This window comes from Varibaculum timonense, assembly GCF_027694345.1.
Classification (GTDB): domain Bacteria; phylum Actinomycetota; class Actinomycetes; order Actinomycetales; family Actinomycetaceae; genus Varibaculum; species Varibaculum timonense_A.
This window is the reverse complement of record NZ_JAQEVU010000002.1, coordinates 115,037-172,707: the sequence shown is the minus strand read 5'-3', so window position 1 is coordinate 172,707 and position 57,671 is coordinate 115,037. Positions and strand designations below refer to the sequence as shown.

Sequence of the window (57,671 nt, the reverse complement as noted above, 5' to 3'; positions counted from 1 at the left end):
GGACAGCCCAAACTGCCAAGAACTTCCTCGCCGAATACACATTACATCCCGTACATCCCCCGCAATACCGGCAGCATCCGATTGTAACGACAACACAAGTGGACTATCTCCATCTGGGTACTGCAAGCGTGGTTCCAAGGGTTCGATTACCCTAATAGCCGCTTGTGCGGCATCCATCAGATTACTTTGTTTAACAGCTGAAACTTCGAAACAGTGCTGAGCTGTATGCAATTGTGGTGTTATCTCTAAAACAACGTCCTGCAAATCATCGTATTTGTCGTAAAGCGCTTTAATACAGGCATATTCAAAGGCTTTACCTAACCGAGTCTGACTGCCTTCTTTTACCATTTTTCCCCTTTTAGATAACCATTTCCAGGGAGTTACGAACTTGGATTGCAACCTGTTCAGCAAGATTGCAGGGAACCGCGTTGCCAATCTGTTTATATATGCTTGTCAGGTTGCCGCTGAAGACCATGTCCCGTGGAAAAGTTTGAATCGCTGCCGCTTCTTGCCAGCTCAGTCTCCGCGTTAGTCCTTCACCGAACCGCCAGCTGTCCTTGCCTACCTTAACCATGTCAGGAGACCCCGGCCACAGCGTCACTTGCTTCGCCATTGCCGGAATCGTGTAACTGACCTCATCCCATCCTCGTTTGCGATTACGGGACATATAGCGACTGGAATACGGAGCTTGGCATACGTCCTCGTCTTCGGGCAAGGGGATTGGGGCTAAAGCTTCCCGCAGCGTTACGATATTTGATTGCGGGGCTGGGAAACTAAAATCATCAATTCCCAGGTCTTTGCGAAAACCGACGATAATAACTCGTTCTCTGTCCTCTGGAACCGAGTAGTGCTTTGCGTTCAACAATTGATAGCGAACGTCATAACCACAGCTAGAGAACTCTTGAACGATAGCATCCATTATTTCTCCCCCAGCCATCGTGAGTAGACCTTTTACATTCTCTCCAACAAACACCAGGGGACGTTTTGCTTTAACAATGCGAACATAATGCTTATATAAAGAGTTTCGAGAATCATCTAACTTACGCGGTCCGGAAAGAGAGAATCCTTGGCAGGGAAAGCCCCCTAGGATAATGTCTGTATCGGGAATGGTGTGTTCAGAAATCGTACCTATATCCCCGCAAACTACCTCACTTGTGCTCCAACGCCGAAAAGTCTCGCACGCATCCGAATTAAAATCATTTGCCCAAATAGTTTTGAAACCGACACGCTCGAATCCGATATCCAATCCGCCTGCACCGCAGAACAGACTCGCCTGTGTCATTTGTTTCGCCATTTTACCTCCTCACCAACCTCAGCAGTAGATACACCTATCAACATTACATCTTTCAGGTATGCAACCAGCCAATCACGCCCACCAGGGCAACATTTCCACTTTCCCGATTTCAGGCATGCGCGCCGTTTTCACCCTCCGCAGACAAAACACCCTCCCAATACCGGCAAAACACCCCAATTACGACCACAATTCCCATCTCGGGAGGGCGCAACCGCACCGGGAGGGCGAAAACGTCACCAAAAAGGGACGCGCTCGATGAGAGAAGTGGAAGCACTAACAAGAAAAGCGGGAACGGTTTCATGTCGAGGGGTAGGATTTCAGAACATCAAGGGGCACGGCGGGTAAATATGAGGAAGTAATGACAGGAAAAGCAGGAGGAAAGTTTCATCCAGGCAGATGCGGTGTGCGGCCGGCGAGAGAAACGGAAGCACTGACAAGAAGAGCGGGGGAAAGTTTAATCCGAGTAGGTGCGGTGGGCATAAGAATTTGGAAAACGCCGCAACGTTTTCCAAATTACTTGGGCAGGAGGACAAATTTTCCCCCGCACCCACAGTTTTCAGACACGTAACCAGGCAACCACGCCCGCCTGAGGAGCGCTTTGACCCTCCCAAGACAAAACCACCCTCCCAATCCGGGCAAAATGACCAATAAATAGGCTCTACCGCCCAATCGGGAGGGTCATAACGTCTCTGGAGGGTGATTTTGCCAAACTCCACCAGCAGTTTTAATCAATCTCCCAACCATTCCACCCTCCACAGGCAAAATCACCCTCCCGATTGCAGCAGTACGCGCCGTTTCCGCCCTCCCGAGACAAAACCACCCTCCCAATCCCGGCAAAACACCCCAATTACGACCACAATTCCCATCTTCGGAGGGCGCAACCGCACCGGGAGGGTCAAAACGTCAGCAAAAAGGGCGCGGCGGGTAAATATGCGGAAGTAATGACAGGAAAAGCAGGGGGAAAGTTTCGTCCAGGCAGATGCGAGGGACGGTTTTATGCCGAGGGACAGGATTTCGGAACATCAAGGGGCGCGGCCGGTAAAAGATACGAACGGGGCTTGACCTGCGCAGCAGGTCACGGGGTCCCCGGAGTGCTTTTACCGAGCCAGCCCCGCAGCGGTAACGTAGCGCTTAGGGGCAGATTTATGGCGAGGGGGTCGCAGCCGGTAAAAGATATGAGAGGGACACGCTATTTAGGGAGAGCGGAGAGGAGGATTTATGCCGATTAGGCTAGGCGGGCGTAAGACTTAGAAAAGAGTCTAGTCTTTTCTAAGTCTTTGGGCGCGAGACGAAAACCACCTCACCGCATCGCCCCTACAAAGCCGGTCACGGATCCCCGGACTGCTTTTACCAAGCAACCCCGGATTTTACAATCAGTATAAAACGGTCACCCGAGGCGGGTGCTGGTCTGCTTAGCACCAATGTCGTAGATAGCGATCCGTGCCGGATGGGCTTTTGCTCCTTGGCGCTCGCCCTCAGCCGGTTCTAGCATCACTATCCGGGAACCAACTGGTACCCCCAGAAACTGCGGGGTAGTCTGCACGGTAGAGGGGGTGGACACCATTTTTCCACTGGACCAAGAACTAGATACCGACGACCATTTACCGTTTTCATAGGTAGCTGCGGTCAAATGTACCCCAGGGAAATCATCAGGCTCTAGGTTTTCCCCTTTACCTTGATACAGCATTATCACCTGTTTTGCCTTGGGAACTGGCATATTCGCATCTATACTGACTTGCGGCTTAGTACCGGGTTCTCCGGTAACTTTTAGCCCTTTAGGTAGCTTTTGGAAAGACTTTTCTATTTTCTTAGCTTGTTTCAGGGCGGAAACATCACTCAAGTCCATCGCGCTGACCAGGTCAATCACGAAAACCATAGTGGAGTTCGCGGGAATCCTTTTTGCGGCTTCTCCTTGAAAACCAAGATTGGGTGGAACGGTAAGCTGCACTCTTGAACCTAGTTTTTTCCCGATAAGTCCCTGTTTCCAACCGGCAATCACTTCACTCATCGCATACCCTTGGGCAGAGTCCCCGATTCGGAAGGTACTCATCACGGTTTTCCCGTCCCACAGGTTCCCCAAGGTATCCATTAGCACCTGGTCTTTTTCGGTTACTTTTCGTCCCTCGCCCTCGTGTAGCACCCGCACCTGCAAATCGGAGGGAGGTTGTCCGACTCCGGCTTCCATTTGGGGAGCTGACCCTAGTCCCCCAGATACTGCCGGGAATTTTCCTTCAACTGCCGCAGCTGAAGTATCGGCAGAACCGGAGGAGCACCCGGATAGCATAAGCAGACTGATAATAGTGCTAAATGCGAGGACAACTGTCTTTACCCTAAGGGATAGTGTTCCCTCGCGGCGATTAGCTAAGCAAATATTCATAGGAGTTAAGGCAATTAGTTGTCTAAAGGGTTCCTACAATATCCATTACGAACGCTACCGCTTGCCCATTTTGCTGGGTACTTAAAGCTAAACGCGAACCGATAGTTTTACCAGCTAACTCTTTATCTAACCCCAGTTGGGCTAGAGTTTTTTCGCCTTGTAGGGGCATCGGGGTTTGGCTGTCCCAGGTGGAGACAGTTTTTCCTGATTGATCAAGCCAGCTTTGATGCACTACCACCACGTCATCAGCTTTGAGAGCTGCCCCGGTCCCCTGTGCTAGGGCGGTCACCGTACGGTCTTTAGGTAATTTGTCGGTGCTTACCTTTAAGGTGGGTTTTGCCCCCAGGTTGCCGCTTACTTCCAGTCCTGGCAAAGTCTGGGAGGTAGCTTTCGCTTTTGCTAGGTCTTGTTCACCTTGCTTCATTTGGGCGGCAGATAAACATTTCAGGGTATCAACCACAAATACTAGGGTGGATCCAGCGGGAATATCTCCAGTTGCCTGGTTACCGTACCCAAGGTCGGGGGGAATAACTAACAGGGTACGCGACCCTGGTTTGGCATCTTTAAGCCCTTGTCCCCAACCAGCAACCACCTGTTTCAAGGAAAATACTGCCGGGGTTCCCCGGTCGAAACTAGAATCGAACTTTTTACCATTCCATAGTTGCCCATGATAATTAACCTGCAGCACCGCGCCGGAGCCACAGGAAGCGCCTTTACCTTCTTTTAAGGTGGCAACTTTGAGTTCTTTAGGGGCGTCCCCTTTGCCGGCGCTCACCGTGGGGGTTTTGCCGTATTCGCCTTCTACTGTCACCCCGAATTGTGACTTGTCACTGCTACAGGCAGTAAGGGAAGCGCTCAGCAGTCCTCCCATCAGGCAGAGGGAGGCAAGTGAGGAAGATAGTCTATGTTTCACGGTTAAGTCCTGACTGTTTGAGGGGAATGATTCTAGTGGAATGATTGACCGCAGGCGCAAGAACCTACCGCATTTGGATTATCAATAGTGAAGCCTTGCCGCTCGATTGTGTCCGCATAATCGATTGATGCGCCCTCTAGATAGGGGTTCGACATTTTATCGACGACTACCTCTACCCCGGGAGCAAATTCTTCAACTGCGTCACCGTCAAGGAGACGCTCATCAAAATAAAGCTGATAGATTAGCCCTGAGCAGCCGCCAGGTTGTACCGCAATCCTCAGGCGCAGGTCGTCACGACCTTCTTGTTCTAACAAGGATTGCACTTTTTTAGTGGCCGCTTCGGTGAGGGTAACTTTGTGGGAAGCTGTTTTTTCAGCTTGTTCTTCGCTCATGACTCTCCCTAATAGCTCGTTTAGTATGTTTAAGTCTTTCCTTAGCCTAGTCCAACCTTACCCCTGCTGGCTATCGCGACCAGGTACGCGCTAAGCGAAGTCCTGCCTGTTTCATTCCCGCAATATCGGCGGGAAATTGATATATCCCGTCAATTCCCATCTCGGCTGACTCTCCCCTACTAAGATTATTTTCGCTGGTAACTACCACTATGGGAATTCCGCTAGGGGCAGATAAGTGGCATAGGTGTTCCAGCGGGGAGCCGGAAAGATTCCAGGGGGAAAGCTCTGCGGTATTCGCCACTAGCAAATCTGCGCTCGCTAAAAACTGGGGTAGGCGGGTGTGAGCATCCAGGAAATCGGCTACAAAATCGATTCTGGCTCCCAGGCTAGCTAGTAGCTCTCCTACGCCCCATCCAGCTCCGCCTCCGCTCAGGTGACCGCGCCGCTTTTGCCGGGTATTCTTTGCACCCTGGGTGGGGTTAGTGAGCTTTAAATAACGGCTTGCCCCAAATACCTCTGTTTTTCCTAAAACCTTTTCCCAGTTTTCCTTGGTTTTCTGGGCTGTTTCGGGGTCGGTTTTTGCGATTTCCGATAGCACTCCGGAACTGGAAAACAAGGGTTTTCGGCTTGCGCAGACTACTGAAGCATTCCTGAGGACGTGCGCCAAGTTTTCCCAGGTTTGCGCGCTTGGTTGCTCCTCACCGTAGGATTTGGCGATACCGGAAATTAATAGGTCGGGAAAATCTGATAATTTCCGATGTGCGGGTGGGGTGAGGGCGCTATTGGGCAGATATTCGCTTTGCAGACCGGCTGTTGTTTGGCACGCGGGCAAATAAATTGGGCATTTTTTCTCTAGTAGTGCCGGCAACTGGCTTCCCACCTGGAAAGGGTCAGTGGTATTTGCAAATAAATCCCCAACTTCGCAGCTTGCACTGACTTCGGAAAAATCGTAGGAGTACGGGACTACCTGCAAGTTGTCGCCAGAGCGATACCCATGCCACCCAGCCTTAAATGCTTCCCCTAAATGTTTTCCGCTCGCATTTTTGGTTGCGGAGGTGGCAACAATTACCTGCACTTAAAGATGCCCACCTAGACGGGACAGGAATAATGCCTCGGCACAAATCGCGTTTTGCAAATCCCCCAAGTCTTGGGATTCATTTTCCGAATGGGCGTTAGTGGCAGGATCTTCCACCCCGGTGATTAAAATATCGGCCTGCGGGAAGACTTGCGCCAGGTCAGCGGTCATGGGGATTGCTCCCCCACACCCAATATCGACTGCCTCTTTATCCCAGGCAGCAGATAGAGCCCATTTCATATCCTTTTCTGCCGGTGACACTTGGGCTTGATAGGACGGACCGCACTCTAGGATTTCGGTTTCGATTTGCGCCCCAAAAGGTACGTTTTCTTGTAAGAAACTGGCTAATGCCTGGGCGCACTGCTCACTATCGGTACCGGGAGCGGTTCTTAATGATAGTCGCAAGCAGGTTTCCGGCATGAGGGCGTTTGCGCTTTCGGCCCGCGAACGCTGATCCCAACCGATAACGCATAGAGCGGGCTGATTCCACAGACGAGCCGCAACGTCGCCTTTTCCGGCTAACTGGTAGCTAGCAACTAACCCGGCATCACTCTTAAATAACTGTTCTGGATAGTGAACATCAGCTCTGGTAGAGCCACCCAGACCGGGGACAGCCAGGGATCCGTCCTCGTTATAGCATTTTGCTAGTAGCAAACTGGCGACTGTAACCGCATCCAGAATCGGACCGCCGAACGCCCCCGAATGCAGGGCAGAATCCATTACTTTTATTTTCACATCTAGGCTGGCAACCCCCCGCAGGCTGGCAGTAAGCGCTGGTTCGCCTACTCTCCAGTTATCGGAGTCGCACACAATAATTACGTCTGCCGCTAACTCTTCTCGATATTTTTCAATAAAGTTCCTAAACGAGGGCGAACCTATCTCTTCCTCTCCTTCAATGAAACAAGTTACATTGACGGGACAATCTTGTCCTAGAGCAGCCAGAGCCCCATAGTGAACCATCACCCCAGCTCCGTCATCAGAAGTGCCCCGCCCATAGAGGCGACCGTCCTTTTCGGTGGCAACAAACGGATCCGTGTTCCAGCGTTCTAGCGGACCGGCCGGTTGTACATCGTGGTGGGCGTAAAGCAGCACGGTTTTAGCTTCCGGGCTAACTATTTTGCGGGCAATAACTGCTGGCATTCCTTCTTCCCCACTGCCGGTGGGGGCGGTCTTTATTTGGGTTTCCATTCCCAAAGAGCCAAATAATTCCGCTACCTGGCGGGCTGATTTTTCGACTTGCTCACGCGAGGTTGAGGAAACTGACGGGATAGCCACCAAGTTTGCTAACTGGGTTTTTACATCATCAAAAACGCTTTGGGAAGCTGCTTTCATTTTCAAAATATCGCTCATAGTTGCCAGGTTACCCTGTTATTCCCGGCTTTAGTAAAGAACGCTCGCACATAGGGCGAACAGATACCGGATGCAGATTTCCTATGCCCGCTCTGGCTAGATAACCTGGATGGGTGAAACTTTTTGGAAAAGAAAAAGTCGAAGATAGCCCAGCACTAGCTGAAAAGGGTGACGGCAAGGGACACCCCACCCCTAAGCGCAAAGTTGCGGAAGCTAAAAATCGGCGCCCCTTAGTGGTTGATAAGAAAGAAGCCCGTAAGCGTCGTCGCGAGCAGCGCGACCGAATCTATAAGAAACAGCAAGCCGCCCTGGATGGTACCGGTGATGAGCGTTATCTGCCCTATAACGATCAGGGACCAATTCGCCGCTATATCCGTGATTTTGTGGATGCCCGTTTTGCTATCGGAGAGCTGTTTATGCCGGTAGTCTTGGCTTTCTTGATTTTGTCGATTGCTTTTTCACGTAACCAACAGCTAAATGCGATTTTACTGTTCAGCATGTGGGGTTTGCTGCTACTGGCGATTATTGAAGCCGTGGTGACCACTGTGATTATCAATCGGGCGCTCCTTGGAGTTACCGAGGGCGATAAACGGGTAAAGAAAGGAAACGGGCGTTATATTCTGATGCGCCTGGCAAGTCCGCGCAGAATGCGCCGTCCTCGCCCTTCTGGCCCGCGCGGGCCGCGTCCCGATATTAGTGAATACGCTGGCGATATTCGTGCCTATATGCTCTCGCGAGCCTAAGTGGTTTCACGCTTTGCCAGCCCTGCGTAACGGCAGGGCTGGCAAATCTGCACTGAGCTGCTTATTAATCCGACCGGCGAAACTTGGACCTTGATAAATCATGGCGGTAAAGGCTTCTAACAGGTCGGCTCCAGCGTCCAGGAACTCACGAGCGCTAGCAGCATCTTCGATTCCGCCACATCCGATAATCAAATAGTCTTCACCTATTTGGGCACGTAACAGGCGAACCACTTGCAAAGCCCGTTCCTTTAAGGGTGCTCCCGATAGCCCGCCCTCACCAAAATCATGGTTAATGGTGGTGTTGGTGGCGATTACTCCGGCAAGTCCCACTTCTTTAACCAGGTCAGCTAGCTCTATCAGTTGCGCATCTTCCAGGTCGGGAGCCAGTTTGACCAGCACTGGAACTTGCCGGTTAGCGCTTTTACGTGCGCTAGTGATTACTGCCTGTGCGATTTGCCGTAACTGTTGCGTAGATTGCAAGCTGCGCAACCCAGGCGTATTGGGGGAAGAAACATTAATTACCAGGTAGTCAGCATATTTAGCTAATAAACGAGCCGAGATACGGTAATCTTCTACCGCGTCGTTCAGGTCAGTAGTCTTATTTTTTCCCAGATTCACCCCTAAAACTAGGCTACGACCTGCCCGGCTGCTACGTAGCTTACGTAAACGCCGTGCTATTTCTTCGGCTCCTCGATTATTGAACCCCATCCGGTTTCGGACTGCCCGCAAAGGCAATATCCGCCATAGTCGGGGTTTATCGTTTCCGGGTTGAGGACGAGGAGTTACTGTCCCTACCTCCACAAAAGCAAAACCAAAAGCAGTGAACTGGGCAGGAGCTAACGCATCCTTATCCATTCCCGCAGCTAGCCCTAAGTATCCGGGAACTGGTCTAGCTAAGCCTTTCAGTCCCTCAGCATTACCTACCCAACCGCTGCTATAAGAGCCAACTGAACCGGAGAAAAATACTCTCAGCACAGAGGTTAGTCCCGGAACTTGCGAGATTAAATGCAGGGTTTTCATAGTGGCGTTGTGACATTTTTCGGCATCAAGCCGTGAAATCCAGTGATTAAATACGAAACGGTATAGCACGTCCTCAATTTTACTTAATAGCAGCCCCAGGTGCTTAAATCCTGGCAGCAATATCGCTCACCCCAGTTCTAAATATGGTTTTAGTCCCTAATCCCACCACAGGCACCAGCCAGGATGAGCCCAACGCGGATCTGCGCTGTAGAGTTCATCTGGCGCTAAGGCTTGCCCGAGCGAGAGTTTACTCTGGTAGCTACGCCAGATTTGTCGAGCCTCATCCGGGGTGGGCTCTAGACCCCCCTCGGCTGATGGTTCCACAATAAACATGGTGTCTACGCTGACCCGTTCGTCCCAGCGAGAAGAACCGATGAGATACCCCGATAAATAGACCCTGCCAGGATTAGCAATACAGGCGTTAAGGAAGGATAACAAGGTTGGGGCATCATTTTGCCGGTCTGCCAGGGCTATTCTGGGAAGAGCATCCAATAGTTTTCGCGCCCCTGCAGCTTCTAATCCATGAAATCGTTGATAGTCACCGATACCCTGCCCAGCTGCCAAATAGTCCTTTAGGATTAACGGAATTTTTGTTTGCGCAACCCAGCCGAGTGGCCCGTAAAGACCAGAGGGCAGTTCCGGATCGTCTTGCAGCATTTTTAGAAGAGTTTTATCACCTTGTGCTCCTAAAAACTCCGGAGTGGACAGAGAAAACAGTTCACTTCCGTTAAGACGCTGTCCCACATCACAACTTGCGGATTTACGGGTCGGCGAAGAGGTAGTTGTCATAGCTGCTCCTTTAATTGTTAATCGTTTCCTGTCACTTTCGCGCATCTTTTTTTAAGAGGAAACCGTTAGATAAACCGGTAAGGATAAAGAGAAAAAGTAAAAAGTGTGGAAAACTCTTTGCCAACGTAAAGCCTTAGGATAGATAGGTGTTGATTTCTATAACCGATTTATCTGATCCGCGAATCCGGGATTTTACCCAGCTAAAAGACGTGAATTTGCGTAAAAGTTTCGAGGCTGAACACGGACTTTATTTAGCGGAAAGTTTTTCGGTAATTGAAAGGGCACTAGCGGCCGGTCACCGACCTCGCTCAGTTTTGACTAACCGGCATTGGATAGGACGTTTACACGATATTTTAGGTGTTGATGCCGCAAACCTTCCGATTTTTGTAGCTGATGAGCAACTGCTGACTGAGCTAACCGGGTTTCGAATGCATCGGGGGGCTATCGCAGCTATGGAACGACCTGACCTGCCTTCTTTGCAGAAGGTGTTAAAAGGTTCGCGCGCGGTGTTGATATTAGAGGATTTGGTTGATCATACCAATGTGGGAGCGGCTATCCGCTCAGCGGCCGCTATGGGTTTTGATGCCGTTCTTACCAGCCCCAATTGTGCAGACCCGCTTTACCGCCGGGCAGTTAGGGTGTCAATGGGTACGGTATTTTCTTTGCCCTGGACCAGGATTGATGCTTGGCCAGATACCTCCTGCCTGAAAGAGAAAGGCTTTATGGTTGCGGGATTGGCTCTTAGTCCGACAGCAGTTTTGCTGCCGGATTTTTGCGCGTCTTTAAGTACCAAAGTTCAAGCGGGTGAAAATCCTAAAGTTGCCCTAGTGTTAGGCACTGAGGGCCCGGGGATGACTAAAAGAGCTTTGAACAGTTGCGACCTGCTAGTTAAGATACCGCTCAGTCACGGGGTGGATTCCTTAAATGTGGCAGCTGCGGGAGCAGTCGCCTGTTACGGAGTTATCCAAGCACTAAAAGGCACTCCTGCCCGGCAATAACCTGGCGACGCAACGCCTAGTGATAAAAGATTATGGCGCGCAAGAAACTCTTGCGCGCCATATCGAGTGAGCTACCTAGCTCTAAGCTAGCCTTTGCTGGCTTTAACTGCTTCCTCGCCCTCTTGAGCTTGTTTTTCCACAAAGTCAGCTTCTGTTAATCCGGGGTGAGGGTTAAAGTCGGTTGCGGAATAGTCTTCACCTTTTTGATAGGGCGGATCCACCCGCCGCAGCGCCACTACCGACCCCACCAGGCCGCCCCAAATCACTAGGATGGCGACCAGCATCATCAATATAGCTTCACCAGTCATAGCTAGTCTTCCTCCTTGTTCCAGTCCACGTTTTCTAGGTTGAACGAGGGCGATATTTCCGCGCTCTTATGCCACTTTAAGCGGGGCATAACCAGCGAGAATACCAAGAGAATCCCTAACATTGCCCAACCGAAGGTATTTGTCCACCAGCGCGGATAGTCTCCGTAACCGTTAGAAATTAAGTCCACCAGGTTCGGTACCAGCATGAACACTAGGAGCACCGGGATTACAAACCCGATGAGTCCCTCCCACCATTTACCGGCTTTCACGGAGGAAGTTACGTTCAAATGAACCCGCAGGGAACGTAGGGAGGGAGTAACCACCGTTACGATTACGCACAGTGAAAGCGCCGCTCCTACTACCCCGATAGTGTTGATGTAGTTATCGACTGTGTCTAGGGCAGCGAGCCCCGTGGTAGTTCCAAAGAAGAACACCGAGACCACCGCTAACACTATCCCGAGAATCACCGAGGCTTGTTTGGAAGTCCAACCAATCTTGTCTTGGAAAGCCCCAGCTACCACCTGTACTAGGGACACCATTGAGGTAATCCCGGCCAGCACTAGCGAGGCAAAGAAAAGCGCGCCAAAAATCCCGCCTCCAGGCATTTCGTTGATGATTTGCGGGAAAGTAATAAAAGAGAGTGACACGCCGGAAATATTTTCCAGTTTGTCTACTGAAGTTCCCTGTAGGTGTGCCATATATCCCAAGGTGGCGAAGACTCCGATTCCGGCTAGCACCTCGAAAGAGGAGTTAGCAAAACCGGCAACTAGACCGGTACCGGTCAGATTAGACCGTTTCTTAAGGTAGGAAGCGTAAGTCATCATGATTCCGAACCCTACCGACAGAGAATAGAAGATTTGGGCAACTGCTGCTATCCAAACTTTCCCATTCCACAGGGCGCTCCAATCGGGGGTAAAGAACTTATTTAACCCATCGGTTGCGCCCGGCAAGGTTAATGCCTTGATTACCATAGCTATAAACAGCACCACCAGCAGCGGAATACAGATTTTAGTAATCCACTCGATACCGCGGGAAACTCCGAGGGCGATTAACACAATGGTAACTACCCAAACCAAAATCAAAGGGAGAGCTATCCCCCAAACGGGAGTAATCGAAATAGAGGTCGTGTCGCGAGCCTGCAAGAACTTGTCGGAAAAGAATCCGGCAGGGTCATTTCCCCAAGCGCGAGTGAAAGAAAAAACTGTATAGCGCAGCGCCCAGGCGATAATCGCCGCATAGTAAACGACAATAAAGAAGCACACGCCGACCTGCCACCAGCCCACGGCTTCAGTTCGCCTATTTACCCTGGCTAGTGCCAGTGGAGGAGAACCGCGAAACTTGTGACCAATCGCGTAGTCCAGCATTAGCATCGGCAGCCCAATAGCTAGTAGCGCAATCAGGTAGGGAACAATGAACGCACCGCCACCGTTTTGATAGGCGACACCGGGGAAACGCCAAATATTTCCCAAACCGATTGCAGAGCCAATCGCCGCAATCAGAAATCCATATTGTGTCCCCCACGACTGTCGGCTGGTCTTATCGGACGCATTAGACTGCGAAACCTTTTCAGACATTTCAACTCCTTATTGATGGGACAAGCAATCACCTGAGCGCAATTACTTAGAGCCAAAGTAATCCCATCCGCCACCTGTCGGACGAAAACATTCACATTATGAGATTTTGAAGTTATCTGCTGCCTGAAAATATTTCTCCCGCCGCCCTAAAAGGCGGCGGGAGAAACGTATATCCTTATCCAAACCCTAGCCGGTTACAGCGGCATGACGCCGAGGCTCCTGCCCCCCTGAGTCTGTATCCGTTTCGTTTTTCTTTTCCCAGGTAGGAGCACCTGCCCCCAATTGCTCTAAGCTAATAGCTTTAGCGGCGCCCGCACTTTGAATAGTCATCACCGCTGCCTGGGAAGAAGGGGTAACTGTCCCAGAGGTAGCTGCTGCCCGCGCCTGCCCTCTTAAGCCGCGCTCGACCTTTTTAGATTCCGGTTTCGCTACTGCCGGCTGTTCAGATACTTCCGTTTGCTGCTCAACCGATGCAACCTGCACGGCAACACCCTTATCATCCTCTTTAGATGCCTTGTTCAAATTAAAGCCAGCTTTAGCAGCGTTATCATCCTGAGGTTGGGCGGGGTTATCCCCCTCTGCCGTCTCTGCCGGAGATTCCTGCTCACCGGTTTCTAACTCTAACTGCTCGTCATGAGCCTTGCTGGCCGCCGCGGCTACCTTTGCCATAGAGGCGCGATTCTTTGAATCGGTTTGCGAACGCTTTTCCTCTTTAGCTTCCCGTTTTTGATTTACCGAACCCAAATTCTCGTCACAATTAGAACCGTTTTCCACCGGCTGACTATGGACAATAAACCCGCGCCCTTCACAATGTTCACAGGGACTTGAAAACGCCTCTACCAGCCCTTCACCTACCCGTTTACGGGTCATCTGCACCAAGCCCAAAGAGGTAACCTCCGTAACCTGATGCCGGGTGCGGTCACGTCCTAAACATTCCACCAAACGCCGTAAAACCAAGTCACGGTTAGATTCGAGCACCATATCGACAAAGTCGATAACAATAATTCCGCCAATATCGCGCAGTCGCAGCTGACGAACGATTTCCTCAGCAGACTCTAGATTATTGCGGGTAACAGTTTCCTCTAAAGTACCGCCCGCACCCGTATATTTACCGGTATTCACATCAATCACGGTCATAGCTTCGGTGCGGTCGATAATCAGATAACCCCCCGAGGGCAACCAGACCTTACGATCCATTCCCTTGGCCAGCTGTTCATCAACTCGATGAGCGGCGAAAATATCGTCCGTCCCCACCCATTGTTCTACTCGCTCTTGCAGGTCAGGAGCATATTCCTTGACGTAGGAATCGACTTGGCTAAAAGTATCCCTGCCTTGCACCACCAGCTTTTGGAAATCCTCGTTAAACACGTCTCGAACTACCCGCAAAGCTAGTTCTGGCTCTCCGTGCAGCAAATAGGGCGCAGATTTAGAGGACGCAGCGTTCTTTTCTATTTTCTCCCACTGTTTTTGTAAGCGCTGCACATCTTGACGAAGCTGTTCCTCGCTGGCTCCCTCAGCTGCCGTCCTAATAATCACCCCGAAATCCTTAGGGACAATTACTTTAAGGAGCTTCTTCAAACGTCGCCGCTCACCCTCGGGAAGTTTGCGAGAAATCCCGGTCATAGATCCGCCTGGAACCAGCACCAGAAAACGTCCCGGCAAAGTAATTTGAGAAGTCAGACGTGCACCCTTGTGACCAATCGGATCTTTTGTTACCTGAACGGTAACCGAATCCCCCGGTTTCAATGCCTCTTCAATGCGGCGAGGACGACCTTTCATTCCCGCGACGTCCCAATTGACTTCCCCCGCATAAAGAACCGCGTTACGTCCGCGCCCTAAATCGACGAAAGCCGCCTCCATAGAGGGAAGGACGTTTTGTACCTTTCCGCGATAAACCGAGCCCACCATCGTAGTTTGAGTATGACGGGAAACATAATGTTCAACCAGGACATTATCTTCTAGAACAGCTATCTGATTGAGCCCGCCCTTAGAACGGATTAGCATAGTGCGCTCAACCGCTTCTCGCCGCGCCAAATACTCGGATTCGGTAATAACTTTCGGGCGCCGCCCCTCTTTACGCCCCTCCCGGCGACGCTGTTTCTTTGCCTCTAGACGGGTAGAGCCTTTAACTTGCTCAATTTCGTCACTAGCGTCAGCACTAGCGCGCGTGCGCCTTCTACGCCGACGGTGACTGCCAGCCGCTTCCAAGTCACCAGCTTGTTCACCAGCACTAACCGCCTTACCCTCTTGAGGGTCCGCTTTGGAGTCCCCGCGCGCTGAACGAGCGTCCTTACTGGCGCTATCTGCCTCGCTGACTGTCTCTGCCTCGTCTGATTTGCGAGATTTCTTGGAGGTACGGCTTTTCTTTTCTGCCTTACCTTTTGAAATTTTAGAGGTCGCCTCAGAGCCGTCCTCGCCCTTTTTCTTCCCCTTGCGTTTGCCCCCTGAAGCTTTCTCATTTTTAGAGGGCGTCTCCTCGCCATTATCCGCAGCCGGAGCAGGAGCAGCCGCAAACATCGGAGCCCCAAAAGTTGGAGCCGCAGTTAGCAGCGGGGGAACTTTGGGAGCCGAATCCGGTTTCTCTGAAGCAGAAAAAGTCGGTCCAGAAAATAGAATCCCACTATTTTGATTAAAAACTGTTTCGTTATTATTAGGGTTTTTCACCACTTGTCTCACCTGGACACGCCCGCACCGGCGAGTCCCCTATATTACGCCGCCCTCTAGGACGGAAGCCTTAGTCTACGCGGAAACATTTACCCGCGCCAGAGAGTTTTCCTAGGAAAATAGTCCCTCTGGAGTGGTTTTCCCCGTGATGCGACGACAAAAACCAACCATCATCATTATTCCATAATTCTTAATTCTGTCGTAAAACCGAGGTTTTTCTTAGAGAATCCTGAGAAATCCTTAGCGACCGGCTTAAAAACGCGCTAACCTAAGTGACAACGCTGTCACTATGGACTGCGCGTAAGCAAGCTCATAAACTACAGCGACTTCTAAACCGACTAGAAACGGAAAGGCGAGCAGAATGACTATTGCTTCAACAGCATTAGATGCCACCATGTTGGCGCGATGGCAGTTCGGTATTACTACCGTCTACCATTTCATCCTGGTTCCGTTCACCATCGGCATGTCCCTCCTAGTTGCCATTATGCAAACCAAATGGCACAAAACCGGTGAGGAATATTGGCTGAAGGCGACACGGTTCTTTGGGAAACTGTTCCTAATTAACTTTGCACTCGGTGTAGCTACCGGTATCGTGCAAGAATTCCAGTTTGGTATGAACTGGTCTGAGTACTCCCGCTTCGTGGGCGACATCTTTGGCGCGCCGCTAGCTTGTGAGGCTCTTATTTCTTTCTTCATGGAGTCCACCTTCCTGGGACTTTGGATTTTCGGCTGGGGTCGTTTATCCAAGAAAGCTCACCTCACCTGCGCTTGGCTAGTGTTCGTTGGGGTAAACACTTCTGCTCTATGGATTATTGGGGCAAACTCCTGGATGCAGCATCCGGTAGGCGCAACTTTCGATCCGGAAACCGGTCGTGCGCAACTGGATGGCCTATCCGGATTCTTCCAGGTACTGCTTAACCCGGTACTCTGGGCGGCCTACACTCACGTATTGTCTACCTCCTGGTTGTTGGTCGGCACCTTCGTTGCCGGCATTGCTATCTGGTGGATGGTTCGCTCGGCCAATGCCGGCGCTGAAACCGAGGCTCGCGATATCTGGCGTCCGATTGCCCGCTTTGGCATGTTGGTTATGATTGTTGGCGGTCTGCTAACCGCCGTTACCGGACACGTTCAAGGTCAGCTAGTAGCCAAGGATCAGCCTGCAAAGATGGCTGCCGCCGAAGCGCTATGTCAGACGCCAAACGCCGGTGAAGGCGCACCCTTTACCATTGCAGCTTTTGGTCCTTTGAACGCAAAATGCGATGAAATCACCAAGATTGGCGAAGTTCCCGGAGTCTACTCCTTCATGGCTACCAACTCTTTCACCGGCAAGGTAGAAGGTCTGGACACTTTGAACCAAAAGTACGGTTCACTGTTCTCTGAAATTCTCAGCCAACGCGGATACAATATGCAGTCACAAACGGTCGATTTCAGCCCGAACATCATGTTCAGCTTCTGGAGCTTCCGCTTGATGATGATTTTCGGTATCTTCTCGGCGATTCTAGCTATTTGGGGTCTAATCGCCACCAAGGGTGGAAAGATTTCCAAGTCGAGCGGGCTGGCCAAGTTCGCTATCTGGTGTTTGCCGATGCCCTATTTAGCCACCACTTTCGGCTGGCTATTTACCGAATGGGGACGTCAGCCTTTCATCGTCCATCCGGTACAGATGGATGTCGATGCGTCCTCGGTCTTTATGCTCACTGAGCATGGACTTTCATTTGCGGTTCCCGCCTGGCAAGTACTGGTTACCCTGCTAGGCTTCACGCTAATCTATCTGGCACTCGGCGTTGTCTGGTTCCTGTTGATTAAGCGTTATGTAAAGGAAGGTATTCACGTCAGTGCCAATGAAAAGGCAGTACATGGCGAGGATGCCGGCAAGAACCTAAGCTTTGCTTACTAAGTCAGATAGGAGATCAAAGAGATGACTATTCTTCAAGTTATTTGGTTCATCCTGATCGCCGTCCTGTGGACTGGCTATCTGGTACTAGAAGGATTCGGTGTCGGTGCTGGAATGGTAATGCCGATGGTTGCCAAGACTGACCGCGAACGCACTCAGGTACAAAAAACCTACGGCCCAGTTTGGGACGGAAACGAGGTATGGTTACTGACCGCCGGAGGCGCAACTTTCGCTGCTTTCCCAGAATGGTACGCCACCATGTTCTCGGGAATGTATCTGGCACTGTTCTTGATTCTGTTCTGCTTAATTATTCGTATCTGCGCTATTGAGTGGCGCACCAAGGTGTCTTCTGCCGCTTGGCGCGGTCGCTGGGACACTTGGCAGACCATTGTCGCCTGGTTGGTTCCGGTTCTATTCGGAGTGGCTTTCGCCAACCTGGTACAGGGTATGAACATCGCGATTACCCAGTACAACACCCCCGGCGAAGCCTTGGCAGGGGCTACTGACCTCAGCAAGCACGTACACAACTTCACTTCCCAAGGCGCTCCCCTAGGCAGCGTATTCCTCTCGCTACTAACCCCCTACACCATTGCGGGTGGGGTAATGCTGGCGTTGGTATTCGCTACGCAAGGCTTGGCTTTCTTAGCGCTGCGCACCACTGGTGAGGTTCAGAACCGTGCAAAGAACCTGCTCGGCAAGTTCGCGATTGCAGACACCGTGCTAGTTGCAGTCGCCGCTTTGTGGGGACAGTTCCTATACGCCACCCAGGTAATGGCTTGGATTCCGCTAATCATTGCGGCCTTGGCATTTGTCGCCACCGTCTTGATGGCTCTTCGTGGCTCCGCATGGGGTGCATTGCTCGCTCACTCTGTCGGGATTGCAGGTGCAGTAGCGTGGATCTTTACCGCCATGGCTCCCAACGCTATGAAGTCCTCCCTAGATCCGAAGTTCTCGCTGACGATTTGGGATGCTTCTTCATCGCAGTCTACTTTAGCGATTATGCTAGTGATTGCGCTGATAGTAGTACCTATCGTATTGGGTTACACCTACTGGAGCTACACTCGTATGCCCCTGAAAGTCACCCTTGAAGAACTAGATGAAAACCCCGGATTACCGTGGGAAAAGATTCGTCAGGGTGCTTCTTTCCTCGCGGAAAGCTAGGCAAATAATCGGCACTTGCCAGATAACTTTCTGCGAGCTGTCGATTAATCAAAACTGAATAAATAGTGCTGGTCTTGGCTAAATAGCCAAGACCAGCACTATTTATATCACCCAACTTAAACCGCTGCCCCAAGCGCTGGGGCGGATTTATGTCGAGGGGTAGGCTTCGGGCGTTAAATCCGTAAAAATGCCAAAGCATTTTTACGGATTTCGGGGCGCGAGGCATAATCCGCCCCGGCGCTGGTTACCGACATCTCAGTCCTGGAATGAGCGCGAAGGCATCTGCCTGCTTCGGATAACCGATCTGGGGTAGGAAAACACTCGGAACAAGGATGTGGGGGGCTAGGTTTTTCCTCCCGCCCAAGAAATTCGGAAAACGTAGCGACATTTTCCGAATTCTTATGCCCACCGCACCCACTCGGATAAAACCTAGCCCCCCCCACTCGAAGTAACCAACCTGGAATGAGCGTGGGAGGAGAAATCCCTCTCCCGCGCGTACGCGGCGACTACTGATGAACAAGGTTTAGAGTTTTCTACTTCCTGTGGGAAAATAGTCCTATTATTTGCATGGAGGACACTCGTTTTGAAACCACTTGATCCGAAACTGCTGAAATATGCTCGCTCAGCACGCCTATCGATTGCGATAACTGCAATAACCGGCATTATGCAAGCAGGGTTAGTTATCGCCCAATGTTTCCTGATAGCTGCGTTGATTTCTCCGGTTATATCTTTACGGCAAACCTGGGGGCAAGTAGCTCACTTTGCATTCTGGTTAGCAATCGTTTCCCTGGCTAGGGTGGGTCTAACCTATTTTCGTGCAAACCATCAACATAAATCAGCCAAGAAAGCGATTCGAGAATTGCGCGCCCAAGTGCTGGCACATTGTTTGAAACTGGGACCGCGCTGGTTAGCACGTAAAGGTACCGACACAGTTACCTTAGCTACTAGGGGGCTAGAAAAACTCGGTCCTTACTTCGTTGATTATATTCCGCAACTGATTTTAGCGGTTACCGTCACTCCCCTGGTCTTAGTGGTCATGGCGGTAATGGACTTTTGGTCGGCGCTAGTAGCCATTATTACTATTCCCTTGATTCCTATCTTTATGGTGATTATTGGGAAGATGACTCAAAGCGCCTCTGATCGCCGTCTGGCTACGATGCAACACTTGGGACGGCAACTACTAGATTTAATTGCCGGTCTTGCCACTTTGAAGAGCCTGGGCAGACACCGCGGCCCGGAAAAACAAATCTCCTCGATTGGTAAAACCTATACCCAAACCACGATGGCTACTTTACGTATCGCCTTTCTATCGGGAGCGGTATTGGAGTTTATTTCTATTCTTTCGGTAGCAATCGTGGCAGTCACGGTAGGACTGCGAATGGTAAGTGGTGGTCTTGACCTTTACACTGGTCTAATCGCGATTATGCTTGCACCAGAGGTGTACACGCCGGTACGTCAAGTAGGCAAGTTCTTCCATGCTTCCGCTGATGGGGTCGCTGCTTCCCAATCTGCTTTTGAAATCCTAGAAACTTCCCCAGCTACTGGCGGTGACCAGCCGGCTCCCAATTTGACCGACACCACCATTACTCTTAGCGGCCTCACTATGGCTTCACGCGGAGCTTGGGCTCCAAATAACGTGAATCTAACTATTAAGCCCGCCACTATCACCGCTTTAGTAGGTAAATCTGGGGAAGGTAAAACCACCACAGTCATGGCACTGTTAAAACAGTTAGCTTGCGACCGGGGCGAAATCACTCTTTGTGATAGCACCGGGAATACCATTTCCCTAGATGACATCTCCCCTGAATCCTGGTGGCAGCAAACTTCTTGGCTACCCCAAATACCAATACTTCTACCTGGAACTTTGGCTCAAAACATTGCAGAGTCACACCCGCATCTACAAGAGCTTTTCCCACAGGGACTTCCCGGAAGAGAGGTTCGACAAGCCTCTCGCTTAGCAGGATTTGAAGAGGTAGTGGCAAAACTTCCCGAAGGCTGGAACACTTTCCTACGGGCAGGAGGAGAAGGACTATCTGTAGGACAGCGTCAGCGTCTCGCCCTGGTGCGGGCTTTGCTCTCCACGAAACAACTAATCGTCCTAGATGAGCCTTCCGCACATCTAGATGCCCATTTGGTGGCACAGGTGGCGCAAGTAGTTCAACATCTAAAAAATTCCGGTAAAACTGTAGTCTTGATTGCCCATCGCCAAGAGCTAGCGCAACTAGCTGATCAGGTAGTGCGGATATCTTCAGTTCCCTTCACCGCTGAAGAAGCGGAACGTTATCACGATACTCAGCCCCAGGCAGCCCGAGCCAGCGAGGCAGAGATTCCCGAATTTCTAGGCTCGACACGGGGGTTGCAATAGTATGAAAACTTGGTTTATTACCACCGAAGAACGCCAGGCACTTAAACGGGCTATAAAGCTCTTAGAACTAAAACCTGCCACCTTGTTTTTGGCTTGTTTCTTGGGGGCAGCCGGATTGGGCGCCACCATTGCCCTAGGCGCTACCGCAGCCTGGCTGATTGCCCGTGCCTCCCAAATGCCGCCCGTCCTCTACCTGGAGGTAGCGGTTGTTTCCGTGCGTTTTTTCGGGATTTCCAAAGCGGTGTTCCGTTACCTGGAACGGTTAGCCTCCCACAAGTTGGGGGTGTCCGGGATGACTACCCTGCGCACCAATCTTTACAGAAGTCTTTCCTATTCCGACACCGCCCGGATTGCCAGCTTGCGACGAGGAGACATTCTAGATCGGATGGGAACCGATGTAGACAATATCGGTGATTTCGTGGTAAAAAGCCTGTTACCAGCCATGGTTGCCACTATTGTGGGGATAATAACCGTGGTCGGTATCAGCCTAGTGGATTGGAGAGCCGGTCTTTTCTTGGCACTAGGTCTACTGCTATCTGGCCTGGTCGGCCCCCTTTTCACTATCCGTGCTACCCGAATTTCCCAGCAGCGCGAAACTCAAAGTCGCGCCCAGATTTCCGAAGTGGCAATGACTATGGTTGATGGCGCTGCCCAAATCACGGTAGATGGTCAAACTCAACAGGTACTTTCTGGCCTGTCGAAGCTGGAAGATCAGCTCTATGAGGCAAAGGATTCCTCCGCAAAACCAGCTGCCTTGGCAGAGGCTATCGACGTGTTCGGAATGTTAATGGCGGTAATCATGGCTGCCTATTTCGGGATTTCGGCGGTAAATCACCAATCTATCCCCGAGGTAATGCTGGCAGTGCTGGCACTTACTCCCCTTTCTGCTTTCGAGGGAACCGCACAGCTCGGACCGGCCGCTCAACAGCTAGTAATATCGGCTACTTCAGCGGTTCGGATAATGAATATGCTTCCGGCGCAGGAACAGGTAAAAATGACTGACGAGGACGAACAGCCAATTATTCCCCGCAACCGGAGCGCTTCCAGTATTCTGGAAGCTAAGGATTTAGCTATTGCCTGGCCGGGGGGTCCGGTAGTAGCCGAGGGGATTAATTTACGTCTAGAACCAGGCAATCACCTGGCGATTGTCGGGCAATCCGGTATCGGGAAAACCACCCTGCTCTACACCCTGGCTGGACTGCTAAAACCAGTTTCTGGGAGCGTAAAAATTGATGGGGTAGATATTTTCTCCTTACCGCGTATTCGGGCTGCGGCCAGCTTCGTAATTACTCCCGAGGATGCCCATATTTTTGAAACCACTATTTTAGAAAACCTGCGAGTAGCTAATGGTCAGCTTTCAGCTAAAGAGGGGGAAGAACTACTTAAAGAGGCTGGTTTGGGGCAATGGATATCTTCACTGCCAGATGGTTTAGAAACCGAGCTAGGTTCGGGCGCAACCACTATTTCTGGTGGTGAACGTCGCCGGATTCTTTTGGCACGCGCTATGGCAGCGAAAGCACCGCTATTAGCGCTTGATGAGCCCGGAGAACACTTGGACGCCGAAACCGCTGACGCTCTGCTGCGAGATTTATTAAATTCCGGCAGTAAAGAACAAAAACGGGGAGTCATCCTGGTAACCCATCGTTTAACCCCCCTCGACCAGGCAGATAAAGTATTTATTATGGATAAGCCCCACGGCAATCCCAACGAGCCAGCAACCTTTGTCGCTTCAGGCACTCATAAAGAACTCTTAGAAACCCACCAAGGCTATGCCTGGAGTATCCGCCAGGAGCAGGTTGATGTCTTTTGATAACGTTCCATTACCAAGTTTCCCCGGCTTATCAAGTTCCGACAACCCGGATTTACCCGACCCAATTGCCGCTTCTCGCCCTTTAGATAGCAGTTTAGATAACCATTCGTCGCTATCAGAAGATAGTTCGCGCCTGTTATCCTCTGTGCTACGCCTGATGGGAAACCTAGAGCAAGACAAAGTTTTGCAGGCATTCGTAGATCAGGCGTGCGCCATGACATCCTCGCCCTATGGAGCCTTAGCTATCTTGGACTCTCGTGGGGAGACCAGCGCTTTTTATACTCACGGGGTGAGCGAAAAACAGCGTGCATCAATGGGACATCCCCCGGTAGGACGCGGAATTATCGGAGATGTTCCGGTAAATAACGGCGTTATCTCTAATGATTTGGCTTCCGATCCGCGTTTTACCGGCTATCCGCCCTCACACCCGGAAATGCACTCGTTTTTAGGGGTACCGCTGCGTATCCATGAACAAGTCTATGGTCGCCTCTACCTGTGTAATCGTCCCGGAGGATACAGTGAACACGACTTGGCATACGTATCAGGACTTGCAGTTCTAGCCGCAGTAGCGATAGAAAACTCGCGTCTTTACGAGGTTTCGCGCTCACGCGAACGCTGGACCCAGGTGTCCCAGCAGCTCACCACGATTCTATTAGAGGGTACGGATGAAGAGGACGCCCTGCAGTTTATTGCGAAATCGGTACGGGAAGTAGCGCAAGCCGATACTGCTTTACTGGTTTTACCCTCGGTCGGTGATTCTTGGGTTTGCGAGATTGCTTCCGGATATGGTGCGAGCGAACTGATTGGGGTGGCTTTTCCTCCACAAGGACGGGCCCGCACGGTACTTGCAGAAGGTCAAGGTTTAATCGTTGATTCCTTGGCGCGAGCGACCACTTTACGGGTACAAGAACTGTCCAAGTTCGGTGCCGCTCTCTACGTCCCCCTATTAGCCAGATCGCACGCTATCGGGGTATTACTGCTTTTACGTCTACCAGGTAAACCAGAGTTCAACCCTGAGGTTTTAGCTATGGCGGAACAGGTTGCTACCCAAGCGGCTCTCGCCCTCGAAATCGCTGATGCTAAACATGCAGCCGATATTGCAACTTTGCTAGATGAGCGCGCCAAAATTGGGGAAGATTTGCATGACCTCGCAATCCAACAGCTTTTCGCTACCGGTATGCAGTTAGAACGGATTCGAGCAACTTTTGCCAGTGAAACTAATCTGGATTTCTCTCAGGCGGAGTCCCTGATGGAAAAGGCTTTGGCCAGTGTAGATGACTCGGTTAAACAGATTAGAGCGATTGTCCACAATTTGCGAGAACCAGATGCGGCGGTAGATTTAGTTGAACGGCTGCGCCGAGAAGCTTCCCTGGCTCGGCGGTTACTGGGATTCGCGCCCTCTTTCGTTTTAGAAATAGATGGAGAAACCCTCTCGGCTTCAAACCCGGCTAGGGAAGAAATCTTGATTGAAGAAGCCGATCAACGGGTCGGACACGATATTTGTGATGACGTAGTGGCGGTAGTACGTGAAGCCCTGTCTAATACGGCACGCCATGCGGGGGCATCCTCTGCACAGGTGGTGGTAAAAATTAGCGGTATGGGCTGTAACGGCTCTATCCAGGTGGAAGTAACCGATGATGGGCATGGCCTAGATCCTAGCGTTACCCGCCGGTCTGGTCTTGATAATCTGAAGAGCCGCGCCCGCCGCCACGGCGGTATTTGCCTCGTTAAGGCAGCTAAACCTAACGGGTTAGCCTTAAGCTGGGAAGTTCCCCTATCTTAAGACCACCCATCAGCTAAATAGCTAGTTATGTCCGCTAACGAAGTTAGGTTATAGCCCTACCGATTTAGCGACCTCGGACAGTTTTTCTGCGCTGCGGGTCAGAGCATCTCGCTCATTTAGGGTAATCGGCGGATCTAGTACGCGCCCTACCCCGGAGCGACCCACCAGAGTTGGGGCTGCCATACATACCCCGGAGATACCATTCCAGTTGTCAAGTAGGGATGAAACGGTTAGAACCCGATCCTCATCGCGCATTACTGCGGAGATAATGTTGGTTACTGCCAGCCCGATCGCGAAATTAGTTACCCCTTTTCCGTCAATAATCCGGTAGGCTGATTCCACTACGTCTTTCGCTATCCGTTTTTGCAGCTTATCATCAAAAATTCCTCCCCCGACGGTGGCTCCCCACCGCGAGAGCGGCACGTTACCAATCTCGGCACTGGACCAGAGCGGAACCTCGGAGTCACCGTGTTCACCGGCAATATAGGCGTGAATATTTTGGACTGCAACCCCGGTTTCTTGCGAAATTAGGTAACGCATCCGGGAAGTATCAAGTACCGTTCCGGAACCAAAAACCTGGTGCGAGGGCAAACCGCTCATCTTTAGAGCCATATAGGTAGCGATATCTACCGGGTTAGAGACCAAGATATAAATGGCATCGGGGGCAACGTTTAGCACTTTCGGCAAAATAGAGTTCATGATGTTTACCATCGCCTGCACCATATCTAGGCGTGACTGTCCCGGTTTTTGCTGCGGACCGGCGGTAATCACGATAACGTCCGAGTCACGTAAGACCTCAACATCGTCTGAACCGGATATTGAAGCGGCAGGGGTGAACTGAATCCCGTGTGCAAGGTCGAGAGCCTCCGCTTCGACCTTAGCTTTATTTATATCGAATAGAGCTATTTCGCGAGCTGCACCTTTAATCTGGCACGCATAGGCGAGAGCAGTACCAACGAAACCGGCACCGACAATCCCCACTTTCGAGCGACGAGTCAGCGCCGAGGGGTAGAGAGAATTTGCACGCTCTTTCGACATAGTTTCTCCTTTAGGGATAGAAGTTTTCTTCTAAAACCAAATTACCCTGCCAGAATTGATAATGCCGATGAAAAACGACCTAGTTTCAGGGTGATTTTATAGTCTTTCTCGTCTTTTAGCTGTCCTGGGCAGATTCTTGTTGTTTCGATAGACGCTTTAAAGCGCCCAGCACAGTATCCCGATTGGTGGTTTTCCAAAAAGGGGGTAAGGATTTAAGCAGGTAGTTAGCATACCGGGCAGTAGTTAGTCTCTGATCTAAGATTGCAACTACTCCCCGGTCATCGGCAGTTCTAATCAGTCGCCCTACCCCCTGAGCCAATAATAACGCCGCATGAGTGAGGGAAACCTCGGCAAAGCCACTTCCCCCTGCGACCTCAACAGCGCGGGTACGGGCAGAAATATAAGGGTCATTAGGACGAGGGAAAGGTATTCGGTCAATCAACACTAGGCGACAGGTATCCCCCGGCAAATCCACTCCTTGCCAAAGTGAAAGCGTACCAAATAAACAAAAATCACGATTAGCTGAAAACTCATCTATCAGCTGATTTATAGGTCGTTCTCCCTGTAACAGTACCTTGAAGTCACAGTTATCGGCAAAATATTGGGCTGCCTGTTCAGCCGCCTTAAAGGAAGAAAATAGCCCTAACACTCCCCCGCCAGCTGCCTCAGATAGCTCTAAGGCTCTTTCCAGAACCGATTGATCTAGCCCTGATTGCCCCGGACGTGGCAAATCAGAAGCCACATACAGGATTCCTTGCTTAGCGTAATCAAAAGGACTACCTAAATCACTACCTTGCCAAGTGTGCGAACCGCGCAGCCCCAGGCAGGAAGCAATTGGATTAAAAGATCCTCCCAGCTGCATAGTGGCAGAAGTCAGCACGCAAGAACGTCCCTTAAACAGGTTCGCATACAGTTTATTTCCCACGTCGAGAGGCCCCGAATAAAGGCAACGTTCCCCAGATTTTTCTTCCTCAATCCAGGCAGCCGATTTGGTCGGGTCAAAGCAGCTAATTAGTTCAGCGGCCTCTAAAGACTCTTCAATCTGAGCCAGGGTCACTTTTTGTTTACCTTTATTTTCGTCCTCTTTATTAGCGCTACTAACCTGCCCAGAGATATCAGATAGTTCGATTTGCAGCGCAGTTAAAGTCTCTTGCAAAGCTCCCTGGATAGAGTTCAATTCCCCCTCGGGCAAGTCATTTAAGGTTTTTGATAAACGTTCGGATACCTCAAAAAGGTTGCTGACTGGCAAATCAAAATGCTTTCTAGCGCTGCGAGCAATCCTTTCTATTGCCGCACCTGAAAGGTTCACGCAGGCTTGCGAGCGCGCCCGGGAAGGAAGCTCGTGCGCCTCATCAACGATTAATACTTCAAAATCTGGCAGCAGCTCGGCGCTGGTGAGTGCCGAAATCGCTAATAGCGCGTGATTAGTGACAATAATATCGGCATCTTGGGCTTTGAGCCGGGCATCTCTAGGAAAACAGTCAGTAAAATAGCGACAGGTTTTCCCCTGACATTGATTAGCAGCGATTGAGGCTTGCCGCCAGGCGGATAACGTGACTGCCCGCTCTAGGTCGTCACGATCCCCGCTATCGCTCTCTTGCGCCCATTCCCGCAGCCGCGCCAATTGTTTGCCCACCAAAGTGGGGGAAGCCGCAGTCACCTCATAGGCGGGAAAGAGAGCTTCACTTTCTTCGGGAGCGGCCAGTTTCCAGCGACAAATATAGTTTGACCACCCTTTTAGCACCGCCACGTTTGGAAGAGGATACCCGAGCTGCCGGCACGCCCCCACTACCGTGGGAATATCACAGCTGAGGAGCTGACGCTGCAACGCCAAAGTAGCAGTCGAGATTACAACCCGTTTCCCATGGTCTATGACCTGCTGGAAAGCAGCCGCCAGATAGGCAAGAGATTTGCCCGTACCGGTTCCTGCCCCCACCAATTGCGCGCCCTCTAAAGAAAATGAGCGGCTCGCCAGATTACACATTTGAACCTGTTCCTCGCGTTTACTTCCCCCAATACGCTCAATACAGGTTTGCAGAATTTCGCACGCTGCTCTCGCATCTTTACCGCCACTGCCTTTACCCTTATCGGCAGTGGCAACTAGCGGAGAAACCGAAGAATCCATCTAGTTCGCCACTTCCAATATGGCTTGCGCCAAGGCCGGTCCAGCTCGCCCTATAACATGAGTGCCCTGTTCTAGATACTCCACGGTATCGACGATACCCTCCTGGTGGAGTCGGGCTACCAGAGCAGAATGACTATAGGGAATTACGTAATCTATGGGTTTAGCGGGCGCAGGTAGCGCTTTGCCGATTGCTTCGCGGAGCTGGCTAAGACCTTGCCCGCTGCGGGTCGAGAGCGCTATCGCCCCAGGTATTAACGATTGCAGTGCGCGGATATGGAATGCATCTACCAAATCTGCTTTGTTGAGGACGATAATTTGGGGGATCGCAGAAATGTTGGTTAGCTCCCCCAACACTTCCTTAACGGTTTCTACCTGATGGGAGGGGTTCTGGTGGCTGGCATCTACTACGTGCACGATTACATCGGAGTATTCAACTTCCTCTAGGGTGGAGCGGAAAGCTTCTACCAGCTCGTGCGGAAGTTCATCAATAAAACCTACCGTGTCGGTTAGGGTGTAGCTGCGCCCATCGGGGGTTTGCGCCTGGCGCACGGTGGGATCTAGAGTAGCAAACAGGGCATCTTGCACCATCACATCCGCGTCTACCAGGACATTTAGTAGAGAGGATTTTCCGGCGTTGGTGTAGCCCACGATTACCACTGAGGGCAGGGCGCTTTGCAGACGGCTTTCCCGTTTAGTGTCCCGTCCTTTTTTCATTTGCTGAATCTCGCGGCGTAATTTCGCGATTCGCTTGGTAATCCGGCGGCGGTCAGTTTCCAGTTTGGTTTCACCTGGACCGCGCGCACCGATTCCCGCTCCCCCCGACACGCGCCCTCCTGCCTGGCGAGACATTGATTGTCCCCAGCCCCGAAGGCGGGGCAGCAGATATTGTAGCTGCGCCAGTTCCACTTGGGCTTTCCCCTCGCGCGAGGAGGCGTGTTGGGCGAAAATGTCCAGGATTACGGCGGTACGGTCGATGACTTTCACTTGAACTATGTCTTCCAGTCCTCGCCGCTGGGAGGGCTGGAGCTGGGCATTTACGACTACGGTGTCGGCGTTCAGCGCCGCTATCTGCTCGGCTAACTCTTTAGCTTTACCTCGCCCTACGAAAGTTGCGGCATCCGGGGTGCTGCGTCGCTGCAAAGCCGCGCCTACCAGCTGGGCTCCTGCGGTTTGTGCCAGGGCAGCCAGTTCGGACAGGGACTGCTGCGCATGAGAGCGGTCATGGTCATATATGCCCACAAGAAATACTTTTTCTAACTGAACCCGGCGATACTCGACCTCTGAAATATCCAGGTCAGATGCGTTCGTGCGCTGAAATTCTTCCCGCAATTGCCGCGAGAAATCTCCGCCGTGCGAACTTTGTCTAGATAGCGCGGTACTCGTCCAATCCAGTAGTTCTAGCCCTTTTTGTTCCGCGGGCGGATAGTTATCGGATTGGTTTTGATTTGCGATAGCTGGGGCGGCGTCTGTTACGTGTGGGTTTGGGTGGCGTGCGCGTACACGGCGAACCAGGTCATAGGCTCGTTCTAGGTCTTGTTTGCTGACCCGTGATTCTTCTAGGATTTGCGCCGCCCCCTTTCCACTAATCGCTTCTCCTGATTTTCCCATGCTCTCCCCCAGGGCTGCAATAGGGCGCGCAGGCAGGAGGGCGCGTCATTTTATTCTCTACCGCCAGATTTGTTGGTATTGGCACGGGTTTTATGAGTTCGATTCATATCACACTCTGTCAAGTTTGTTTCTCTGTCGAGATTGGGTATTCTTTAACAGGTCTAGGGCCTATAGCTCAGTTGGCTAGAGCGCCACGTTTACACCGTGGATGTCGGGGGTTCGAGTCCCTCTGGGCCCACCGTGACGAACTCGAACAGCAAGCTTGCTTGCTAGTGAGAGTGAGGAAACCGTGCGTAATCCCGTTAGGGATTACTGGCACAGGAGGAGCCCGAACGGTACGAAAATCGTTCGGGTTTTCGCAATAGTGAGGGCGACGAAATTGTGTGTAATCCCGCCCGGGATTACTATCACTTTATGTATTACAGGTGGATACCGTTATTTTCTTCGCTGACGCTCACCGGCTTGACCGGAGGGTTGTGGGGGTATGCCTGGGAGTCCACCGCCCCAGCCCCCACTTGGGTGTCAGCTAGCGTGCTAGTTCTCGCATTTCTGTTTGCAGCTATAGGGGCTATAGGGATTGTTTTTGCGAGTAAAACAACCGCTTCCAAGGCCGCAAAAATTACTTACCTGACCGGGACGATGCTGTTCCTTGCGGGATTCGTTTCCTTCTATGTATTCTCCCAACCTACCACTATAAACATTTTTGGGTTTATAGCAGTTACAGCAGGTTTAATAGTCGCGAATCTAGCCGCGGGTTACCTTTACCGGGATGGTTCCCGGCAAAAGTAAATATTTCGCTGCTTAGCGGGCGCGGGAAACGATTTGCGTACCTGCCCACTGGGGAGAAACCACTTCCGAGGTGGTAGGATTCATTCCCGCGGTTTTAGCTGCTTCCTCGATTAGACGCGGATCAACAGCCTGCGGATCAGAGGCGATTGGGCTGAGCACCCAAATTCGTCCTCCTTCATCCATATTACCCATTGCGTCCATCAGCAAATCTGAAAGATCATCGGCGTTCCCGTCATCATCACGCCACCAAATCAGGGCACCATCACTCATGCCGGTGAAATCTTCATCTGCTAAATCGTCATCAATCTGATCCATAATGGCTTGACGAAGATTTTCATCAACATCTTCATCCCAACCAAATTCTTGAATGACTTGCTCTTCTTTAAACCCCATTTCCGAAACGGATAGGGAAGTTTCATGCCTTTCGCCTGTGGTTTCCACGTTCTCTAAAATACATGATTGAGACGATTGGGAAAAACACTAGCGCCGAGTTTCAGCTAATCTCTGCCCATATTTCACTGTTTCCTGAAATAACCCCACGCCATTACCACCTATAATCCCTGGTAAACGCGATTATTCTCAGCATTATTGCCACCTTAAATCACTTTTGAGTGTAACCGGTTTACCAAGACTTCCCTCATTTTCATTAGTCGGCTAAAGAGCAGTAGCGAAAGCACGAAAAATAGATAAGAATTAGATTTGTATGGTCTTTGGTTGAAGGAGCAGCAATACCTATGAGTGATATGTCTGAGAATAAAGCATCCCTGGATTCTATACACCAATTAGCCAAGGCAATACCAGACCCTGACCCGGAAGAGACCCGTGATTGGCTCGATTCTTTAGACCAACTGATTAAAGAACGCGGTCCGGAGCGTACTCGCGATTTACTGTTGCGAATGTTAGCGGCGGCAGGTGAACAAAACGTGGCGGTGCCTGCCAATTTAAATACGCCTTTCACGAACACGATTAAGCCGCATGATGAACCGACTTTCCCCGGGGATGAACGCATCGAGCGGGATTATCGTCGCTGGATGCGCTGGAATGCCGCCGTGCAGGTTACCCGCGCGCAACGCCAAGGGGTGCATGTGGGGGGTCATATTTCCTCCTATGCTTCTATCTCTACTCTTTACGAGGTGGGCTTTAACCATTTCTTCCGCGGCAAGTCTCATCCGAGCGGCGGGGATCACGTGTTTTTCCAAGGGCACGCCTCCCCCGGTATTTACGCGCGGGCTTTCCTAGAGGGGAGGCTATCTGAGGAGGATATGGATGGTTTCCGTCAGGAACTATCTCAAGCCCCTCACGGTTTGCCTTCTTACCCGCATCCGCGACACCTGCCCGAGTTTTGGGAATACCCCACCGTGTCTATGGGGCTGGGGCCGGCCGAGGCGATTACCCAGGCCTGGTTTGATACCTATTTGACTAACCGGGGAATCAAGGACTGTTCTGACCAGCACACTTGGGCTTTCCTGGGTGATGGGGAAATGGATGAACCGGAATCGCGGGGAATGTTGCAGCTAGCGGGACAGCAAAAACTCGACAACCTAACGTTTGTCGTGAACTGCAACTTGCAGCGTCTGGATGGTCCAGTGCGCGGTAACGGACAGATTATTCAGGAACTTGAGGCATTTTTCCGAGGCGCCGGCTGGAACGTTATCAAGGTGATTTGGGGTCGCGGCTGGGATCGCTTGTTAGCCAAGGATCATGACCATGCGCTGCTGAAGGTGATGACCGAATGTCTGGATGGCGACTACCAGACGTTCAAGGCTAATGATGGCGCTTACGTGCGTGAACACTTCTTTGGGCGGGATCCGCGCACCGCAAAAATGGTGGAGGACTGGACCGACGAGGAGATTTGGGATTTGCGGCGGGGCGGTCATGATTACCGCAAGGTTTACGCGGCCTATCATGCGGCAATGGCGCATAAGGGACAGCCGACTGTTATCTTGGCGCACACTATTAAGGGATATGTGCTGGGTGAGACTTTCGCGGGACGCAACTCCACTCACCAGATGAAGAAGCTGAACTTGAAAGATTTGAAGGCGCTGCGCGACCGGCTACATATTCCGATTACCGATGAGGAGCTGGAGAAGGATCCGCAGCTGCCTCCCTATTACCGTCCCTCCGAGGATCACCCATCCTTGCAATATATGTTTGAGCGTCGCGAAAAGCTGGGCGGTTTTTTGCCTTCGCGTCCTAAAGAACGCAACCAGATGCAGATCTCTTTACCCGACGATTCCGTGTATGACGTCCTCAAAGGAGGTTCGGGTAAACAGAAAGTTGCCACCACCATGGCGCTGGTGCGTCTAATGAAAGAGTTTTTAAAGGATGAAGAGTTCGGCAAGCGGATTGTGCCGATCGTGCCGGATGAGGCGCGGACTTTCGGGATGGACTCCATGTTCCCCTCCGCGAAAATCTATAACACTCTGGGCATGAATTACACGGCAGTCGATGAAGATTTGATGCTGCATTATTCCGAGGGTAAAGATGGCCAGATTCTGCACCCCGGGATTAATGAGGCGGGAGCAGCTGCCGCTTTCCAGGTGGCCGGCACTTCCTATATGTCTAATGGGGAACCCACGATCCCGTTCTACCTGTTCTATTCGATGTTTGGTTTTCAGAGGACGGGTGACCAGTTCTGGGCTGCCGGAGACCAGTTGGCACGAGGTTTCGTAATTGGCGGAACCGCGGGACGTACCACTTTAACTGGTGAGGGTCTGCAACATGCCGACGGTCACTCCCCGATTATTGCTGCTACTAACCCGGCGTTTGTGCAGTACGATTCGGCCTATGCTTACGAGTTGCGCCATATTATTCGTGACGGTTTGCAACGAATGTATGGAGATGGCTCCGATGGGCGCGATCAGAACGTCATGTACTATTTGACGGTTTACAATGAGGCGATTCACCAGCCGGCAGAACCTGAAGGAGTCGATGTTGAGGGGATTTTGCGTGGCATGTATGCCTTGACCGGCCACTATGAAAATGGCGGACCGAAGGTAGAACTGCTAGCTTCGGGGATTTCGGTTCCTTGGGCGCTGCAGGCGCAAAAGCTTTTGATGCAGGATTGGGGGGTGGACGCGGCTGTCTGGTCGGTGACCAGTTGGCATGAACTGCGCCGGGACGGTATGGAGAGCGATCGCCATAATCTGCTTCATGCGGATGAAGAATATCGCTTGCCCTATGTTACTCAGCGGCTCCGTAATGCCACTGGACCGGTGATTGCAACTTCGGATTATGACCATCTGGTTCCCGATATGATTCGCCCCTGGGTGCCGGGACGCTACAAGGTGCTGGGTGCTTCCGATTTCGGGTATTCCGATACCCGTGCCGCCGCTCGCCGCCACTTCTTGATTGATGCAGAGTCCCTGGTGGTTCAGGCCTTGGAGGCTTTAAATGAGGACGGGATTCTTCCAGATCGCTCGGTGGTTACTCAGGCATTGAATCGCTATGACCTGTTAAATCCGAATGCTGGTTCTTCTGGCGAACAGTAAAGTCTGACACTAATAGCATCAGGGGGGCGCCCATTTCCCAATGGGCGCCCCCCTTTACTTTCTGGAGCTACCTCCACCCCAAAAAATGCGCCCCCAATTGAGTCTGGAGTTACTATTTGCCCTATTAAAGGGCACTAGGTCGCATTAACCCGCTTATTGCGAACCCGGACACCCCTGGTCTTATTTCTCGGGGTTTACCAAGAGTTGCGCCGCTACCGCTAGCGATAGATTTCTTTGCTATGCCCGATTACTAAGGCTTGAATATAGAAGTGGTCATCTTCAATCTCGCAGATGAGGCGATAGTTTCCGATGCGGTAACGCCACTGCCTCGCATAGTTCCCGCGCAACGGTTTACCGTGACTGCGGGGATCGGGAGTGCCCACCAGATTTTTATCAATCCAGTTGCTTATCATGCGCTGGGTATAACGATCGAGTTTCCGAAATTGTCTTTTGAACCTGTTAGTCACCCGGAACTGATATTTCACAGGTCGAGCTCTTTCTTGAACTCGTCCCACGAGTAGGATTTCTTTCCGTCCTCTTCCCATTCGCGGTGAGCCTCATCGGCTACTGTCAGGTCGAACTCGTCCTCTATCTTTTCGAATAGTGCCTGCCTAAAGGCTTCTGCCAAGGTAATGGAGTGTAAGTTCGCATAGCTGGTGGCTAGCTCCTTTTCTTCTGTACTCATCCGGATGGAAAATGCCATCTCTTGCCCTCCCCTTTGTAGTACAAGATACTACACGCCTGGACGCCGGTCAATAGATTGCGACAAGTTATAGCATTAACCGACACTGGGCTAGGTTCTGAATGCAGGATAACCGCAGGTGCGCCCTCTAGAAATATCCTGGGATAAGCGGCTGCGGGCGAGGTGTGGGAGGATAGCGCTATGGAAAAAACTGGAGTTTCCGCGGAGCAAATCGAGCGGGTATCGCAAATGGAGGCAGCGCTAGTGAGCCTCAATGACGCGATTGCAACTGTCGAGGACGCCCTCGATACCTATGAGCAGATGTGGGACGATTACCGCGCCTTGGATAGTTATTATTCCGGGAAGGCCTGGTGGGAAGATTTAGATGCCGATAACCAGGGGCTTTTACCGGAAGATTTGCCGCGCGGAGTTCTTTCCGAGGACGCAGCCTACGACGCCCTCGGCAATGCCGAAGCCCTGCGTGAGCGACTAAAAGAAATCGCGCAATCCGCCCAGTAAAACTCTTGCGTGAGCACTAAGACACTCCTCCATACAGGGCAGGATAACCCTTGAAAAAAGTAGATTCTCCAGAGATAGCAGTAGTAGTTGTCGTAGGATTATTAGCAACCTCCGGTATCTGCGTGTCGTTCTTATTTGATTCTTTTTCCATGAGGAAGAGCAAAAGTCCCATGGATAGCAAAAACGCTACCACTGCCACGAACACAGTAAACGTAAACGATTGTGTTAGAGATTTAACCATCTTCCACGAAGTGCGAAGTGAAGCCCTTTTTGAACAGCCCTCCATTGGAGGCTCAGATTTCTCCGGGCAGCCATCGATATCCGTATTAGGTTTCGGGTTCTCTACGCCGGGGGCATTGTCCCGCAGAGGCATATTCTGGCTGCCAGAGGTCGGATAACCCTTGTCAAGTTGGAGCGTTAGCCCAGATTCTGCATGCGGCTTCCCAGCGAATCTGCCATTAATATGTCGCGGATGTTTGTTCTCAAAATCTTGATTTTTACTCATACTCACTATTGTTGGCGGGGAGAGTATTTCTCTCGAAAAAATGGGGCAAGCATCAATAGTTTGTAACCATATCTCCAAGACAAGTCAGTATCTTTGAGTTTTTAAACAAGATTTACGCCAGCGATAAATGCCAATTATTCGTTTTTGACCTCATAATGGCAGGAAAGACCTCAACATTGCCATTATTTGAAATAAAGATAAGAATGTATATCTTTATTTATTTGCCCTGTTTTTACTGGATCCATATAGGAGCGCCAGCTCCCCTAGGGTTTCGCATTCTACGATTTGAGCATCGGAGCGTTTTTCCTTTAGTTCCGCCTCTAGCTGCGCCACTACCGCATATAACGACAGGTCATCGAAATCAAGATCGTCTATCAGATTTGTCTGCGGTAACAGCGATTCTTGTTTCTCACCAGTTTCAGCAGATACCGCCGCTAACAGCGCGGCTACAACTTCTAAATCACTTGGAAAGCTTTCCCAAGCAGGAGGGAGATTTCCTGAGGGCGCATCCGAGGCAGTAGCACTGGTTTCCTCGGTAACTATCCCAGTTTCTGAGACTTGAAGAAAAAACTCGCCCTCTTTTCCATCTTCAACCTCCGCGCCACCAGGCAGACCCTTACCGAAATCGGCGAGCGCCGCTAAGGCATCAGCATCTAGCGCCATCTCAACCCACTCGGTGCAGCCAGCGCACTGGAGCTCCCGCCCCCGCGTAGCGGAAAGGTTCCAGCTCTTCATCCCACGCGGTTCCCAACGCCAAGTCCAATAGATGCCGCAGTTCCTCTTGACTGCCTTGAGCAAGGGCAATTCGCACCCGATCCTCTGGGATTACCACATTGCCTACCACATCAGTTTGGGCATGAAATATCCCCAGTTCAGGGGTGTATGACCAGCGCCCTCCGTTGTTATTTACGGAAGCATCTTCGGTTACCTCGAAACGTAAATGCTCCCATCCGCGCAGCGCAGAGGCAAGTTTAGCGCCAGTACCTATTTGCCCTACCCAGGACAGTTCCGAGCGGAACATTCCCGGTTGAGCAGGTTGTTCTGTCCATTCTAAGTTGATGCGCTGATCTAGAACTGCACCAACCGCCCATTCCACATGACTCGAAAGTGCACGCGGGCATGAATGCACAAAAAGTACACCGCGGGTGTAATCCTTGTTCATCGCTTCTCCTTTAGTGATTGTCAGGTTCGTCTTCCCCTACGACCTGTATGCACTACAGAGTGATGACACGCGGCGTCTCAACTTCTATTTTGCCCTCGATAGCCGTTTAGGACAACCCCAAAAGCCTCCGACCGGCAATTATGTTACCAATGAGGCTAATGTGACACCTGTTGCTACTTAGTGGTCGCGATTCTCACCCTCTACCCAGCTATTGAAAATAACTTCGGCTATTTCCGAGCAACCACGCCCACCTGAGCAACATTTTCACCCTCCCGTTTTCTGGTATGCGCGCCGTTTCACCCTCCCGAGACAAAAACACCCTCCCAATACCAGCAAACCGCCCCAATAATGACCACAATTCCCATCTCGGGAGGGCGTAACCGCACCGGGAGGGTCAAAACGTCACCCAAAAAGGGCGTGGTCGGTAAAAGATGTGGGAGTAAAGACAGGAAAAGCAGGGGGAAAGTTTCATCCAGGCAGATGCGGGGGGCGGTTTTATGCCGAAGAGTAGGACTTCGGAACATCAAGGACGCGGCGGGTAAATATGCGGAAGTAAAGACAGAAATGCGGGGGAAAGTTTGATCCGAGTAGGTGCGGTGGGCTTAAGAATTTGGAAAACGCCGCCACGTTTTCCAAATTCTTGGGCAGGAGGACAAACTTTCCCCCGCACCCACAATTTCCAAGCATATAACCAAGCAACCACGCCCACCGGAGCAACTTTTCCGCCCTCCTGATTTCAGACATACGCGCCGTTTTCACCCTCCCGAGACAAAACCACCCTCCCAATACCGGCAAAGCGCCTCAATTACGACCACAATTCCCCTCTCGGGAGGGCGAAAGCGCACCGAGAGGGTCAAAACGTCACCAAAAAGGGCGCGGGCAGTAATAAATGTGGGAGTAAAGACAGGAAAAGCAGGAGGAAAGTTTCATCCCGGTAGATGCGAGGGGGGTTTTATGCCGAGGGATAGGATTTCGGAACATCAAGAGGCGTGGTCGGTAAAAGATGCGGGAGTATTGGCAGATGGGCGGGGGGAAAGTTTGATCCGAGTAGGTGCGGTGGGCATAAGAATTTGGAAAACGCCGCCACATTTTCCAAATTCTTGGGCAGGAGGACAAACTTTCCCCCGCACCCACGGTTTTCATACACGCAACCAAGCAACCACACTCACCCGGGCAACATTTCTACCCTCCTGATTTCAGGCATACGCGCCGTTTTCACCCTCCGCAGACAAAAACACCCTCCCAATACCGGCAAAACACCCCAATAACTACCACAATTGCCATCTCGGGAGGGCGCAACTGCACCGGGAGGGTCAAAACGTCACCTAAAAAGGGCGCGGCGGGTAAATATGCGTAAGTAATGACAGAAAGGCGGGGGAAAGTTTCGTCCAAGCAGACGCAGGTGCGGTTTTATGCCGAGGGGCAGGATTTCGGAACATCAAGGGGCGCGGTCGCTAAATATGTGGGAGTAAAGATCAGGAAAAGCGGGGGAAAGTTTGATCCGAGTAGGTGCGGTGGGCATAAGAATTCGGAAAACGCCGCCAGGTTTTCCAAATTCTTGGGCAGGAGGACAAACCCAGATTCCCCGCTAACTCACAACCATCAGGCTCATAGCACGGGTCGAGTTCGGGGAAAGATGCGAGAGGGGGCTTGAGCCGAGCGCAGCAAGGCTCACCGGGGTCCCCCGAGTGCTTTCCCCGAACTCGACCCAAAAGGTAACTGAACTTTAAGAAGTTACAGACCCTTTTCGCGGATTGCTTTAAAGGCTTTCCGACGGGTGAGTCGATCCAGGCGATCAAGATAGAGATGACCATCCAAGTGGTCACATTCATGCTGGATACAACGTCCCATTAGTTCTTCCCCCTCCACCACTTTCGGCTTGCCATCAAGGTCAATTCCTTCGGCGCGGGCATACCAGGCACGCTGGCAGGGGAAAAACAAGCCGGGAACCGACAGACAACCCTCGTCACCGTCTTGATATTCATCCTTTGAAACCTCTACCAGACGAGGATTAAGAATGTAGTCCACTTCCCCATCGATGTTCCAAGAAAAAGCGCGCAACCCTACCCCAATTTGGTTAGCCGCTAGACCGGCACGCCCATCGGCATCAACAGTCTCTAATAAATCTTCTACCAACTGCTTCACTCGTTCATCTATTTCAGTTATCGGCTCACAAGGGGTACGTAAAACCGGGTCACCGATAACCCTAATGTCTCGAAATGCCACGATTTATTCCTCCTGGTTTCCACTGTTTGCAAGGCTGCCAGTTGCCGCGAGCGAAGCGGGCACTACTTTTTCTGCCCGCGCAAATGCGTCCTCTAAATCGGAGCGCACTTTAGCACCCACAAACTCTACTGCCTGATCTAGCGGGATTTCTTCTCGACTACCATCGGCGCGGCAACGCACTTCCACATTCCCGGATTTTAACCCGCGCCCTACCACTACTAGCCAGGGCATTCCTAGCAGTTCCGCGTCTTTGAACTTTACCCCGGCGGAAACCCGCTTGCGGTCATCAATCAAAGTATCAATACCGGCTGCCGTGAGCTCATCTCCTAGGGTTTTTGCGGCGGCAAATAGTTCTTCATCTTTGCCGGTAACCAAAACATGGGCTTGGAAAGGAGCCACATTGGTTGGCCATTTCAATCCCACTTCGTCATGGTATTCTTCCGCGATAGCAGCCATTACGCGGGAAACTCCAATCCCGTAGGAACCCATCGTAACTACCTGGGATTTTCCATTCTCATCTAGCACGTTCAGCCCTAGGGCTTTCGCGTATTTGGTTCCTAGAGCAAAAATATGCCCGATTTCAATCCCACGCGCAGTTTGTAACTGTCCTGAGCCGTCGGGAGCTAAATCTCCGTCACGTACTTCGGCTGCCTCAACAAATCCGTCAGCACGGAAGTCTCTACCGGCTACCAAATGATAAATATGGGTATCCTCTTTTCCAGCACCCGCAATCCATTCGGTTCCTTCAACGATTCTCGGATCTAGCAGGCAGCGGGGACTTCCCGAGATGTTTCCATTCTCGTCATTTTTTCGTTCTGGATGGTCTGGACCGGCGCAGGTAGGACCGGTAAATCCGGGAACAATGCTCGGATAGGGCGCCAAATCTGCTTCGCTGGCCATCTCTACTTCTGCCCCTAGGGAAGCTTCTAGCCGTTTCATGTCGATTTCACGATCCCCAGGTACTGCGAGCAACAGGACTTCTCGTTTACCATCGGAATGAGTAGCGGTTACCATGAAGGCTTTCAAAGTATCTGCTTTAGTCCACTCCCTGCCATCTTCGCGCGGGAAATGCTGATTTGAATAGGTAACTATTTCCTCTATAGTGTGCGCACCCGGAGTTTCACGCTCTATCGCGGCAGGGATCAGTGAATAATCTTTCGGCTCCGGGGGAATTGTGGTTACTGCCTCCACATTGGCGGCATAACCGCCCTCGGAGCGCACGAAAGTATCTTCCCCAATGGCACAGGGGAAGATGAACTCTTCGGAGCGCGAGCCTCCCATTGCCCCTGCCATTGCGGAGCAAATAACGTATTCTAACCCGAGCCGAGAATAAATACGCTGATAGGCACGGCGTTGAGCCTGGTAGGATTCTTCTAATCCCTCGGCGGTGAGGTCGAATGAATAGGCGTCTTTCATAATGAATTCGCGTCCGCGGATTAGTCCTGCCCGAGGACGTGCCTCGTCCCGGTATTTTTCTTTTATCTGGTAGAGGACGACCGGCAGGTCTTTATAGGAAGAATAAAAGTCTTTGACCAGCAGGGTGAACATTTCTTCGTGAGTGGGAGCTAACAGATAGTCGCCACCTTTACGATCTTGCAGCTTGAATAAGGACGGGCCGAACTCTTCCCAGCGGTTAGTTGCTTCATAGGGTTCGCGCGGTAATAAACCGGGGAAAGACACTTCGAGTGCGCCAATCCGATCCATTTCTTCGCGTACTACCTGCTCTACGCGCCGAATGGTGCGCAGCCCTAGCGGGGTCCAGGTGTAAATCCCGGGTGCGGCGCGGCGAATATAACCGGCGCGTACCAGTAGTTTATGGGAATCCACTTCGGCATCGACCGGGTCTTCCCGCAGAGTTCTAACAAAATAATTCGACATATTGTAAGCCACGTTCGCCAGTTTAGTAGATGATGCATAGGAACCTAAACCGCGCCATCCTTACAGAAATCATGTGAAAGCCTTCGGTACTAGGTGCGTGGGAACTAGCCGATAGATCCGCGCGAGCGAGAAGTTTTTCCTCCCGCCCAAAAACTCGCAACTGCCCACGGGCAGTTGCGAGTTTTACGCCCGCCTAACCGACTCGGATAAAACTTCTCTCTCGCGCTCGGGGTTACGGTGATAGAAACCAACGTTATGACCACTTTCAGCGCCGCTGAAGATTTTGCAAGGCGCTATCTTCCTGCAAGAAGCGTCACGGAAGAACAATATAAAAAGGCAGCTGGGTTAAGCGCGTGAGTGGATTTATGCCGAGGGGTAGACACCCTAGCCACCAAGACTCCCTAAATCGGATACCCGGTAACAAATCTAAAAATCTGTAATTCATAAGGCACTAAATCCGGAAAATGCCAAAGCATTTTCCGGATTTCGGGGCGCGAGGCAAAATCTACTCACGCGCGCTAGCAGGCTCTTAGATTTTTTACGTAGTAGTGGGAAAAGATGTGAGCTTAGATTGCATTTAAGCGGGGAGGATTGGTTTTATCCGAGCAGGGGCGGTGGGCATAAGAATTCGGGAAACGCCGCTACGTTTTCCGAATTCTTGGGCAGGAGGAAAAACCAATCCTCCCCGCGGGACAAGTCTCTACGATTTTGGGCTTTGTTACAGGCACGGGAACAGACGCAACAGGTGACTGCTATTAAGCGCGTGAGCGGATTTATGCCGAGGGGTAACGCCCTAGCCACCAAGACTCCCTAAATCGGATACCCGGTAACAAATCTAAAAATCTGTAATTCATAAGGCACTAAATCCGTGAAAATGCCAAGGCATTTTCACGGATTTCGGGGCGCGAGGCAAAAACTGCTCACGCGCATTGCTCGGATTTTAGACTTTTTCCACTCCTGCCTAAGGACTAAACGGTCACTTCAACTTCGCCGGAGCCTTCTTCTAGGCCTAGCAGCTCGGCTTGACGATGCGCCTCTGCAATCAAGGTGGGCACGATTTCCTCTTCGGGAACCGTCTTAATCACTTCACCTTTAATAAAGATTTTTCCTTTGCCATTACCGCTGGCTACCCCCAGGTCGGCTTCCCGCGCCTCACCGGGGCCATTCACGATACACCCCATAACCGCAACTCGCAGCGGCACTTTAATCTCGTCCTTGAGCGCATCGGTGACGGCGTTTGCCAGGGTATAAACATCGACTTGGGCGCGTCCGCAGGAAGGGCAGGAAACAATCTCCAGGGTGCGTTCTTTTAGCCCCATGGATTGCAGGATTTCGATCCCGACTTTTATTTCCTCTACCGGGTCTGCCGACAGAGAAACCCGGATAGTATCTCCGATACCTTGACGCAGCAGCGCCCCGAAAGCAGTAGCCGATTTGATAGTTCCTTGGAAAGCCGGACCGGCCTCGGTTACCCCCAGGTGCAGCGGCCAATCCCCCATTTCACTAAGCAATTCGTAGGCGCGAATCATAGTTACCGGGTCGTGGTGTTTAACCGAGATTGCGAAGTCGTGAAAATCGTATTGCTCGAACAGGCGTGCCTCATTAACGGCGGATTCTGCCAAAGCCTCCGGGGTGGCTTTCCCGTGGCGCGCCATTACTCGCGGATCGAGGGAACCGGCGTTTATCCCAATCCGCAGGGCGGTGCCGTGTTTACGGGCGCATTTGGTTATTTCTTCTATTTGGTCATCGAATTTGCGGATATTTCCGGGATTAACCCGCACCCCTGCGCACCCGCCTTCAATCGCGGCGAACACATATTTGGGCTGGAAATGAATGTCGGCGACTACTGGAATCGTAGATTTTTGGGCGATTACCGGCAGAGCCTCCGCATCATCAGCGCTGGGGCAGGCTACCCGCACAATATCGCACCCGGCTGCGGTTAGAGCCGCTATTTGCTGCAAGGTGGCACCAATATCGGTGGTTTTGGTGGTGCACATGGACTGTACGCTAATCGGGGCATCTCCCCCAATTTCTACGTTTCCGCAACGAATCTTGCGAGTTTTTTTTCGCGGGAAACCCGCGGGCTTTACTTCCGGCATTCCTAGTTCAACACTCACGTTTCTATTATTACGCGCTAGGGGCGTAAACCCTAGTTCTAAACCGGTCGGTTACGGTAAGCGAATCGGGTCAGTAACGTCTGCCACCATCAGTAGCACGGTCATAGCGATTAGCAGCCCTGCTACCAGATAGGTTAAGGGAACGGCTTTCGCGGCATCAATCGGACCGGGGGCAGGGCGAGAACGGAGCCTCGCATAGGTGTTCTTAATTCCTTGCCAACAGGCTCCGGCAATATGGCCGCCATCTAAGGGCGGTAGCGGAATCAGGTTAAACACGAATAGTGCCATATTTAGGGAAGCTAACAGGGAAAGCAACCCTCCGGCGCGATCTGCCAGGGTTACCTGGGTTGAGGGCGCAGATCCGATTTCTCCTGCGATTCTGCCTACTCCCAGAACAGACATGATTCCGGCGCTATCGCGAGGAGTGTCGGTGAATACCGATATCCCCACGTTCCACACTGCTACCGGCAGTTTTAATACTACCGCTCCGGTTTGGTAGAACAGCTGCCACATGGTTTTCCCGTAGGTGGCTATCCCGGTGCTGGCGCGTTCAGTTTTGGAGTAGAGCCCTGCTTTCCCATCTACTTGGCTGAGCTGAAAATCGAGCGTCTGTCCGTTACGGCGAACCTTAACGGTGGCTTCACCGTGAGTCTGGCTTGCATATTGGCGTAAATCGTCCCAGGTATTTATCTTTTTTCCATTCCAGGAAACTAGAACGTCACCGGGTTTTATTCCGGCTTTCGCTGCGGGAGCGGGCTGCGCGCCGGCTTGGGAACAATCTACTACTTGACCGGCTTTTAGGCAGACAGCTTTGTCTACGGTGGTAGTGGGGGTGGTGATTCCGATTCCCAGCATCGCTACCCCCATCAGCACAAACGATAAAAACAGGTTCATTACCGGTCCACCGAACATGACTACTAGGCGCCTGGAAACCGGCAGGTTATAAAATGCGCGGGAACGTTTCTCGGTAGGTATTTCTGCTAGTGAGGCGTCTCGGGCTTCTTGCGACCAGGTGGGAACCAGTTTATCGGCCTGGTCGGGTTCTAGGCCTCGCGCCTGACGTATCGTAAGCTTTTTTCCGTCAAGTTTATATCCCACCTGGTCAAGGTTTCCTGGACCATACATTCCCAGGATTTTGCAGTACCCTCCTAGGAGAATCGCTTTCACTCCGTATTCGGTTTCCCCGCGTTTGCGCGAGAACAAGGTGGGACCGAAACCAATCATGAACTGGGGTACTAATGCCCCGAATTTCTTTGCGGGCAGTAAATGTCCGCATTCATGTAGACCGATAGAGACGATTAGCCCGATAACCACGATTAGTACGCCAAGTAAAAATGCCATGGGGATAGCCTACCTAGCGTTCATGACAATTTCCTGAGCCTTGGTTTTCGCCCAGGTTTGCGCAGTCATAATTTGTCCTAAATCTGGATTATCTACCCCGATATGTTCGGACAATACTTGCGCTAGAGAATCCACTATTTGCAGGTAGGGTAGGTGTCCTTGTAGGAAGGCATCGACGAATACTTCATTGGCGGCGTTATAAACCGCCGGATGGGAGGACGAGGCTGCTACTGCTTGCCGGGCAAGTTTTATCGCCGGGAAGGTTTCGTGGTCTACCGGTTCAAATTGCCATTGCTGAGCCACAGCGAAATCCAGGGGGGTTACCGTGTTATCCAAGCGGGTCGGCCAAGCTAGCCCCAGGGCAATCGGAAGTCGCATATCGGGCGGGGAGGCCTGCAAAACTGTAGCACCGTCACGCCAGGTTACCCCGGAATGAACGATAGATTGCGGGTGTATCACCGGCACAATATCCTCGGGTGCCACGTCAAACAAAAGGTGAGCTTCTATCAGTTCCAACCCCTTGTTTACCAGGGTGGATGAGTTAATGGTAACCACCGGCCCCATCGACCAGGTAGGGTGATTAAGTGCTTGCTGCGCGTTTACTTCTGCTAAATCAGCGCGTTTTTTACCCCGAAACGGACCTCCGGAGGCAGTGAGAATTATTTGGCTAACTTCACTGCGTCCATCCTGGTTTACACTGGTTAGCCCCTTATGGTGAATACCGGAAGCTAAGGCTTGGGCAATCGCCGAATGTTCAGAATCTACCGGCACGATTTGACCAGGGCGCTGACAGGCAGCTTTAACCAAGGCTCCCCCTACTATCAGGGATTCCTTGTTCGCTAACGCCAAGGTGGCTCCACTTTCTAGAGCTGCCAAAGTAGGAGCCAGCCCCACCCCACCGGTAATCCCATTGAGGACTACCGCTTCCCGGCTGGCTCTGCCCGCCACTCGGGCACTAGCATCTTCTCCCGTTAAAATCTCGGGTTGATAGTTTTCGCCCCCAGGAAGTTCCGCAGCTAGCGCAGTTGCGAATTCCTCGCCCCTATCTAAAGAAATCGCAACTATGTCCGGGCGAAAACGTGCCGCTTGCCGGGCAAGTAATTCGAGACTAGCCCCACCGGCGCTGAGGGCGCGCACACAGAACCGCCCCGGATTTTTAGCGATTACTTCCAGAGCTTGGGTACCGATAGAACCGGTAGAGCCTAACATGAAAACCTCGCGCAAAGAGCCTCCCTGTTACCAGAAAACTATTAACCGCTACCTAATCAAATGCTGCTACTCTACCGCTAGCAGTACTTCTACCGCCCGCGACAGATAAGCGTCTACTACGCCCTCTTTGTAGGCTTTCTCGTCCTTTGCGCTCTTGAAAGTGGCGTTGCGAATCTCGCTGGAAGTAATTCCCTCATCGGAATCAAAATATTTCGCTAACCGATCGAGGAGGGCATCTACCTGGGCAGCGTCATAGCCTTTACCGTCCGGGTGCGCAAAACGTTTACCCTCGGGGCGAAGCATCCGAGGATAGAGGGTAGTGGCTCGTTGGGCTACCCGTTCCATCCAAGCCTGGGAACCATTAACTGCCACATTATCTGCCCGGTCACGGCGGATAAATGCCGCTTCCAGCCGATCCATTGCCTGATCTACAGCGCTAGTTTGATAACCGCGACGCACCAGGTCAAAGTGAGCGCCCCGTACTTGTTCTGCCGAAAACTCTTCGGCGGGTATCCCGCCCTCGTAGGCTTTGCGAGCATCGGTAAAAAACTCGTCCACCTGGGAGGGGTCGTATCCGCGCGTAAAAAAACCGGCTCTAGGAAAGTTATTCTCGCTCACTTGCCAGTTCTCTCCTTCCGAGATTTAGTTGCCAATTGACCACACGCTCCGTCGATATCTTGTCCCCGAGTATCACGGATAGTGGTAGTTATACCTTTACGTTCCAGAGTATCCACAAATTCTGCTTGGGCGTGGGATTCACTCGCCGTCCAGATCGATCCGGGGGTGGGATTTAGTGGAATCGGGTTCACATGCGCCCAGCCATGCCCGCGCGCATTCAGCAAATCTGCGAGCAGTCCCGCTCTCCACGCCTGGTCGTTCATGTTCTTTATCAAAGCATATTCAATGGATACTCGCCTACCGGTGGCTTGAAAATACTGGTAGGCAGCGTCCAGCAATTCGCTAACCTTGAATCGAGAATTTAAAGGAATCAGCTCATCACGCAGCTCATCATCGGGAGCGTGCAGGGAAATCGCCAGGGTGAGCGGAATTTTTTCTTCTGTCAGTTTTTTGATTCCCGGCACTAACCCCACAGTTGAAACCGTGATTGCCCGCGCGGACATCCCGAATCCTTCTGGGGAATCGGCAATCAGGCGACGAACCGCGCCCAACACCGCGCGATAGTTCACCATGGGCTCTCCCATTCCCATGAACACCACATTGCTGAGCCGACAGCTACTGCCGCCCAGTTCACCCTCTTCACAGGCTTTACGGGCTAGGCGCACCTGTTCTACGATTTCAGCGGTTGAAAGGTTGCGGGTCAGCCCCATTTGACCGGTGGCACAAAATGGGCAAGCCATTCCGCAACCAACTTCGCAAGAAATACAGAGGGTAGCCCGGGAAGGATAACGCATTAACACTGACTCTACTTCGGCTCCATCAAATAGTCGCCACAGGTATTTGCGGGTCATCCCGTTATCACCGCTACGCACCAAAACGGGTTCTATTAGGGGCGGGAAAGCCAGTTCGGTCAGTTTTTCGCGCCCTAAAGCCGGTAAATCTGTCATTTGGGCGTAATCGGTAGTTAGATGGGTGAAGTAGTGGCGAGAAAGCTGGTCGGCTCTAAAGGGCGGAAAACCATTATCCTTTAAGAATTTTTTGCGACCAGCCAAATCGAAGTCAGCTAAATGATCCGTAGGTTTAGTGCGTCTAGTGGCTTGAAACCGTAGCACTGGACGGGCATCGCTGCTGGTAGCACCCTCTGGGGGCTGGTCGGTGGGCATCACCTGGCGGGGGTCGTATTTGGGACGCGCCCGGCGCATCAGCTGTTTATCGTCGGTTTTGTTTGTTTGCCGAGGACGAGGCGGCGTCCTTAATATCTCTGTCTTCCCGTTTTTCCTTGGGTTGCTTTCCCTGACCATTTTTGCCGTACCTAAAATATAAAAAGCGAAACCAAGAAGAACAGGGGCACCGTCAGTAGCAGCGAATCTAAGCGATCCATAACTCCGCCATGCCCCGGCAGTAAACTGCCCATATCTTTGAGCTGCAAATCTCGTTTAATTAGGGACTCCCCTAGATCGCCACAGGTAGCAATTACCGGGGTTAATAGCCCTAACACCGGGATTACCCATAACTGGGTGGAGGTTAGCCAAACCCCGATTGCCGCTGCGACCGTACACATTAGCACTGACCCGGAGAATCCTTCCCAAGATTTGGCGGGAGAAACTGCTGGCGCCATCGGATGTTTTCCTTTTAGCACCCCGGCAGCATATCCCCCAATGTCGTTACATATGGTAATCACAATCCAGAGGATAATCGGTGCCGGATGATGAGGATTATGGAGCATCACAATCACGAATGAGGCTAAGAAGGGCAGGTAGATAGCCACAAAGCAAGTAGCCAGCAGGTCGCGGGTCGCAAACTTCGATGGCCCTACACTAAGCCGCCAAATTGCACAGGCAATCATGGTGGCGAGCACTGCTGCCCACAGCCCTTCCGGACCTAGCAGATAGGCGCATAGGAGCATCCCCACCGTGCCTACCAGCAAGGGAGGTAGACAAAGTTTTATTTTTATTCGAGCTAAGGCTCCTGCCATTTCGTATTCGGCCATAATTGCCACAACCATGGCAAACCCTAAGAAAAATACGGTAGGAGCCAGCAATAATGTCAAGGCTAAGCCGCCTAATCCTACCCCGACTGCTATTGAGGCTGGCAGATTACGTCCTGCCCGGGATTTCTTGGGATTAGCGCTCTGCTCTTTGGTAGGCTCTGGCGATATTGATTGCGCAGCTCCCTCGCGGAAAGCGCGGGCGCGATTATTCAACTAAATCTCCATTAGTTCTTTTTCTTTGGCCGCAAGTAGTTTATCCATCGTTTCTACCTGCTTCTTTGTCAAAGATTCTATTTCTTTTTCGGCGCGTGTTACCTCGTCCTCGCCAGCTTCGCCATCCTTTTTCAACTTCTCTAGCTGATCCATGGCTTTACGGCGAATACCGCGGATAGAGACCCGTCCTTCCTCGGCTTTTTGCCCCGCTAGTTTTACGTAGTCGCGACGGCGTTCCTCGGTTAGTTCCGGCAAGGTTACCCGAATATGGTTGCCCTCGTCAGTGGGGTTTACTCCCAGGTCGCTGTCCCGAACTGCCTTGATGACATCATTAGTGGAGGACTTGTCGTAGGGGGAAATCAGCACGGTGCGTGGCTCGGGGATAGAAATGGTTGCCAGCTGCTGCAAAGGAGTTGGCGCCCCATAGTATTCCACAGTAATCGGGTTAAACATGGCGGCGTTAGCTCGCCCGGTGCGAATCGCAGTGAATTCTTCGCGGGAAAACTCGATGGCTTTTTCCATCTTCTCCTCAGCTTCGAGCAGAATATCGTCAATCACTTGGTTACTCCTTGTCAGCAGAAACTAATGTACCGATTGTCTCACCTAGCAGCGCTGAAGTAACGTTGCCAGGCTCAGACATTCCAAAAACGCGGGTATCGAGTCCGTTATCCATGCACAGACTAAATGCGGTAGCGTCCATAACTTTCAGCCCTTTTTGCAGGGCTTCTTGATAGGTGAGGCGGTCATATTTCGTGGCGGTGGGGTCTTTTTTCGGGTCGGCGCTATATACTCCGTCTACCCCGTTTTTACCGACCAGTAATTCTTGGCAGTGGGTTTCGAGGGCGCGCTGGGCGCTAACGGTGTCGGTGGAGAAGAAGGGCAAGCCGGATCCGGCACCGAAGATCACTACCCGACCTTTCTCCATGTGCCGTACCGCTTTTAGGGGAATATAGGGTTCGGCAATCTGCCCCATAGTAATAGCGGTTTGTACCCTGGTGGTGACCCCGGCTTGTTCTAGTAAGTCTTGCAGAGCGAGGGAGTTCATCACCGTTCCCAGCATTCCCATATAGTCGGCGCGCGCCCTATCGAGGCCACGCTGGGATAATTCAGCGCCCCGGAAAAAGTTTCCGCCCCCAACTACCACTGCGACCTGAACTCCTTTGGCTACCGCTGCACCAATCTGGTGGGCTACCGAGTTGATGACATCGAGATCCATGCCAACTTGACCGCCACCAAATACTTCCCCGGACAGCTTCAGCATTACTCTGCGCTGAGAACTTACGACTTCCTGATTCAAAGTATCCCCTTTATGTTATTGCTGTCCGAATGCGCACTCTTGCGCCTGTTACTACCTTAACCCGAACCCTAATCGCTAGGACAGCTTAAGTCCGAATACGCCCTATTTTTTATGTTTTCTAAAGAATTAACTCCCGGGAACTGCGTGCTAAATTTGCGCCCTCATCACCGGGTTTAATCTGGTTGCATATAGAGTTGTGGCCTCAGGATTTCCTGAGGCCACAACTTATTTTACTTAAGAACCAACGTGGAAACGGGCAAAAGCAGTAACTTTACCGCCAGCCGTTTTCACAATCTGTCCCACTGTTTGCTTGGGATCTTTTGCGAAATCCTGATCTAGTAGGCAGTTGTCCTTGTAGAAAGAACCCATCCGACCCTCGACAATCTTGTCCACGATTTTCTCGGGTTTACCTTCTTTGATGGTCATTTCCCGCAAAGTTTCGCGTTCCTTATCCAGTTCTTCCTGGGGAACTTCCTCACGGTCGATGAAACGCGGGCTGTAGGCAGCAACGTGCAAGGCGATATCGTGAGCAACTTCGGCGCCGGCTTTATCGGTGGCTACCAGTACCCCAACCTGTGCGGGCAAGTCCGCAGAGGAGTAGTGCAGGTAGCTGGTAACAGCTTCGCCCTCTACTCGAGTGACTTTACCCAGAACAATGTGTTCAGAGAACAGGGCGCCGATTTCTTCGACTTTGTCCTGAACGGTACCTTCGCCACATTTTGCTTCCAGCAGTTCCTCGCGGGTGCTGACTGCACTGTCTACCAGTGCTTGCAAGATTTCCTCGGCAGCGGCTACGAACTTGGGAGACTTGCCAACAAAGTCAGTCTCGGAGTTCATTTCTAGCATTACACCAGCTTGACCCTGATCGGTATCAACGACTTTCGCCATTACCAAACCGTTAGCGGTAGAGCGATCCTCGCGCTTTGCTAAAGATTTCTTTCCAGCCAGGCGAATTGCTTTTACTGCTTCATCTTTATCGCCGTTTGCTGCCTCTAATGCTTTCTTTACTTCCATTAGACCTGCGCCAGTTAGTTCGCGCAGCTCTTTAATGTCTTGCATGGAAATAGCCATAAGTTTTTCCTCTCGTTAGCGTCCGTGGAACTATTCAGACTTTTCAGTTTCGCCGGTAGCTGCTTCAGCTTCTGCATCTTTGTTGGTCTCGTCAGCAGATGCTTCTTTAGCGTCCTCTTCGGCTTTTTCTGCTTTAGCTTCGCCCTCGCTATTTCCTTCTAGGAGTTCGCGTTCCCAATCAGCTAGGGGTTCTTCCGAGGGGGCTGCTTCTTCGTCGCTATCTTTTTTGCCAGCAGCTTTTTGCGAACGGGCAATCAGTCCATCGGCGCAGGCATCAGCGATAATCCGGGTTAGCAAGGCTACCGAGCGGATAGCGTCATCATTGCCGGGAATCCCGAATTCGACCTCGTCGGGATCGCAGTTGGTGTCCAAAATAGCTACCACTGGAATGTTTAGCTTGCTGGCTTCCGCTACCGCCAAGTGTTCCTTGTTGGTATCTACTACCCAGATTGCAGAGGGAATACGTGCCATATCACGAATACCCCCCAGGGTGCGGGCGAGTTTATCTTTCTCGCGGCGCATCATTAATAGTTCTTTCTTGGTGCGTCCAGAACCGGCTACATCATCGAAGTCGATTTGCTCGAGTTCTTTTAGACGCTGTAAGCGCTTGTGTACAGTCCCAAAGTTGGTTAGCATACCGCCTAGCCAGCGCTGATTAACATAGGGCATCCCTACCCGTTCAGCCTGCTCAGCGATGGAATCTTGTGCTTGTTTCTTGGTGCCTACGAACAGGACATTTCCCCCGCGTAGCACCGTCTGGCGCACAAAATCATAGGCGCGGTTAATGCCATCTAGGGATTGCGCCAAATCGATTACATAAATACCGTTGCGATCAGCCAAGATGAAGGGTTTCATCTTGGGATTCCAACGGCGAGTTTGATGTCCAAAGTGAACGCCGCTTTTCAGCAGCTCAGACATGGTTACTACCGCCATGACTTCCTTTCAGTGCGCTAAGGCGCACACATTTTGGGGCTACAAGCCCCGCTTACGGTTTCTATTCGGTTCCTGGCACGACGTCTGCTAACACCTGTTTACTGGTAGAAGCAGTTCTGAGGAGTTTTCCCCAGGGCTGCTGCCCGGAAAACAGGACCGAAGCTAGCGCGACCCAGCTGGGCTGGTAGTCGTACGCGAAGTCACCTGGCAAGCCAAGTGCTAAGAGCTAGCTTAGCGGGAAATACGAGAATACCCCAAGCTAATAGCTGATTGAACAGTGTTAATCTGCTGACAGTTAGGAGCTCGCCGACAGCACTTAGCCAGGTTATCGGAGTATCTGCTGGAAGTTTAGAAAACCTCTAAGCTGGCGAAGCTGTCCCCAAGAGCTGATAAATCCCTGCTTTCCTCAGCTAGTTATCGGAAAACAGCAATAGCACCTAGCAAAGAACATCTTGGAGTTATGAATAAGTCTCGTCCCGTATTCGCCGCCCTATTTGCGGCTTTGGCAGCAACGCTCTTAGTGGCTACTACCGCCTCTCCTCCAAGTTCTGCCAAGAATAGCTCCAGCGCCTACTTTGGGCAAACAGTAGCATTATCAGAGCTTTCGGGGGAAATAGGACGACACCAGTGGCCTAGCGGGCATCCGGTTAGAGTTTTACGTCCTTTTAACCCGCCATCTTCTCCTTGGGGTAGCGGACACCGGGGAGTTGATTTGGATATTCCGACCGGCAGCGAGGTTTATAGTATGCAGGCGGGAACCGTATTTTTTGTGGGAACCATAGCTGGCACTCCCGCTATCTCGATTAAGCATTCAGCCCTGATTCGCACTACCTACACCCCGGTGAAAAGTGATTTAACCGTAGGGAGCCCGGTTAGCGCTGGTCAAAAGATTGGGATTTTGCAAGCGGGACATCCAGGGTTACATTTTGGGGCAAAAATCGATGACCGTCACTATATAAATCCGCTACTACTTATCCTAGGACCTGTCCGTTTACTTCCTACCTCCTAAATCCAGCGCTGGCTTTAGGGGGCGCTTGCAATCACAAACCGACCATGCGACTAGCCTGTTCATCTCGCAGCGCAGCCGATTAAAAACCGGTAAACCTGTCTATTTAGACTAAAGAGGACGTTTTGGCAGCTGCTAGGCGCGAGGGAAAGCCCTTTGATATGCGCCAATAATCCGATTGGCATCTACATGGGTATAACGCTGAGTAGTAGATAGCGCAGAATGTCCTAACATTTCCTGGATTACTCGCAAATCTGCTCCGCCCTCTAACATATGGGAAGCCATAGAGTGACGCAGCCCGTGCGGACCTAAATCTGGCACCCCGGCAAGAGTACAGGCGCGGTGTAATCGTGAACGCACAATTCGCTCCGATATGCCTTTCCCCTGAGCACCCAGGAACAACTCGTCTGCTAGCGAAGATTTTTGTAGCTCACAACGCGCCCTATCTAGGTAAAAAGATAACGCCCTGCCAGCTTGCACACTGAACGGCACTACTCGTTCTTTAGAGCCTTTACCCCAGAGGCGAACGGTGCGAACCTCGAAATCAATATCTTCAGAAACCAGGGAACATATTTCCCCTACCCTAGCCCCGGTAGCGTAAATTAGCTCAAAGATAGCCCAATCGCGCGCCATTACCGCATCGCTCGCTGCTTGACTTTCACACCAGCTGAGCAATTGTTGCGCCTGGGAGACCGACAACATATGTGGCAGGTTTTTTGCGGTTTTGGGGGTGCGAAGTTGCTTCGCGAAATCGGCTTCTACCATTTGATTTTGCTTTGCCCATTTAGAAAAAGCTCTCAAAGCAGCGATTTTACGGGCAATAGTAGTGGGCGATTGCCCGGATGAACGCAGATGCGCCAACCAATTCCGGGCAGCCACCAAAGTACAGGCCGGAATAATAGATTGCCCGTCCTCAATAGCGCAATGATCAAGCCACCCACGTAAATCCGCGAGATAAGCTTTAATCGAGGCCGGAGAAAAAGACTTTACATATTGCAGGTAACAGCGATAATCCTCTAGTATTTCCTCGCGTTTTGCCGCTCGCATCATTAAACCCCCGTCTTTTTCCATTTCCCGGCTTTTTGGATTACCCGCCCATCCATTTCCAGGTTACCCATCACTGCTGCTACTTCGCTGAGTGCAACCCCGCTGGCGCGAGCAATCGCCTCCACATCTGCATGACTTTTTATCGGAGTCGCATCCAAGATTCGGGCAGTCAGCGCATCTAAACCATCCAAATAACCAGTTTTTACCCGATATTCTGATTCGGCTACCTCCCCTAGCGGCGAAATCATTTCCAAAACATCTTCGGCACTGGTGATAAGGGTAGCCCCTTGCCGAATCAAACGGTTAGAACCTGTCCATTCAGCTTGATTAACTGGCCCGGGAACCGCACCGACCTGTTTGCCCAGTTCAATAGCATGATTCGCAGTATTGAGGGCTCCCGAACGCACCCCCGCTTGAATAACTATGGTCGCTGCGGATAAAGATGCGATTAGGCGGTTGCGGTCTAGAAAACGCCAACGGGTAGGGCGCGCTCCCGGTGGATATTGGCTTAGCAACACTCCGTTACGGGTTATTTGCTTAAACAAATCTGCGTTAGAAGCCGGATAGGGGCGGTCAAGACCTCCGGCTAGCAGACTAACTGTAGGAGTCCCAGCTTTAAGACAAGCTATATGCACCAGGCGATCTACCCCGTATGCCCCTCCAGAAACTAAAACTATGCCTTCGCTGGCACATCGGAAAGCCAGTTCGGTTGCAACGTCGTTTCCCAGGGCGCTCACGGCACGTGCCCCCACCATTGCCACCGCCTTGTCTGCCAGGGAATTAAGCACCGTAGTATCACCTATCGCCCACAGCGCCCAGGGGGCGTTCTCGACATTCTGAAAGCCAACCGGCCAGTTACTATCACGCCGCGTAAGCAGCTGAAAACGTCCTCTAGCTAACATTTTTTCCAGCGCCAACAAGTCAAGTACCTTTAGACGCGCCTGCCACTTTGAAAACGCTTGGTTCCATTTGTCTACCCCTACGCGCCGAAGCAGCTCCACCGGCAAATAACTGTGCCAACGTTGGGACGAGTCTTTACAGGCGCGCCGCGCAATCTTCAATGCTTCAACCGGACCAAGTTCCCTAAGTAACAGGTCAGCTGCATAGTCACCGGCCTCGGTTATCATTGACCAACTGGCACAGGCCAGCCGGTATTGTCGATTATCTTCCATAGCTATCTCCTAATAAGTACCGTTAGAGGTGCGAAGCGAATAAGCAAGACCAAAATCTTCGCCAATAGGTTTATCCCTGCCGTTTAAGTCCGCTATTGTCCAAGCAACTCGGCAAATCCGGTCAGCTCCTCGCATAGAAATCCGCCCCGAACCAACCAAATGATTGAGACGATCTTTAGTTGCGGAATCTAACGCAAATTTCAAAATCCGACTGGGAATTCGCGCATTAAGCGCTATGAGCTGATCTTTCCAGCGCTTACGGGAACGTTCTCGTGCTTGCAACACTCGCTCCCTAACGGTGCTGCTACTTTCAGGAGTATCCGTAGCAGTTAAATCTGCGATTTTAGGTCGCCCCACTTGGCATTGCAGATCGATGCGATCCATCAACGGCCCGGATAAACGAGCTAAATAACGCACCCGCTGATAGGGGGTGCATTTACATTCTCCCTCCGGCTGACCCCACATTCCACAAGGACAGGGATTAGCCGCAATCACTAGCTGGAAAGCCGCCGGATAACTGGTGACTGCCCGCGAGCGATGTACGGTTATTTTTGAGGTTTCTAACGGTTGGCGGAGCGCATCTAGGCTGCGGGTTTGAAACTCGGGGGCTTCATCAAGAAATAGGACGCCCCGATGGGCTAAAGATATTGCTCCGGGGGTGGCTATCCCACTCCCTCCCCCGATTAATGCCGGGAGGGTGGCACTGTGGTGGGGTGCGATAAAAGGAGGACGGCGGATTAATCCTTGCGAGGGCGTGAAAGTCCCGGCGAGGGAATGAATGGAAGTAACTTCTAGGGCTTCTTCATCAGCTAGGGGAGGTAAAATCCCTGGCAAACAGCTGGCTAACATGGTTTTGCCAGCTCCGGGAACCCCGATAAGGCTCAGATGATGTCCCCCGGCAGCCGCTATTTCTAGGGCTTTGCGCGCTAAGAAAGCTCCCTTCACTTCTTGGAGGTCGGGGGGTTCAGATGCGGGCATAACTGGTACGGAGCTGGGGGCAACCGTATTTTTCAGCTTTTTTAGTTGCTCTACATGCTCTTTCATTTTCCGCATTCCCAGATAATGAAGCGCTTCTACCAGGTGTGAGACTCCCACTATTTCGATTCCCTCGATGAGGGAGGCTTCCGGGACTGCTTCGGTGGCTACCATCACTTTTTTGAATCCGGCGCGCCGCGCCGCGAGCACTAGGGGCAAGATTCCTCGTACTCGGTATATCCGCCCATCTAACCCTAGTTCTCCGCAAAAAACCATCCCCTCACACTGTTTTTGTACCGTTGCGACTCTCGAAGCTACCACTGCCAGGGCAATCGGCAGGTCGAATCCCGATCCGGTTTTTGGCAGTTCGGCGGGAGAAAGATTAACGGTTAGCCGGGTTGGTTCCCAGCGTAGTCCGGTAGAGGCTATCGCAGCTTCTACTCGCGAGCGAGATTCGCGCAGCGAAGCATCTGGTAATCCTACCAGCGCAAATGCGGGTAATCCTTGAGTGTGGTGCGCTTCTACTTTGATGAGGTGACCTTTTAGCCCCACCATACCTAAGGCAAAGCAAGTTCCGATTTGTGCCATTATCAGATTCCTCGGCAGTGAGTAATTACTGGTGTTTTCCCGCTGCTGGCATCAATTGCTACCAAATCAAGACGCACTCCCCCATTTGCCTTGATTTCTGGGTGCTCTAAAAGCCAAATACTGGCGAGTTTTCGCAGGCGGCGATATTTTTCTCGCCCTATTGCCTGTTTGGCTCCCCCGTAGTGGAGGCTAGTCCTGGTTTTTACTTCCGCGAACACTAACCGAGAAGATTTGGGGTCGTGGCAGATAATGTCGAGTTCCCCGAAGCGGCATCGCCAGTTACGTTCTAAGATTTGATACCCGCAGTCGCGAAGCATTCTAGCTGCCAGTTCTTCCCCGGCAGCCCCTATGGCGCGGTTCTTAGTTTTCATGGTTTAAGGGTGGCGAATACCTAGGAAAAACTAAATTTTATTATCCTTAGGTAAGGAAAGGCGGGGGTTATCTGCCCTTGGGGACAAGCGGGGCGTAGCTATTTACCCCCTAAATTAAAACTGCTAGTACCGGTAGTTATTAAAACAAGAACCGGTGAAATAGGGCGCGCTAATTCCGCTGCTCCCCATAGGGACAGCGGTAAAAGGCTACTAGGCGTCCTTGGGGTTGCGAATCAGGTATTCAAAGGCTCCCAGCGCTGCGTTAGCTCCCGCCCCGAGGGCAATCACTATTTGCTTATGGGGAACATTGGTGCAGTCGCCTGCCGCAAATACTCCTGGAATAGAGGTAGCGCCAGTATTGTCCACCGATATATAGCCGTCTTCCATTTCTAGTTTTCCGGTTAGCCAATCAGTGTTAGGAGTAGAGCCAATCTGTACAAATATGCCGTCTAGCTCTAGCATCTGCCCTTGACCATCAGCGTCTTTGTATTCTAGACCGGTAACTCGATGCCCATCGCCTAAAACTCTAGTGGCATTGGCGCACTGAATAACGCGGGTATTAGCTAGCGCCTTTAGCCGCTCTACTAGGACTTTATCGGCTTTTAGACTGTCTGCTATATCAATTACGGTAACTTCACGAGCAATACCGGCCAGGTCTATAGCGGCTTCAATCGCCGAGTTACCTCCCCCCATGACCGCGATTTTACGATCAGTAAATAGGGGACCATCACAGTGCGGACAGAATGAAACCCCCCGGTTCAGGTAGGTTTCTTCACCGGGAATATCCAGGTGCTTGAAACTAGAGCCTACACAAATCACTACTGTTCTAGCCTGCAGCCGGGCTCCGCCCTCGGTCATCAAAGGAATCATGCCCTCGGGCGTGCGCGAACCTATATTTTCTACGCGAATCCCCCCAATCTGATCAATCGGGTAATCGCGTAGATTAGCTTCAAAAGTCGCGGTTAGTTCTTCCGGTTTTACGCGCTCTAAGGTAATCAGGTTTTCGATTTGCCCGCCCTCTAAAACCTGTCCTCCGATACGGTCGGCCACGATACCTACTCGTAGCTGTTTGCGGGCGGCATACACAGCAGCGGCTACTCCGGCAGGTCCGCCCCCGATTACCAGCACGTCAAAGGGCTCAAGGGCGTTCAAGCGTTTTAAGCGCAGCCCGGTCATTCCCCGCACGATTT

The 57,671-nt window shown here is 51.7% G+C and carries 49 protein-coding genes and 1 tRNA gene (2 of these 50 running past the window's edge); 12 read left to right on the top strand and 38 right to left on the bottom strand.

What is annotated here, in order from left to right; all coding sequences use genetic code 11:
* From PG728_RS02320 to PG728_RS02290, 7 genes are all read right to left on the bottom strand, one after another.
* On the bottom strand, positions 1-348 hold the 5' end (the start) of the coding sequence (locus PG728_RS02320; protein WP_270625558.1) for a HaeIII family restriction endonuclease. 642 nt of this gene lie to the left of the window's left edge; the window shows 348 of its 990 coding nt (coding positions 1-348); the start codon lies at positions 346-348; the stop codon falls past the left edge of the window.
* Positions 349-358: 10 nt separating this feature from the next.
* Entirely contained in the window at positions 359-1,294 is a 936-nt protein-coding gene (locus PG728_RS02315) for a DNA cytosine methyltransferase (protein ID WP_270625557.1), read from the bottom strand.
* A 1,387-nt stretch (positions 1,295-2,681) separates the two neighbouring features.
* Positions 2,682-3,671, bottom strand: a complete 990-nt coding sequence (locus PG728_RS02310) for an FKBP-type peptidyl-prolyl cis-trans isomerase (RefSeq protein ID WP_270625556.1) — start codon at positions 3,669-3,671, stop codon at positions 2,682-2,684.
* A 22-nt stretch (positions 3,672-3,693) separates the two neighbouring features.
* Positions 3,694-4,584: an FKBP-type peptidyl-prolyl cis-trans isomerase gene (locus PG728_RS02305; protein ID WP_270625555.1), complete on the bottom strand. Its 891-nt coding sequence runs from the start codon at positions 4,582-4,584 to the stop codon at positions 3,694-3,696.
* A gap of 32 nt (positions 4,585-4,616) precedes the next feature.
* Positions 4,617-4,976 carry a HesB/IscA family protein gene (locus PG728_RS02300; protein ID WP_270625554.1) on the bottom strand — a complete coding sequence of 120 codons (360 nt, stop codon included), beginning with the start codon at positions 4,974-4,976 and terminating at the stop codon, positions 4,617-4,619.
* Positions 4,977-5,046: 70 nt separating this feature from the next.
* Complete coding sequence (locus PG728_RS02295) at positions 5,047-6,051, bottom strand: hypothetical protein (protein ID WP_270625553.1); 1,005 nt, start codon at positions 6,049-6,051, stop codon at positions 5,047-5,049.
* A complete protein-coding gene (locus PG728_RS02290) occupies positions 6,052-7,401 on the bottom strand; it encodes a M20/M25/M40 family metallo-hydrolase (protein ID WP_270625552.1) in 1,350 nt (449 codons plus the stop codon).
* A gap of 113 nt (positions 7,402-7,514) precedes the next feature.
* Here PG728_RS02290 and PG728_RS02285 point away from each other — a divergent pair, with 113 nt between their 5' ends.
* Positions 7,515-8,144 (top strand): DUF3043 domain-containing protein, encoded by a 630-nt coding sequence (locus PG728_RS02285; RefSeq protein WP_270625551.1) that lies wholly within the window; start codon positions 7,515-7,517, stop codon positions 8,142-8,144.
* 6 nt (positions 8,145-8,150) lie between these two features.
* Here PG728_RS02285 and PG728_RS02280 read toward each other — a convergent pair whose 3' ends face one another.
* Positions 8,151-9,284 (bottom strand): quinone-dependent dihydroorotate dehydrogenase, encoded by a 1,134-nt coding sequence (locus PG728_RS02280; RefSeq protein WP_270625550.1) that lies wholly within the window; start codon positions 9,282-9,284, stop codon positions 8,151-8,153.
* Positions 9,285-9,320: 36 nt separating this feature from the next.
* Positions 9,321-9,953, bottom strand: coding sequence for a hypothetical protein (locus PG728_RS02275; protein WP_270625548.1), 633 nt, complete (start codon positions 9,951-9,953; stop codon positions 9,321-9,323).
* A 146-nt stretch (positions 9,954-10,099) separates the two neighbouring features.
* Here PG728_RS02275 and PG728_RS02270 point away from each other — a divergent pair, with 146 nt between their 5' ends.
* Complete coding sequence (locus tag PG728_RS02270; RefSeq protein WP_270625547.1) at positions 10,100-10,951, top strand: TrmH family RNA methyltransferase; 852 nt, start codon at positions 10,100-10,102, stop codon at positions 10,949-10,951.
* A gap of 86 nt (positions 10,952-11,037) precedes the next feature.
* Here the strand turns inward: PG728_RS02270 and PG728_RS02265 are convergent, their stop codons facing one another.
* The 3 genes from PG728_RS02265 to PG728_RS02255 all read right to left on the bottom strand — a co-directional run bounded on the left by PG728_RS02265 (position 11,038) and on the right by PG728_RS02255 (position 15,500).
* Positions 11,038-11,259, bottom strand: coding sequence for a methionine/alanine import family NSS transporter small subunit (locus PG728_RS02265; RefSeq protein WP_270625545.1), 222 nt, complete (start codon positions 11,257-11,259; stop codon positions 11,038-11,040).
* Between the two features lie 2 nt (positions 11,260-11,261).
* A complete protein-coding gene (locus PG728_RS02260) occupies positions 11,262-12,833 on the bottom strand; it encodes a sodium-dependent transporter (RefSeq protein WP_270625543.1) in 1,572 nt (523 codons plus the stop codon).
* A gap of 186 nt (positions 12,834-13,019) precedes the next feature.
* The gene (locus PG728_RS02255; RefSeq protein WP_408648185.1) at positions 13,020-15,500 is read right to left on the bottom strand and encodes an Rne/Rng family ribonuclease; all 2,481 of its coding nucleotides are present in this window, start codon (positions 15,498-15,500) and stop codon (positions 13,020-13,022) included.
* A gap of 358 nt (positions 15,501-15,858) precedes the next feature.
* Between PG728_RS02255 and PG728_RS02250 the strand changes: the two genes are divergently transcribed.
* The 5 genes from PG728_RS02250 (at position 15,859) to PG728_RS02230 (ending at position 24,510) form a co-directional block, all read left to right on the top strand.
* Positions 15,859-17,394 (top strand): cytochrome ubiquinol oxidase subunit I, encoded by a 1,536-nt coding sequence (locus PG728_RS02250; protein ID WP_072509375.1) that lies wholly within the window; start codon positions 15,859-15,861, stop codon positions 17,392-17,394.
* Positions 17,395-17,415: 21 nt separating this feature from the next.
* Positions 17,416-18,552, top strand: a complete 1,137-nt coding sequence (cydB, locus tag PG728_RS02245) for a cytochrome d ubiquinol oxidase subunit II (protein WP_270625540.1) — start codon at positions 17,416-17,418, stop codon at positions 18,550-18,552.
* A 583-nt stretch (positions 18,553-19,135) separates the two neighbouring features.
* Positions 19,136-20,917, top strand: coding sequence for a thiol reductant ABC exporter subunit CydD (cydD, locus tag PG728_RS02240; RefSeq protein ID WP_270625538.1), 1,782 nt, complete (start codon positions 19,136-19,138; stop codon positions 20,915-20,917).
* A gap of 1 nt (position 20,918) precedes the next feature.
* Positions 20,919-22,727 (top strand): thiol reductant ABC exporter subunit CydC, encoded by a 1,809-nt coding sequence (gene cydC, locus PG728_RS02235; protein ID WP_270625536.1) that lies wholly within the window; start codon positions 20,919-20,921, stop codon positions 22,725-22,727.
* The gene (locus PG728_RS02230; RefSeq protein ID WP_079985821.1) at positions 22,717-24,510 is read left to right on the top strand and encodes a sensor histidine kinase; all 1,794 of its coding nucleotides are present in this window, start codon (positions 22,717-22,719) and stop codon (positions 24,508-24,510) included. The genes cydC and PG728_RS02230 overlap by 11 nt, the downstream gene beginning before the upstream one ends.
* A 48-nt stretch (positions 24,511-24,558) precedes the next feature.
* Here the strand turns inward: PG728_RS02230 and PG728_RS02225 are convergent, their stop codons facing one another.
* From PG728_RS02225 to hflX, 3 genes are all read right to left on the bottom strand, one after another.
* Positions 24,559-25,548, bottom strand: a complete 990-nt coding sequence (locus PG728_RS02225) for an L-lactate dehydrogenase (RefSeq protein WP_072509371.1) — start codon at positions 25,546-25,548, stop codon at positions 24,559-24,561.
* Positions 25,549-25,663: 115 nt separating this feature from the next.
* A complete protein-coding gene (locus tag PG728_RS02220) occupies positions 25,664-27,673 on the bottom strand; it encodes an ATP-dependent DNA helicase (RefSeq protein WP_270625532.1) in 2,010 nt (669 codons plus the stop codon).
* Positions 27,674-29,281: a GTPase HflX gene (gene hflX / locus PG728_RS02215; protein WP_270625529.1), complete on the bottom strand. Its 1,608-nt coding sequence runs from the start codon at positions 29,279-29,281 to the stop codon at positions 27,674-27,676.
* Between the two features lie 164 nt (positions 29,282-29,445).
* Here hflX and PG728_RS02210 point away from each other — a divergent pair.
* Both PG728_RS02210 and PG728_RS02205 read left to right on the top strand, forming a co-directional pair.
* Positions 29,446-29,519: transfer RNA gene (locus tag PG728_RS02210), tRNA-Val, on the top strand.
* Between the two features lie 176 nt (positions 29,520-29,695).
* Positions 29,696-30,070, top strand: coding sequence for a hypothetical protein (locus PG728_RS02205; protein WP_270625526.1), 375 nt, complete (start codon positions 29,696-29,698; stop codon positions 30,068-30,070).
* 12 nt (positions 30,071-30,082) lie between these two features.
* Here the strand turns inward: PG728_RS02205 and PG728_RS02200 are convergent, their stop codons facing one another.
* Complete coding sequence (locus PG728_RS02200) at positions 30,083-30,511, bottom strand: DUF3052 domain-containing protein (RefSeq protein WP_270625524.1); 429 nt, start codon at positions 30,509-30,511, stop codon at positions 30,083-30,085.
* 302 nt (positions 30,512-30,813) lie between these two features.
* Here PG728_RS02200 and aceE point away from each other — a divergent pair, with 302 nt between their 5' ends.
* Positions 30,814-33,561 carry a pyruvate dehydrogenase (acetyl-transferring), homodimeric type gene (aceE, locus tag PG728_RS02195; protein WP_270625670.1) on the top strand — a complete coding sequence of 916 codons (2,748 nt, stop codon included), beginning with the start codon at positions 30,814-30,816 and terminating at the stop codon, positions 33,559-33,561.
* A 218-nt stretch (positions 33,562-33,779) separates the two neighbouring features.
* Here aceE and PG728_RS02190 read toward each other — a convergent pair whose 3' ends face one another.
* Both PG728_RS02190 and relB read right to left on the bottom strand, forming a co-directional pair.
* Positions 33,780-34,106, bottom strand: coding sequence for a type II toxin-antitoxin system RelE family toxin (locus tag PG728_RS02190; protein WP_333558160.1), 327 nt, complete (start codon positions 34,104-34,106; stop codon positions 33,780-33,782).
* Positions 34,043-34,264 (bottom strand): type II toxin-antitoxin system RelB family antitoxin, encoded by a 222-nt coding sequence (gene relB / locus PG728_RS02185; RefSeq protein ID WP_270625521.1) that lies wholly within the window; start codon positions 34,262-34,264, stop codon positions 34,043-34,045. Before relB ends, PG728_RS02190 begins: the two co-directional genes overlap by 64 nt.
* A 180-nt stretch (positions 34,265-34,444) precedes the next feature.
* On the opposite strand from relB, the gene PG728_RS02180 reads away from it, so the two are divergent.
* Complete coding sequence (locus tag PG728_RS02180; protein WP_270625519.1) at positions 34,445-34,762, top strand: DUF4298 domain-containing protein; 318 nt, start codon at positions 34,445-34,447, stop codon at positions 34,760-34,762.
* Positions 34,763-34,778: 16 nt separating this feature from the next.
* Here the strand turns inward: PG728_RS02180 and PG728_RS02175 are convergent, their stop codons facing one another.
* The 15 genes from PG728_RS02175 to rpsB all read right to left on the bottom strand — a co-directional run bounded on the left by PG728_RS02175 (position 34,779) and on the right by rpsB (position 51,322).
* Positions 34,779-35,267 carry a hypothetical protein gene (locus PG728_RS02175; RefSeq protein WP_270625518.1) on the bottom strand — a complete coding sequence of 163 codons (489 nt, stop codon included), beginning with the start codon at positions 35,265-35,267 and terminating at the stop codon, positions 34,779-34,781.
* A gap of 213 nt (positions 35,268-35,480) precedes the next feature.
* Positions 35,481-35,930, bottom strand: a complete 450-nt coding sequence (locus PG728_RS02170) for a phosphopantetheine-binding protein (RefSeq protein WP_270625516.1) — start codon at positions 35,928-35,930, stop codon at positions 35,481-35,483.
* A gap of 1 nt (position 35,931) precedes the next feature.
* Positions 35,932-36,429, bottom strand: coding sequence for a DUF3145 domain-containing protein (locus PG728_RS02165; RefSeq protein WP_072509354.1), 498 nt, complete (start codon positions 36,427-36,429; stop codon positions 35,932-35,934).
* 1,734 nt (positions 36,430-38,163) lie between these two features.
* Positions 38,164-38,655, bottom strand: a complete 492-nt coding sequence (def, locus tag PG728_RS02160; protein ID WP_270625515.1) for a peptide deformylase — start codon at positions 38,653-38,655, stop codon at positions 38,164-38,166.
* 3 nt (positions 38,656-38,658) lie between these two features.
* The gene (locus tag PG728_RS02155; protein ID WP_270625513.1) at positions 38,659-40,545 is read right to left on the bottom strand and encodes a proline--tRNA ligase; all 1,887 of its coding nucleotides are present in this window, start codon (positions 40,543-40,545) and stop codon (positions 38,659-38,661) included.
* 956 nt (positions 40,546-41,501) lie between these two features.
* The gene (gene ispG, locus PG728_RS02150) at positions 41,502-42,632 is read right to left on the bottom strand and encodes a flavodoxin-dependent (E)-4-hydroxy-3-methylbut-2-enyl-diphosphate synthase (protein WP_270625666.1); all 1,131 of its coding nucleotides are present in this window, start codon (positions 42,630-42,632) and stop codon (positions 41,502-41,504) included.
* Positions 42,633-42,701: 69 nt separating this feature from the next.
* Positions 42,702-43,991 (bottom strand): M50 family metallopeptidase, encoded by a 1,290-nt coding sequence (locus PG728_RS02145; protein WP_270625511.1) that lies wholly within the window; start codon positions 43,989-43,991, stop codon positions 42,702-42,704.
* Positions 43,992-44,000: 9 nt separating this feature from the next.
* On the bottom strand, positions 44,001-45,200 hold the full coding sequence (gene dxr / locus PG728_RS02140) for a 1-deoxy-D-xylulose-5-phosphate reductoisomerase (RefSeq protein ID WP_270625664.1): 1,200 nt from the start codon (positions 45,198-45,200) through the stop codon (positions 44,001-44,003).
* Between the two features lie 66 nt (positions 45,201-45,266).
* Positions 45,267-45,818, bottom strand: coding sequence for a DivIVA domain-containing protein (locus tag PG728_RS02135; protein WP_270625509.1), 552 nt, complete (start codon positions 45,816-45,818; stop codon positions 45,267-45,269).
* Entirely contained in the window at positions 45,815-47,020 is a 1,206-nt protein-coding gene (gene rlmN / locus PG728_RS02130; protein ID WP_270625663.1) for a 23S rRNA (adenine(2503)-C(2))-methyltransferase RlmN, read from the bottom strand. The genes PG728_RS02135 and rlmN overlap by 4 nt, the downstream gene beginning before the upstream one ends.
* Before the next feature lie 110 nt (positions 47,021-47,130).
* Positions 47,131-48,021 (bottom strand): phosphatidate cytidylyltransferase, encoded by an 891-nt coding sequence (locus tag PG728_RS02125; RefSeq protein WP_270625508.1) that lies wholly within the window; start codon positions 48,019-48,021, stop codon positions 47,131-47,133.
* Positions 48,022-48,579, bottom strand: a complete 558-nt coding sequence (gene frr, locus PG728_RS02120) for a ribosome recycling factor (RefSeq protein ID WP_072509347.1) — start codon at positions 48,577-48,579, stop codon at positions 48,022-48,024. It abuts the gene before it with no gap.
* Between the two features lie 4 nt (positions 48,580-48,583).
* The gene (gene pyrH / locus PG728_RS02115) at positions 48,584-49,282 is read right to left on the bottom strand and encodes a UMP kinase (RefSeq protein ID WP_072509790.1); all 699 of its coding nucleotides are present in this window, start codon (positions 49,280-49,282) and stop codon (positions 48,584-48,586) included.
* A gap of 270 nt (positions 49,283-49,552) precedes the next feature.
* Positions 49,553-50,389 carry a translation elongation factor Ts gene (tsf, locus tag PG728_RS02110; protein WP_270625506.1) on the bottom strand — a complete coding sequence of 279 codons (837 nt, stop codon included), beginning with the start codon at positions 50,387-50,389 and terminating at the stop codon, positions 49,553-49,555.
* A gap of 30 nt (positions 50,390-50,419) precedes the next feature.
* Positions 50,420-51,322, bottom strand: a complete 903-nt coding sequence (gene rpsB / locus PG728_RS02105) for a 30S ribosomal protein S2 (RefSeq protein WP_270625504.1) — start codon at positions 51,320-51,322, stop codon at positions 50,420-50,422.
* Between the two features lie 460 nt (positions 51,323-51,782).
* On the opposite strand from rpsB, the gene PG728_RS02100 reads away from it, so the two are divergent.
* Positions 51,783-52,331, top strand: coding sequence for a M23 family metallopeptidase (locus tag PG728_RS02100; RefSeq protein WP_270625503.1), 549 nt, complete (start codon positions 51,783-51,785; stop codon positions 52,329-52,331).
* Between the two features lie 132 nt (positions 52,332-52,463).
* On the opposite strand, the gene PG728_RS02095 is transcribed toward PG728_RS02100, so the two are convergent.
* From PG728_RS02095 to ahpF, 5 genes are all read right to left on the bottom strand, one after another.
* Positions 52,464-53,399, bottom strand: coding sequence for a tyrosine-type recombinase/integrase (locus PG728_RS02095; protein WP_270625501.1), 936 nt, complete (start codon positions 53,397-53,399; stop codon positions 52,464-52,466).
* A complete protein-coding gene (gene dprA / locus PG728_RS02090) occupies positions 53,378-54,547 on the bottom strand; it encodes a DNA-processing protein DprA (protein ID WP_270625500.1) in 1,170 nt (389 codons plus the stop codon). The genes PG728_RS02095 and dprA overlap by 22 nt, the downstream gene beginning before the upstream one ends.
* Positions 54,548-54,556: 9 nt before the next feature.
* The gene (locus PG728_RS02085; RefSeq protein ID WP_270625498.1) at positions 54,557-56,110 is read right to left on the bottom strand and encodes a YifB family Mg chelatase-like AAA ATPase; all 1,554 of its coding nucleotides are present in this window, start codon (positions 56,108-56,110) and stop codon (positions 54,557-54,559) included.
* 2 nt (positions 56,111-56,112) lie between these two features.
* A complete protein-coding gene (locus PG728_RS02080) occupies positions 56,113-56,481 on the bottom strand; it encodes a YraN family protein (protein ID WP_072509342.1) in 369 nt (122 codons plus the stop codon).
* Between the two features lie 210 nt (positions 56,482-56,691).
* Positions 56,692-57,671: the 3' portion of an alkyl hydroperoxide reductase subunit F gene (ahpF, locus tag PG728_RS02075; RefSeq protein ID WP_270625496.1), read on the bottom strand. The gene runs 574 nt beyond the window's last position; only the last 980 of its 1,554 coding nucleotides appear in the window; its start codon lies beyond the right edge, outside the window; it ends in the stop codon at positions 56,692-56,694.

Coding starts and splice junctions, on each gene's coding strand:
- PG728_RS02315 (WP_270625557.1), bottom strand. CDS start 1,294: ATGGCGAAACAAATGACACAGGCGAGTCTGTTCTGCGGTGCAGGCGGA.
- PG728_RS02310 (WP_270625556.1), bottom strand. CDS start 3,671: ATGAATATTTGCTTAGCTAATCGCCGCGAGGGAACACTATCCCTTAGG.
- PG728_RS02300 (WP_270625554.1), bottom strand. CDS start 4,976: ATGAGCGAAGAACAAGCTGAAAAAACAGCTTCCCACAAAGTTACCCTC.
- PG728_RS02290 (WP_270625552.1), bottom strand. CDS start 7,401: ATGAGCGATATTTTGAAAATGAAAGCAGCTTCCCAAAGCGTTTTTGAT.
- PG728_RS02275 (WP_270625548.1), bottom strand. CDS start 9,953: ATGACAACTACCTCTTCGCCGACCCGTAAATCCGCAAGTTGTGATGTG.
- PG728_RS02265 (WP_270625545.1), bottom strand. CDS start 11,259: ATGACTGGTGAAGCTATATTGATGATGCTGGTCGCCATCCTAGTGATT.
- PG728_RS02260 (WP_270625543.1), bottom strand. CDS start 12,833: ATGTCTGAAAAGGTTTCGCAGTCTAATGCGTCCGATAAGACCAGCCGA.
- PG728_RS02250 (WP_072509375.1), top strand. CDS start 15,859: ATGACTATTGCTTCAACAGCATTAGATGCCACCATGTTGGCGCGATGG.
- cydB (WP_270625540.1), top strand. CDS start 17,416: ATGACTATTCTTCAAGTTATTTGGTTCATCCTGATCGCCGTCCTGTGG.
- cydC (WP_270625536.1), top strand. CDS start 20,919: ATGAAAACTTGGTTTATTACCACCGAAGAACGCCAGGCACTTAAACGG.
- PG728_RS02230 (WP_079985821.1), top strand. CDS start 22,717: ATGTCTTTTGATAACGTTCCATTACCAAGTTTCCCCGGCTTATCAAGT.
- PG728_RS02225 (WP_072509371.1), bottom strand. CDS start 25,548: ATGTCGAAAGAGCGTGCAAATTCTCTCTACCCCTCGGCGCTGACTCGT.
- PG728_RS02220 (WP_270625532.1), bottom strand. CDS start 27,673: ATGGATTCTTCGGTTTCTCCGCTAGTTGCCACTGCCGATAAGGGTAAA.
- hflX (WP_270625529.1), bottom strand. CDS start 29,281: ATGGGAAAATCAGGAGAAGCGATTAGTGGAAAGGGGGCGGCGCAAATC.
- PG728_RS02205 (WP_270625526.1), top strand. CDS start 29,696: ATGTATTACAGGTGGATACCGTTATTTTCTTCGCTGACGCTCACCGGC.
- aceE (WP_270625670.1), top strand. CDS start 30,814: ATGTCTGAGAATAAAGCATCCCTGGATTCTATACACCAATTAGCCAAG.
- PG728_RS02190 (WP_333558160.1), bottom strand. CDS start 34,106: ATGGGAAGAGGACGGAAAGAAATCCTACTCGTGGGACGAGTTCAAGAA.
- relB (WP_270625521.1), bottom strand. CDS start 34,264: ATGGCATTTTCCATCCGGATGAGTACAGAAGAAAAGGAGCTAGCCACC.
- PG728_RS02180 (WP_270625519.1), top strand. CDS start 34,445: ATGGAAAAAACTGGAGTTTCCGCGGAGCAAATCGAGCGGGTATCGCAA.
- PG728_RS02175 (WP_270625518.1), bottom strand. CDS start 35,267: ATGAGTAAAAATCAAGATTTTGAGAACAAACATCCGCGACATATTAAT.
- PG728_RS02170 (WP_270625516.1), bottom strand. CDS start 35,930: ATGGCGCTAGATGCTGATGCCTTAGCGGCGCTCGCCGATTTCGGTAAG.
- PG728_RS02165 (WP_072509354.1), bottom strand. CDS start 36,429: ATGAACAAGGATTACACCCGCGGTGTACTTTTTGTGCATTCATGCCCG.
- ispG (WP_270625666.1), bottom strand. CDS start 42,632: ATGCCGGAAGTAAAGCCCGCGGGTTTCCCGCGAAAAAAAACTCGCAAG.
- PG728_RS02145 (WP_270625511.1), bottom strand. CDS start 43,991: ATGGCATTTTTACTTGGCGTACTAATCGTGGTTATCGGGCTAATCGTC.
- dxr (WP_270625664.1), bottom strand. CDS start 45,200: ATGTTAGGCTCTACCGGTTCTATCGGTACCCAAGCTCTGGAAGTAATC.
- rlmN (WP_270625663.1), bottom strand. CDS start 47,020: ATGCGCCGGGCGCGTCCCAAATACGACCCCCGCCAGGTGATGCCCACC.
- pyrH (WP_072509790.1), bottom strand. CDS start 49,282: ATGCTGAAGCTGTCCGGGGAAGTATTTGGTGGCGGTCAAGTTGGCATG.
- tsf (WP_270625506.1), bottom strand. CDS start 50,389: ATGGCTATTTCCATGCAAGACATTAAAGAGCTGCGCGAACTAACTGGC.
- rpsB (WP_270625504.1), bottom strand. CDS start 51,322: ATGGCGGTAGTAACCATGTCTGAGCTGCTGAAAAGCGGCGTTCACTTT.
- PG728_RS02100 (WP_270625503.1), top strand. CDS start 51,783: ATGAATAAGTCTCGTCCCGTATTCGCCGCCCTATTTGCGGCTTTGGCA.
- PG728_RS02095 (WP_270625501.1), bottom strand. CDS start 53,399: ATGGAAAAAGACGGGGGTTTAATGATGCGAGCGGCAAAACGCGAGGAA.
- dprA (WP_270625500.1), bottom strand. CDS start 54,547: ATGGAAGATAATCGACAATACCGGCTGGCCTGTGCCAGTTGGTCAATG.
- PG728_RS02085 (WP_270625498.1), bottom strand. CDS start 56,110: ATGGCACAAATCGGAACTTGCTTTGCCTTAGGTATGGTGGGGCTAAAA.
- PG728_RS02080 (WP_072509342.1), bottom strand. CDS start 56,481: ATGAAAACTAAGAACCGCGCCATAGGGGCTGCCGGGGAAGAACTGGCA.